Source organism: Nocardioides panzhihuensis (genome assembly GCF_013408335.1).
Taxonomy (GTDB): domain Bacteria; phylum Actinomycetota; class Actinomycetes; order Propionibacteriales; family Nocardioidaceae; genus Nocardioides; species Nocardioides panzhihuensis.
The window spans coordinates 1590137-1646227 of sequence record NZ_JACBZR010000001.1 but is presented as its reverse complement, the minus strand read 5'-3'; the positions used below and the strand labels follow the sequence as shown (position 1 = coordinate 1646227).

Sequence of the window (56091 nt, the reverse complement as noted above, 5' to 3'; positions counted from 1 at the left end):
GGGTGACCGGTATCAAGGACGCGATCAACGACCTCGTCGTCGAGGCCGGCTCGGGCGGCGCCCCTCCCCCACCCGAACGGGCGATCGAGACCGCCACCCAGCACCTCCTGAACCTCTCCGAGGAGCTCGGCATCAACCTGCCTCGCATCGCCCTGCAGACCTGGGCCGAGGCTGCCCGCGACCCCGAGTTCCTCGCGCTGATGGCCCCCGAGGCGCGCGGCATCCGCGCGGCATGGCGGGGCTACGCCGAGGCCGCCATCGAAGCGGGGCAGTTCCGCAAGGACGCGGACCCCGAGAAGATCGCGATGGTGCTCACCGGCCTGCTGCCCGGCTACATCCTGCAGCTGGTCGTGATCGGCGACGTGACCCCGAAGGCGTACGCGGCGGGGCTCACCCACCTGCTTGGCCGGTAGATCGCCGGGCGGGCAGGTCCACCGGGCAGATCAACAGGGCCCGCTGGCGGGCGGGCTACACCCGTCGAGCCCAGCGGGCGACCCAGTAGCGCACCCCGTACGGGTCGGCGTCGTAGTCGATCGCCACCGTGTCGAACCCGCGGAGCAGATCGGCCGACTCCACGATCGGATCGACGTCGGCCCACAGGTCAGCGGCCAGCCCACGATCCAGCGCGCCGAGCGCGGCGGCGTCGGGCTTCGCCAACGATCTGCCGAGTGTCTCGTCGAACCCGGCGGCCCGCGGGTCGAGGTGACCGGGCGCCTTCTCGCTGCGACGGGCCGAGCCGTTGCCGACGATGAGGTACGCCGCCTCCGCGTCGCTCGTCGGAGCCGCACCGACCTCGGCCAGCAGCGCGGACGCCACCCGGGCACCCTGCGCGCCTGCGACCACGCGTACCTCCTCGCCCAGCCACGCCACGGCCGCCAAGCAGGCGGAGCGGAGCTCCTCGACGGGGTCTTCGAGCGAGGCGTTCTCAGGCAGCAGGGCCAGGCATCCCGGAACGAGCGCCACCCGTGTCATTGCAGCCCCCTGATCGCTCGCGCCGGACGCCGGCGTCCGGCGATCGTCCAGACCATGTCGACGGTCTGACGGGTCTCCGGCACCTGATGGACCCGGTAGATGCGGGCGCCGGCCAGCGCGCAGACCGACGTGGCGGCCAGGGTGCCGAGGAGTCGCTCGCCGACCGGTTGGTCGAGGGTCTCCCCGACGAAGTCCTTGTTGGAGAGGGAGACCAGCACCGGCCAGCCGGTCTCGACCATCTCCCCGAGCCGGCGGGTGATCTCGAGGGAGTGGAAGGTGTTCTTCCCGAAGTCGTGGGCCGGGTCGATCACGATCGACTCCTTGGCGACCCCGGCGTCGAGGGCACGCTGGGCGTAGCCGAGAGTCGAGTCGATCGCGTCGCGGACGACGTCGTCGTACTCGATCCGATAGGGGCGGGTCCGCGGCGTCACGCCGCCCGTGTGGGTGCACACGATCGCGGCGCCGTGGGCCGCCGCGACGTCGACGAGCTCCGGATCCGCACCACCCCAGGCGTCGTTGATCAGGTCGGCGCCGGCCGCACACACCGCATCGCCGACCTCGGCACGCCAGGTGTCCACAGAGATGACCAGCGCCGGGAACTCCTCCCGTACGCGGGCGACGAAGTCGACCACCCGGGCCTTCTCCTCCGCGGCGCCGATCTCGGCCCCCGGCGCCGCCTTGATCCCGCCGATGTCGACGATCTCCGCTCCTTGCGACGCCACCAGACGTACGCGCTCGAAGGCCGCGTCCTCGGCCCAGGTCGCTCCCTTGTCGAAGAACGAGTCCGGGGTGCGGTTGACGATCGCCATCATCAGCGCTTCGCCATCACCGAAGTCGTGTCGTCCGAGGCGCAGCATCAGGAGACCATACCGCCCGACCCGTCGCGCAGCGGCGGCCGCTCCAGGAGGCTCACGGACCGCTCCATGACCTTGGTGGAGCCGTCGATCGGGATGTACTGCCGCATCTCGACGTCATCACCCGCCGGGCCGGTCCCGAGGCGGCGCGACATCATGCCCACGATCTGAGTCGCCATCAGGCCGAGATCGAAGAGGTCCTGGTGGCTGTGGTCGCGCTGGCCGAGGTCGACCTGGGCGATCGCGTCCATCCCACGCGTGTCCAGCGTGTCGACGAGGGCGGCGAGCTCGACTCCGTAGCCCACCGGGACCCGCAGCCTCTCGAACAGCGAGCGCCGGATCGACCACTCCCCCGCCAGCGGCTGGATCAGGTCCCGCAGCGGCCGGCGATGCAGGGCGAGCAGCGGGCGGGCGACGAGCTCGGTGACTCGACCGCCGTCGAGACCGTGCTCGCCCGGCCGCCGGTAGAAGCCCTTGACCAGCTCGATCGCAGGATCGTTGACAAGAGGACCCACAAGACCTCGTACGAAGTGGGTGTCCCACTCGGTCAGGTCGGCGTCCATGAAGACGATGAGCTCGCCGGTCGTGACGAACTGCGACTTCCACATCGCCTCGCCCTTGCCGGGGTAGGAGCCGAGATCGGGCCTGATCGCGGCCGAGGCGTAGACGTCGGCGCCGGCGTCCGAGGCGATCCGGGCGGTGTCGTCGGAGGAGTCGGAGTCGATGACGACGAGCTCGTCGACCAGGTCGGCGGTCTCCATCAGACTGGTGCGCAGCGTGCTGACCAGGTCACCCACGGTCGCGGCCTCGTTGCGCGCCGGGACCACGAGGCTGACCCGCTGCCCCTGCTTGGCCTCGACGAGCTCGTCGAGCGACCAGTCGTCCCAGTGATGGGTGTTGCGCTCGAACCAAGACATGACCAAACCCTATCGACGGATAACCCGGACATCCGACCGATACCCGGTCCGTACGGCTTCCAGTCGTCCATCAGGCCGCCTTCCGGTCGCAGCCGGGGTGTGCCTCCGCCCTCTACCCGACGACGAAGCCGCGCCGCTTGTCGACGACGTTCAGCAGCGGTCGACCGCTCAGCCAGCGCTGGGCGTTGTCGACGAGCTGGTCCGCCAGCGCCCCTCGCCAGCCCGTGTAGTCACCGGACATGTGCGCCGAGATCGCGACCCCCGGCATCGTCCACAGCGGACTCTCGGCTGGGAGCGGCTCGACCTCGAAGACGTCGAGCGAGGCGGCCTCGAGCGGGCCGTCGCCGAGCGCGGCGACGAGCGCCCTCTCGTCGATGATCGCCCCGCGCCCGACGTTGACCAGGTGACTTCCCGGCTTCATCGCCGCGAGCACGTCCTTGCTGATCAGACCCTGGGTCTCAGGCGTCAACGGGGCGGCCACGACCACATGGTCCGCCCAGCCCACGTGTGAGACCAGGTCGGCGCTCGCGACGATCTCGCCGAAGTCGGGGTCGCCGCCGCGGGCGGTGCGGCCGGCACCGCGTACGTCCATCCCGACCGCACGCAACAACCGAGCCGTCTCGCGGCCGATCGAGCCGACGCCGACCACCAGCACGGTCTGGGCGCTGATCAGCCGGGTCTCGCGGCGATGCCACCGGCGGGCCGCCTGGAGGTTGTGGCTGACGTGGATGCCCTTGGCCACGGCCAGGATCGAGCCGAGCACGAACTCTGCCATCGCCCGGTCGAAGATCCCGCGGGCGTTGGTGACGACCACCTCGGAGTCGACCAGCTCCGGGAAGAGCAGCTTGTCGACCCCGGCTGCGGCGACGTGGATCCAACGCAGCGAGCCGCCGCTGGGCCAGGCATCGCGGACGGCATCGGAGAAGTAGTCCCACAGCAGCAGCGCGTCGGCCCCGTCGAGCGCGTCGGCGAGACCTGCGGCATCGGCGTAAGTGAGCTCGGCGTCGGCCTCGAGCAGCTCCATCCCGCGGGGTCTGTCACCGTCGGGCGGGCAGAGAATCGTGATCGCAGGGCGCCGGGACGTCTCCAAGAAATCCTCCGTCGCGCTCGATATCTCGGCAATGGTTCGGGCCACGGTAGGAGGCTGGTTGGAGATCGTCAACAATCCTGACGAGCCGTGCGACTCGCCGGGGTGCCCCTCCCCCTATCCCTTCCCCGAGCCCTCTTCGGGTAGCGTGCTGGCTTTACATAAACCATCCGTCACACCCTGTGCCACCTTCAGCGCTCCCTGCCAGAGCGCAAAGACAGCGCTGACGTGGCGCAAATTGTTGACAACCCTACAGTCGACACAGTGGGTCAAACGCGGTCCCCAGCCATCAATCACACCGAATAGGTGAGAAGAAATGTCAGGAACCCCAACCATCACCTCCGACGAGGCACAACCCGATAAATCAAAGCTCCGCAGAGCGATAACCGGTTCAGCGGTCGGCAATGCGACAGAGTGGTTCGACTACGGCGCCTTCGCCTATGTGGCGACCGAGATCACCGCCAACTTCTTCCCCGAGCAGGGCTTCGCCGGCACGGCTCTGACCTTCGCGATCTCGTTCATCCTGCGTCCGCTCGGCGGCATCTTCTGGGGCCCCCTCGGCGACCGCATCGGGCGCCAACGCGTCCTCGCGATGACCATCATCCTGATGGCGGCTGCCACGTTCTGTGTCGGCCTGCTCCCGACCTACGACTCGATCGGCATCTGGGCCGTGGTCCTGCTCGTGCTGCTCCGAGTGATCCAGGGATTCTCGACCGGCGGTGAGTACGGCGGCGCCGCGACCTACATGGCCGAGTGCGCGCCCGACAAGAAGCGTGGGTTCTACGGCAGCTTCCTGGAGTTCGGCACCATCGTCGGCTTCACCGCCGCCATCGCCGTCGTCTTCACCACCGAGTCGCTCATCGGCCAGGACGCCATGACCGAGTGGGGTTGGCGCATCCCGTTCCTCATCGGCGGTCCGATCGGCCTCATCGGCCTCTACATCCGGACCAAGCTCGAGGAGACGCCCGTCTTCCAGGAGCTCGAGTCGCACGACGCCGTCGAGGGCGGCGCGGGGGCCGCGCTGAAGGATCTCTTCGCGCTGTTCTACAAGCCGATCCTCACGCTGATCGGCCTGGTCGCCGCGCTCAACATCGCCAACTACACCCTGCTCGCCTACATGGCGACCTACCTGCAGGAGGAAGCCGGCTTCAACAGCACCGACGCCGACCTGCTGGTCATCTTCGGACAGATCGCGATGCTGGTGTTCCTGCCGATCGCCGGGGCGCTCTCGGACAGGGTCGGCCGCAAGCCGATGTGGGGCGGCTCCTTCATCGGGTTGATCGTGCTCTCGGTCCCGATGTTCCTGCTGATCGGGCAGGGCTTCTGGCCGGCGGTCATCGGGTTCACGGTGCTGGGCATCGTCTACGTCGCCCAGCTGGCGACCATCTCGGCGACCTTCCCGGCGATGTTCCCCTCGCAGGTTCGCTACGGCGGCATGGCGATCGGCTACAACATCTCCACCGCTGCCTTCGGTGGCACGGCGTTGTACGTCAACAACGCCCTGATCGGCGCCACCGGCGATGTGCTGATGCCGGCCTACTACATGATCGCGGGATCCGTGGTCGGCCTGATCGCGCTGTTCTTCGTCGTCGAGACGGCGGGCAAGTCGATCCGGGGCACCGAGATCCCGGGTACGCCGGAGTCCGAGGCGGAGCTCGCCGAGCTGGACAAGACCGTCTGACCGACGGACACGGACGGGCGGCCCGGGCGCGTCACACGTGCCCGGGCCCGCCCGAAGTCGGTCCGCTCGCTGCCGACCGACACATACAATGATTGTCAACAATCAAGCTCTTTCTCGGCCGCCCATCGGAGACCACGTTGACAGTGACATCGAGCTTCGAACCCGTGCACCGGGAGTCGACGGCCTCGCTCATCGCTCGCCAGCTCCGCACGGCGATCATGAAGCGCAGCCTGCCGCCCGGGGCACAGCTGAGCGAGGCCGCTCTGTCGGCCCAGTTCGGGGTCAGCCGCGGCCCGTTGCGCGAGGCCATGCAGCGCCTGGTCCAGGAGGGTCTGCTCCGCAGCGAGCCCAACCGCGGTCTCTTCGTGATCGAGCTCGACGAGGCCGACATCCGCGACGTCTATCTGGCCCGGGCCGCCGTCGAGGGGGCCGCCGCCTCGATGATCGCCCGCGCGCGGGTCCCGGCTGCGCTGCGCGAGCTCCGCGCAGCGTGCGACGCGATGGCCCACTCCCTCGAGCTGGGTGACCCGACGGCGCTGAGCGACGCCGACCTCCACTTCCACGACGTGCTGGTGCAGTGCTCCGGCAGCCGACGCCTGGCCCGGATGCAGCAGACCCTGATCGTCGAGACGAGGATGTGCCTGGCCGCCCTGGAGGGCGCCTACCGGCAGCCGCTCGAGCTGGTCGAGGAGCACCGCCAGATCGTCGACGCCATCGAGGCGGGCGATGTGGGGCTGACCCGAAGACGCGTCGAGCAGCACCTGGACGAGGCGCTACGGCGCCTCGTCCATGCCGAGGACGACGACCCGGGCTACGTCTAGATCACGCCTCGCGTCACATCGCGATCCCGACGTACTTGGTCTCGAGGTACTCCTCGATCCCGGCACGCCCGCCCTCCCGCCCCAGCCCCGAGGCCTTCACGCCGCCGAAGGGCGCGGCCGGGTTGGAGACGACGCCCTGGTTGAGCCCGACCATCCCGGACTCGAGCGCCTCGGCGACCCGCAGCCCACGGCGCAGGTCGTTGGTGAAGACGTAGTTCACCAGGCCGTACTCGGTGTCGTTGACGGCCGTGACCACCTCGTCCTCGGTGTCGAACGGCGTCAGCGGTGCGACCGGGCCGAAGATCTCCTCGGTGCCCATCCGCGCGGTGACGGGTACACCGGTGAGCACGGTCGGCGGGTAGAAGAAGCCCGGCCCGTCGGGAGCCGTGCCGCCGGTCAGCACCCGCGCACCGCCGGCCACCGCGTCGTCCACGAGGCTCTGCACCTTCTGCCGGGCCTTCTCGTCGATGAGGGGTCCGACGCGTACGCCCTCCTCGACCCCGCGACCGATGGGCAGCTCCGACATCGCCTTGGCGAGCCGCTCCCCGAACTCGTCGATGACCGAGCGCTGCACGAAGATCCGGTTGGCGGCCGTGCACGCCTCACCCGTGTTGCGCATCTTCGCCGCCATCGCACCCGCGACCGCCTCGTCGATGTCAGCGTCCTCGAAGACGACGAAGCCGGCGTTGCCGCCGAGCTCCATGGACGTACGCAGCACCTGCTCGGCGCTCTGGGCGAGCAGCGTCCGGCCGACGCCGGTGGAGCCGGTGAAGGAGAGCTTGCGGATCACCCCGGAGGTCAGCAGCGGCTCGGTGATCTCGCCCGGCCGGGTGGTCGGCAGGATGTTGACGACGCCCTCGGGCACGCCGGCCTCGCGCAGGACCTCGCCCAGCGCCAGCATCGAGAGCGGCGTCTGCTGGGCGGGCTTGGTGATGCTCGTGCAACCGGCCGCGATCGCGGGACCGAGCTTGCGGGTCCCCATCGCCATCGGGAAGTTCCAGGGCGTGATCAGCAGCGCGGGACCGACCGGCTGCTTCGTGATCAGGAATCGGGAGCCACCGGCTGGGGCAGTCTGGTAGCCGCCGTCGATCCGCACCGCCTCCTCGGCGAAGTGGCGGAAGAACTCAGCGGCGTACGCGATCTCGCCCTTCGACTCGGCCAGCGGCTTGCCCATCTCCAGCGTCATCAGCAGCGCGAGGTCCTCGATGCGCTCGTGCAGGAGGTCGAAAGCGGACATGAGCATGTCCGCCCGGGCTCGCGGCGCGGTCGCGGCGAACTCCTTCTGGGCGGCTGCCGCGGCCTCGAGCGCACGCCGGCCGTCCTCGGGGGTGGCGTCGGCGACCGCGCACAGCACCTCCCCGGTCGAGGGGTCGGACACGTCGAAGGTGCCACCGTCGCTCGCATCCGCCCACTGACCAGCGATCAGGAGCCCCTTCGGCACCTCGGCCACGACCCTCGCCTCGTTCGGGTTTCCGCTCATCGCGCATCAGCCTCCAAAGGTCAGCGTTCGACTGTCCTACTGACAGTCGTCGAACGCTCGCCTACTGTAGTAGCCGGTCGGATTGTCGACAATCAACAGGAGCGCGGACCACCATGAGCGACGACCTCGAGCGACTCCTCCGCTGGGAGGAGGCCGGCGCGACCTGGGAGCCGATCTGGCCCCGCGCCGGCGAGGTGACCATCGTGCTGTGCACCTGCGACAGCGGCGAGGAGGTCGACCGCTACACCTCGGCGGCCGCCGACCTCCTCGACTACGTGAGAGGCCCGAGCCGGGACGAGCGGTGATAACCAGTTGTCCGTCACCCCCGACCCTCTCGATGATGGGCCGATGACGCTGACCGAGGTGTGGCCGCTGTTCGGCCTGGTGATCCGGACCCCTCGGCTGGAGCTTCGGCTGCCGACCGATGACGAGCTCGCGCGCTTGGCCGAGGTCGCCGCGGACGGGGTGCACGAGCCGAGAGATCGGCCGTTCCTGACCCCATGGGCCGAACGGCCACCGCTGGAGCGGGCGCGCCACGTGCTGCGTAGCGCCTGGACGAGCCGGGGCGAGTGGGGGCCGGAGGACTGGAGCCTGGGCCTGACCGTCTTCGTCGACGGCGACCCGCTCGGCGTCGTCTGGGTCTCGGCGACCGAGTTCGCCACCCGGCGCGAGGTGAGCACCGCCTCCTGGCTCGGCCTGCCTCACCACCGCCGTGGCTTCGGCACCGAGGCCCGCCTCGGCGCCCTCACCGTGGCCTTCGACCACCTCGGCGCCGCCTACGCCACCTCCGAGGTGTTTCCGGACAACGCCGCCTCCGTGGGGGTCTCCACCAGGCTCGGCTACCAGCCCGACGGGATCTCCCGCGACGTACGCGACGGTGAGGTGCTCGTCTCCCACCGGCTCCGGCTCGACCGGGAGCGATGGGAGCGCAACGACCGCACCGGCGTCGAGGTCAGCGGTTTGGAGCCGTGCCTGACCATGTTCGGGGTCGCCTAGCCCGTTTCAACGCAGGAAGCAGAAGACGAGGACCGCCACGCAGGCGATCAGCGACAGCGTGGCGTTGAGGGCGAGGTTGCGGCCGAAGTCGCGGGCCCGGATGTGGGCCGCGACGGCGAGCACGAAGTAGACCACCAGCGCCGCGCTGGCCAGCGCCCCGACGTACGGCACCCAGAGTCCGGCGACCAGGCCGGTAGCGGCGGCCACCTTGACCCACGGCATCACCGGCCACAGCGCGCGCGGCAGCCCGACATCGGTGAAGCACCGGGCGATGAAGCCGACCGGCTTGGCGCACATCGCTGCGTCACCGAGCTGGATCACCGCGAGCAGCACGACCGGCCACCATGGGTCCGGAAGATCAGCGACGTACGCCGCGACGACCCCGCCGAGGCGGTGTCCTGAGCTTGTCGAAGGGTCGTCCTGCCCCGCCGCGTACACCCCGGTGACGACCAGCGTGGCCAGCGCGAGCACGAGACCACCGACTGCACGCCCCAGGCTCCGGTCCCCCACCCGCAGGTGCGCTCCGATCGCGAGCACGAAGAACACCACGAACCCGGCCGCGGCGACGATGCCGACCGCCGGGACCGCCACCCCGACCAGCAGGCCGATGAAGCCGAGCCCGTACGACACCCCGATCGGGAACCGCAGCCACTCCGTCGGCACCGAGAGCCGCCGCGCCTCGGTCACGGGTATCCGGTGGCCGGTCAGGTTGAGCACCGCCCCGCCGAGCGCGGCGATCGAGGCGATGAGGGTCACGGTGAGATAGGTAGCCGTCATGGTCATCCAGACACCGGCGCCCGCACGACTGTGACGCGGTGGCGGACCTACCTGCTCAGCAGCCGCGCGATCGCACCGAGCCCGGCGAGGCCGGTGTCGCGGACCGCGACCACGGGCCCGTTGTCGACCTGGCCGAGCGCGCCGACCATCCGTGAGGCCATCACCAGGCGCTGGGTGACTGGACGCCGAGTGCGGTCGTAGGCGACCACCGCGCTCTCGATCCGGGCGTGACCGGCGACCTGGGCGGCCAGCACGGCCGCGTCCTCGATCGCCGCGCAGGCACCTTGGCCGAGGTTGGGGGTCGTCGCGTGCGCGGCATCCCCGAGGAGCACGACGCGACCGTGGTCGAACCGTTTCAGCGGCAGCCGCAGGTCACAGATGTCGCCGCGGAGAACGGCGCTCGGCGGCGTCGCCGCCAACAGCTGCGGGATCGGATCGTGCCAGTCGCCGACCAGCGCGGTGACCTCGGCGTGATGGTCTCCGCCGCTCTCCCCCGCCGGCCGGTTGGCAGTCGCGAACCAGTAGGTCCGGCCGTCCACCAGCGGGACATAGCCGGCGCGCACCCCGGCCCCCCAGGTCTCCCCACCCGTGCTCGAGGCCTCCCCCGGCACCGGCTCCGCGGTGACCCCGCGGTAGGCGGTGTAGCCGGCGTAGCGTACGTCTTCGCGTCCGTGCAGCTCGTTCCTGAGCGTGCTGCGGATCCCGTCGGCGGCGACCACCAGGTCGGCCGGGCCGTGGGGGCCGGCCTCGTCGAGATCAGCCAGGCCGGTGACGGTCACCCCGGTGCGTATCTCGACCCCGGCACGCTCTGCCAGCGCACCCACGAGTGCCTCGTGCAGCCTGGCCCGGTGCACCATGACCGGGGTCCGCTCGACGGCGTCGAGGCCCACCTTCGCCAGCCAGCGCCCGTCGGGCCGTCGTAGCCCGGCCTGGATCGCCGGCCGAGTGCCGTCCACAAGGCGATCCGCGACCCCGAGGTCGGTGAGGATCCGCCACGCCTGCGGCCAGATCGAGAGGCCGGCACCGACCTCGCCCAGCTCCGGCGCGCGCTCCAGCACGGTCACCTGCCACCCGACCCGCGACAGCGCGAGCGCCGCAGTGAGCCCGCCGATCCCCGCACCGACCACCAGAGCACGCCGTCCCGCTGAGCTGTTCACACCTCGAAACCTAGCGAACCTGCTGATCTGAGTACTCGCACTCATGTCTCCCGGACCCCGATCCGGCAGTCTGAAGACATGAAGCTCCTCGTACGCCTCGCCGTGATCGTCGGCGGCAGCCTCCTCTACCCGATCGTGCTCAACCTCTTCCCGAGCGAGGACGCCAACATCGGCGCCGGCCTGCTCTACTTCGGGCTCCTGTTCGTCGTATCGGGGCTCTGGGGTCTGTGGGACGGCCGCCACGCGGAGGCCCTCTCGCCCGTGTTCTTGCGCTGGACGGTGGTGGCCATCGTGACCGGTCTCGTATTTCCGATCCGTATCTGGTCGGTGGAGGGCGTCGACTTCGATGTCCTGTGGAGCGACCTGGCGTTCCTCACGCCCTTCGTGGCGGGGCTGGTGCTCGCGCCCGCGGCGGCGGGGATCGCCATCGGCAAAGCCGTCGGCTCATCGGACCGGGAACTTCCGAGGAGTACGCCGCAGCACCCGCCCCTCTAGGCTCTCCCGAAAGCAGCCGACCCAGGAGGAAGCCCAGATGACCACCTTCCGTGAGGCGATCGAGGCCAAGGACATGGACGCCGTGGAGGCGATGCTCGCCGACAACGTCGTGTTCACCAGCCCGGTCGCGTTCAAGCCCTACCCCGGCCGGGCGATCACCGCCTCGATCCTGCGCGCCGTCGTGAAGGTGTTCGAGGACCTCACCTACGTCCGCGAGATCCACGACGGCGCACACCACGCCTACGAGTTCACTGCCAAGGTCGACGGCCTCGAGCTCAACGGCTGCGACTTCCTCACCTATGACGAGGACGGGCGGATCGTCGACTTCAAGGTGATGGTCCGCCCGCTGCGTGCCGCCGAGGCTCTCGCCGCCCGGATGGGCTCGCAGTTCGAGGAGATCAAGGCGGCCGCCTCAGCAGACTGAGGCGTCAGCGGACGAACCCCTCCTGGCGCAGGTAGTCCCAGGCGACCTCGGCCGGGTCACGTCCCTCGACGTCGACCTCCGCGTTGAGCCCGGAGATCACCTCGTTGGTCAGCGCCGCCGACAGCGGCTCGAACAGCTCCGCGATCTGGGGGTGCTTCTCGAGCACCTCTCCTCGTACGACCATGGAGGCGTTGTACTTCGGGAAGAAGCTGCGGTCGTCCTCGAGCGCCGTCAGGTCCAGCGCCTCGATCCGGCCGTCCGTGGTGAAGACCTCGCCGAAGGTGCACCGCCCCCTGGCGGTCGCGTCGTAGATCGCGCCGGTCTGCAGCGTCCGCAGGTTGCTCCTCGGGATCCCCTTGGGGCTTCCCAGCGGCATGCCGTAGGTCTCGAGCATGCCCTTGAGCCCGTCGGGGCGGTTGGTGAACTCCGCCTCGACGCAGAACGTCCGCTCGGCCGGGGGCACCTTGCTCATCTCCGAGAGCTTCGTGATGCCGTACTTCTTCGCGCTCTCCGCGCTGATCGCCATCGTGTAGGTGTCGTTCATCGGCGTCGGCGGCAGCCAGACCAGGTTGTTCTCACGCAGATCGGCGTCACGGGTGGCGATGTACTGCTTGCGCTCGTCCGGGATCGGCTTGGCGTTGTTGAGGTAGGTCAGCCAGGCGGTGCCCGTGTATTCCCAGCTGAGCTCCACCTGTCCGGCCAGCTGCGCCTCGCGGGCGGCCGCGCTGCCAGGGATGTTGGTCAGATCCTTGACCTCGGCGCCGGCCGACTTGAGCAGGATCACCGCCATCTTGCCGAGCAGGATCTGCTCGGTGAAGTTCTTCGAGCCGACCGAGAAGCTGGCGTCAGCGAGCTCGACTCCCTCGATGGGGCCGGCCAGCGTGCCGGACTTCGTGAGACCGCCCGCGGTGCCCAGTCCGATGCTGCACCCGGACAGCGCGATGGAGACGACTGCGGCGGTCATCGCCAGGGTGAGTCGCTTGAGTCTCATCAGATCCCCTTCGGTCGAAGGACGGTCTCGAGCACGCGGCCCACCCACTCGATCAGGAGCGCCAGCAGTGCGATCAGCAGGGCCGCGGAGACCATGACCGGGAACCGGAAGAGGTTGATCCCCGAGGTCAGCGCGCCGCCGAGGCCGCCGGCGCCGATGAAGGTCACCAGCGCCGCGGTGCCCACGACGAGCACCAGCGCGGTGCGGATGCCGGCCATGATCACCGGCAGCGCGAGCGGGAGCTCGACGCGCAGCAGGACCTGGGGTGCGGACATCCCGATGCCCCGGCCCGCCTCGACCAGGGTCGGATCCACGCCCTGCAGCCCAGTGATCGTGTTGCGCAGCACCGGCAGCAGCCCGTAGATCACCAGCCCGAGCACGCCCGTCCAGAAGCCGAAGCCCAGCCAGATCGCCAGCAGCACGATCAGCCCGATCGCGGGCGCCGCCTGGCCGGCGTTGGCGAAGGCGACGACGGCCGGGGCGATCGCCCTGGCCCGGCCGCGGGTCAGCAGGATGCCCAACGGAACCGCGATGACGACCACGATCGCCGAGGAGACCAGGGTGATCGCGATGTGGTCGCGAAGCTGCTCCCAGATCGCGCCCCAGGCCAGCGTGGACTCCTCGATCGAGTCCAGGTCCGCCGTCTGGCGCCAGATCACGTAGCCGACGAAGAGGACGGCGACCATGATCGGCAGCACCATCAGCATCGCGGCGCTCTCCCCGCCGGCAGGCCGCAGCCGGGAGCGGCGTACGGACTTCTCGGGGGCGACGACGGTCGGGTCCAGCGTCGTCATGACCCGACCTGCCCGGTATCGGCCGTTGCTTCCTCGGCTGTCGCTTCCTCGGCGGCCACTTCGCGGGCAACCGCTCTCTCGACCGTACGCATGTGGTCGGTGACGCTCTCGAAGAAGACCACCCCGAGGTACTGGTCGCGGGCGTCGCAGACGATCCCGCCGCCGAAGCTCGAGGCGAGCATGACATCGAGTGCGTCGTTGAGGGTCGAGCGCTCGTCGAGGGTCACCAGCTTCTCGCGGTCCCCGTCCTGGATCGTCTCGTGGCGAGCGAGCTCCCGCAGGAACCGCCAGGCGACCGGTCGCCGCCGGGAGTCGAGGACCACGACGCTGCCGTCGCCGGCGGCTTTGGCCCGGGCGATCGCCTCCGCGCTGGATCCACCGACGGTGGCGGTGGTCGTCTCCTGAAGGTCGATGTCGCTGACCCTGGACAGCGTGAGCTGCTTGAGCGCCGCACCGGAGCCGACGAAGTCGTCGACGAAGTCGTTGGCGGGGGCAGCGAGGATCCTCTCGGGGGTGTCGTACTGGGCGATGTGCCCACCCTCCTGGAGGATCAGCACCCGGTCACCGAGCTTGATCGCCTCGTCGATGTCGTGGGTGACCATGACGATCGTCTTGTGCAGCTCGCGCTGGATGCCGAGCAGCTCGTCCTGGAGCCGCTGCCTGGTGATCGGGTCGACCGCACCGAAGGGCTCGTCCATGAGGATCACGGGCGGATCGGCGGCTAGCCCGCGAGCCACGCCGACCCGCTGCTGCTGGCCGCCGGAGAGCTCACGCGGGTAGCGATCGCGATAGCGGTCGGGCTCGAGGCCGACCAGGTCGAGCAGCTCGTCGACGCGCTCGGCGATCCGCGACTTGCTCCAGCCCAGCAGCCTGGGCACGATCGCGATGTTGGTCGCGACCGTCATGTGCGGAAAGAGCGAGCCGCCCTGGATGACGTAGCCGATGTGGCGGCGCAGCTCGTCGGAGCCGCGGCCCGAGATGTCCTCGCCACCGAGCTTGATGATGCCGGAGGACGGCTTGATCAGCCGGTTGATCATCTTCAGCGAGGTCGTCTTGCCGCATCCGGACGGCCCGACGAACATCACCATCTCGCCGGCCGGGACGGTCAGGCTCAACGAGTCGACAGCAGCCGCCTTCTGTCCGGGATATCGCTTCGTCACCCCGTCCAGCTCGATCTCGATGCCGCTGACGTCGCTGGCCTCATGGGCAGGTGTGGTGGTCATCAGACTCGGATTCCCTTCGGAATGGTCACGCGCCCGACGAGCACGAGCAGCAGGTCGAGGATCAGCGCCAGCACGACGACGCCGAGCGTCCCGACCAGCGCATAGTTGAGGGCGTTCTTGCCACCGATCTGGGCAAGGCCGCTGAAGATGTAACTCCCCAGTCCGGGGCCGAGAACGTACGCCGCGATCGCCGCGATGCCCATCGACATCTGCAGCGACACCCGGATGCCGGCGAGGATCACCGGCCAGGCGAGCGGGAGGCGTACGCGGGCCATGACCGCGGCCTCCCCCATGCCCATGCCGCGGGCCGACTCGAGCAGCACCGGCTCAACCCCCTGGAGGCCGACCACCGCATTACGCAGGATCGGCAGCACGGCGTAGAAGCAGACGCAGATGAAGGCGGTGGTGCTCCCGATGCCCGTGGCCGGCATCAGCAGCCCGACCAGGGCGAAGCCCGGGATGGTCAGACCGATGGCGCTGAGCATGTTGGTGACACCACCCAGCCGCGGGACCTTGGTGACCAGCATCGCGAGAAGAACCGCGATGACGGTGGCCGCGACGACGGCGAGCACCACCAGATAGACGTGTTGAAAACCGTCGTAAAGGATCTGTCTATGTCGTTCCGCGATGAAGTCCCACACGTCCTCGAAACACCTCCACGACCATTTCGTCTCACGTTCGAAAATCCGCAACCACCCAACCACATCTTTACCGTCATTCGACCGGCGGGTCATTGGGAAGCGAACATATCCGCTGGTCAGACGGCAGAAAACCGGCAGCACAGATCGGACTCGAGATAGGAAGAATCGTGCTTTTGCGCACGATATTCAGGGGGTGACGACGGTATCGCCGGAGCCGTGGATCCGGTCAGCGATAGAGCTCCTCGTCGATGCTCGCCAACCGGGACGGATGGACGCGATCCCCGAGTCCGTAGAAGTGCTGGAAGCTCATCACCAACGGCCGCCAACGGTCCGGGTCGATCCGGTTGGGGTGGCCGGCCAGGCGCAGCTCAGGGGCCACCCGCACCGCTGTCACACCGACCTCGACGGCAAGCAGCTTCGGCGCGCCGAGGTGATGCAGCGCCGTGACCGTTCCCTCGAGGTGCACGGGGCACTCCGCGACCGACGTCGGCAGCACCGTGTCGGAGCCGTACGCGGTCAGCCCGGCATGGGCGTACTTGTCGGGCACGTGCACATAGCCGCGCTCGGCCTTCGCCGCCGATATCGCCGCATTGCCCGTGGTCAGTGCGAGCCGGTCGACCTCGGTGACCAGGTCGACGCCGGGAAGGTTGAGGACGATCTCGGGCCGATCCATCACGTTGAGCGCCGTCCGCGACGAAGCGCCGACCCCGAGGACCGCCGTACGTCCCAGCCAGAAGACCGACGACATCGGCATCAGGTTGGTGGTGCCGTCCTCGTTGAGCGTCGAGAGCAGCACCACGGGTGTGCCGAAGTAGAGGATGGCCGGATCGATGTCGACATGCGTACTCATGCCTTGAAACTAGGGCGCCTCACCGGCGACTTCCGGCGGGTATCCGACGGCGCAGTCACGGACGACGGGTGAACCGGATCGACTCCCTCGCGCGATCACCCCTGCCACGCCCTCCAGATCGCGTCGAGCAACGGCCGGACCTCCTCGCGCTGTTCGCCTTCGGAGACCTCGATCTCGTCCCCGGCGCTGCGGAAGGTGACCTCCCGCCCCTGGTCGTCACGGACGGTGACCAGCCTCCCGACACCAGCGAGCGGCTTGATCACCCCCACCATGTCGGAAATCTCGTCGACGGCCACATGCACCGAGAGGTCGTCATCAGCTAGAGCGAACGGCGCGTACGCAGCCAGCCGCGGCGCCGCGGCAACTCGCTCAGCGACCACGTCCGGGGGTCCGGCGATCTGGTATTTCTCACCGGCGGCGGTGCCGGAGATCAAGATCCGGCTGATACCTGCGGCCTCCGGGTCCTGTGCGACCTGCTGGTAGATGGCGAGGATGTCGTCCAGGTCGACGCCATCGATCTGGAGGCCGCGATCATCGCTGCTGACCGACCCCACCGACGAGAGCGCAGCGAGATCGAGGACGAGCTGAGCAGCGGGGACATCCTGGCTCCAAGCGCTGATCTTGCCGCCGCTGACGCTGACCTGTTGACCGGGCGTCTTGCGCGCGAGCTCGTCGGCCGCAACCACGTCCTTGCCGCGCCTCATCTCCAGCACCAGCGCCCCCGGCCTGATCGCATAGCTCACGACGTCGAACCGATTCCGGATCTCGCGGAGGCCGGCGAGCGGCTCCGTCATCGAAACCGCTTCGGGCAACGTGTCGACGTGCTCCCAGTGGTCGGCTGCATCGGTGATGCTCTGATCTTCTCCGTGGGTCACCCGCACACCGGCGCGCTCACAGCCCGGCGTCGCGGCCCGGAGCGCAACGAGGCCGTCATAGACCGTCACCGGATCCGCACTCGCCTCCGCCTCTGCCGCCACGACGCAGGCCTGCGACCCGGCACCGTAGACGATCGTCGCACTGCTCAGATCGGTGCGCTGCCGCACCTCGTCGAGCAACCGCAACCCGCTCGCGTTGCGCTCCTCGGATGGGCTCACCTGGAGATCGACGCCGTCTATCCCGAGAGTGAGCGCGTAGTCGGGACTCTCCCCGGACACGTACGGCTCGAGGATCGCGGCGATCTCAGCGGCCCGCGCCGTGCTGATCCCGTCCTCCAGGACGATGGTTCCGCTGGCGTCGCCCGCAAACGGCAGCACGTTGTTGCCGTCGAGCTCCACCCGCTCGATGCCATCGACACCCTCGAGCCGCTCGCTCAGCTCACCGGCCAGCTGGTCGCCCCGGTTGGCGGCACACGACGACGCCATCAGCGCGATCGCGAGCGCCATGACGACAGTGCGAGTTCTCACAATGCTTCCTTTCGGTCCGAGACGTGGGTCATCGCCGCTCAGCGCTCTGTCTCGGCATTCACCACGGCATCGGCCTGCTGTTCGGTGATGTCCCCGCGTACGACCGTGACCTCACGCGGTCAATGTAGCGACCCGGGCGCTGGAGAGTGGGCTCGGGCGACCCAGGCCGCTCGGACGTGCATCGGCTTTGCCGATGCCCTATGCCAAAAGGATTCGTTTGCCAGAGGAACGGCCGAGTCACGACCATGGTGGGGCGCCTCACACCCATTGGAGAATGACCATGTCTGACCAGCCAGTCGTCGAGAAGCACACCATCGGCTACGTCCCACCCGAGGACCGCCATGGCAAGGTGCGCGACCTGTTCACCCTGTGGTTCGGGACGAACATCGCCCCCTTGCCTGTCGTCACCGGCGCCGCCGGTGTCACCGTCTTCGGACTCGACCTCTTCTGGTGCGTCGTGGCCATCGTCGTCGGCCACCTCGTGGGCGGCGTCTTCATGGCACTGCACTCGGCCCAGGGCCCGCAGATGGGCATCCCGCAGATGATCCAGAGCCGCGGCCAGTTCGGCTCCTACGGCGCGCTGATCGTCGTCGTGATCGCGGCCGTGATGTACCTGGCGTTCTTCGCCTCCAACATCGTTCTCGCCGGTCAGTCCCTGCACGGCATCGCCGAGCCGATCCCGGTCGGGGCGGGCATCGTCATCGGTGCGCTCGGATCCGGCCTGATCGCGGTGATCGGCTACAAGGTGATCCACTCGCTCAACAAGGTCGCCACCTGGGTCCTCGGCATCGCCATCGTTCTCGGCACCGTCGCCATCTTCGTCTCCGGCCTGCCCGCGGGCTTCTGGACGCAGGGCGAGTACAGCACCGCCGGCTTCCTCGCCACCGTGTCGCTCGGTGCGCTGTGGCAGATCGCCTTCGCTCCGTACGTCTCGGACTACTCCCGCTACCTGCCGGCGAGCGTCGGGGTGAAGGCGACCTTCACCGCCACCTACCTCGGCTGCACCCTCGGCTCGATCCTGCCGTTCACCTTCGGCGCCATCGTCGCGCTGGCGATGACTTCGGGTGTGGAGGTCATGACCGGGGTCCGCGACACCACCGGTGCGTTCGGGACCCCGCTGCTGGTCCTCTTCCTGCTGTCGGTGATCAGTCACAACGCGCTCAACCTCTACGGCACCGTGCTCTCGATCATCACCTGTGTCCAGACGTTCGTCGCCAGCTGGATCCCGACCGCCCGCAGCCGCGTGGTGCTGTCGCTGGTGGTGATGGCCGCCTCGACGTACTTCGCCATCGGCGTCTCGGGCAACTTCATCTCGTACTTCGTCGACATCGTGCTCGCGCTGCTCGTGGTGCTGGTCCCGTGGACAGCGATCAACCTGATCGACTTCTACCTGATCCACCGCGGCAACTACGACCTCGACTCGATCTTCGCGGCCGACGGCGGCATCTACGGCCGGTTCAACGGCCAGGCGATCCTCGCCTACGCGATCGGCATCCTCGTCCAGATCCCGTTCATGGCGACCCCGCTCTACACCGGGCCGGTCGCGGAAAGCCTGGGCGGCGCCGACCTGAGCTGGATCCTGGGCCTGGTCGTCACGGCGCCGGTCTACTACCTGCTGGCGCGCGGCCGCAAGCTCGCTCCGAGCGAGATGGCCCTCACCTCGCACGCCTGAGACACAGCGCTCCAGCCACCAGCACTTCCCCGGCGGGAAGGTCGCCTCAGCGGCCTTCCCGCCGTCGCGCTGCGCGACCCGAGGAGCGGACGAAAGCCTGGGCGCGGGCGGTGAGGCGCACGCCCTTCATCGAGGCCAGCACGACCTCGAGCGGCTCGATGGGGTCGCTGATCTCGAGGGTCACGATCTGCGCACCGTCGTACGTCGTGTCGCTGGCCGGGCGCTGGTTGAGGACCGACCATCCCTGACCGTTGGCGACCATGGCCCGGACGGTCTCGAAGCCGGCGCTGCGGTGGCGGATCTCGGGACGGAAGCCGGCCGACTCGACCAGGCGCTCGAAGTACTGGCCGCTGTGCGGCAGGTCGAGGAGCACCATCGGCTCCTTCTCGAGCTCGGCGAGAGCGACCTTCTTGCGGCGGGCCAGCCGATGACCCTTGCCGACGAGGACGTACGGCGCGGCGAGCCCGACCTGGACGTGGTCGATGTCGTCGTCGAGGTCGTAGCCGTACATGAGCGCCAGCTCGCAGCGACCCGAGCGCAGCGCCTGCTTGAGCGCCGCGTGCTCGTCCTCGACAACGGAGATGTGGATGCCGGGATGGTCCTGCTCGCAGGCGGCCAGCAGCCGCGGCAGCTCGAAGGGGCCCAGCGTGGCGAAGCAGCCGATGGTGAGATCGCCGACGAGCGCCTGACCGGCCGAACGCGCGACCTCGACCAGCTCGTTCGTGTGCACGAGATAGCTGCGCAGCTCGCGGTAGAACTCCTCGCCGGCCGACGTCAGCGTCAGGCCGCGGGCGTGGTGGCGCAGCAGCAGCTGGACGCCCAGCTCCTTCTCCAACTGCGCCACCGCCGTGGAGACGGCCGACTGCGAGACCACGAGCTGCCGCGACGCGGCGGTCATGCTGCCCAGCTCCGCGGCTGCGGCGAAGTAGCGCAGCTGGGTCAGGGTGAAGGACGGCTCGGCCATGCGAGCCATCTTGCCCGAACCATCGGATCTCGCGATCGACTACTCCCGTGTCGCCACGTTGGTGCCGGGCACGTCGAGGTTCGCCAGCGTCTCGGGCCGCAGCAGAGCGTCGAGCACGACCGGGTCGAGCACGCCGGTGGCCAAGGCCAGGTCCCTGACCGCTCCCTCGCCACTGAGCGCGGCCTTGGCGATCTCCGCGGACCTCGCGTAGCCGAGCAGCGGGGTCAGCGCGGTGGCGAGGCCGGCGTTGGTGGCGGCTGCGGTCGCGAGCGCCGCGGCGTCGACGGTGATCCCGTCCACGCACATCTCGCGCAGCGAGTCGAACGCGGACGCGGTCCAGCTGAAGCCTTGGAGCAGGCCGTGGCCCATGACCGGCTCGAACGCGTTGAGTTGGAGCTGGCCGGCCTCGGCCGCCATGGTGACGGTCAGGTCGTTGCCGATCACCCAGAAGGCGACCTGGTTGACCATCTCCGGGATGACCGGGTTGACCTTGCCGGGCATGATGCTCGACCCGGCCTGGCGGGCCGGCAGCTGCAGCTCGCCGAGACCGGCCTGCGGGCCGGAGCTGAGCAGCCGGAGGTCGTTGCAGATCTTGGAGGCCTTGACGACGATCCGCTTCAGCACGCTGGAGACCTGCACGAAGGCGCCGGTGTCGCTGGTCGCCTCGACGAGGTCACCGGCGCCGACGACCGGCAGACCGGTGATCTCGGCGAGGTGCTGGACGGCGAGTCGCCGGTAGTCGGGGTGGGCGGTGATCCCCGTGCCGATCGCAGTGGCCCCGAGGTTGATCTCGCACAGCAGCATGCGTGAGTCGGCCAGCCGCGCCAGCTCCTCGCGCAGCGTGGTGGCGAAGGCACCGAGCTCTTGGCCGACCGTCATCGGGACGGCGTCCTGGAGCTGCGTACGGCCGATCTTGGGGACGGCGCGGAACTCGGCCGCCTTGCGGGCGAACGAGTCGGCGAGGGCGTCGGTCGCCTCGGCCAGGCGGTCGATCGCCCCGACGAGGGCGAGCCGGACCGCGGTCGGGTAGACGTCGTTGGTCGACTGGCAGCGGTTCACGTGGTCCAGGGGGTGGATCTCGTCGTAGCTGCCGAAAGGCAGGCCCAGGGCCTCCAGGGCACGGTTGGCGACGACCTCGTTGGCGTTCATGTTGGTCGAGGTGCCGGCGCCGCCCTGGATCACGTCGACCACGAACTGGTCGTCGAGACCACCGTCGCGGACCTCCTGCGCGGCGGCTGCGATCGCCTCGTACCGGCGGTCGTCGAGCAGGCCGAGATCGTGGTTGGCGCGGGCCGCGGCGAGCTTGACCGCCCCGAGCGCGGCGACGAGCGAGCGGTGGGTTCCGACCGTGGTGCCGCTGACGGGGAAGTTCCGCAGCGCGCGGGCGGTGTGCACGCCCCAGTACGCCGTCGCGGGCACTTCGAACGCGCCGAGCGAATCGTGCTCGGTGCGGGTGGGCGGGGCGTCGAGGGTGGTCATCGTGCCGTCGCCTCCTCGGCCACGTCGAGTGCGGTCCACGCCAGCGCGGTCGCGGCGTCGAGGATCGCCTTCTCGGCGTCCCCGCCGACGCAGTGCGCGGCGAACTCGGGCTGGTGGTTGAGGGCGGTCCCGGAGTTGATGCCGACGTAGGGGTGGATCGCCGGGAGGACCTGCGACACGTTGCCCATGTCGGTGGAGGCTCGGTTCATCCGGCGAGCAGGAGTCCCCGGGTCGAAGACCCGGCCGATCTCCTCGGCATTGCGCCGGTACGCCGCCAGTGCGGGCTCGAAGGTGCGGAACTCGGCGTACGGCTTGCTTTCCGGCTCGACAGCGAGCGTCGCGCCGGTGGCGAGCGCCCCGGCCTCGAAGCAGCGCCAGACCTTCTCCTCCGTCTCGGCGAGCTGGGCGAGGCTCTCGGCGCGTACGTACCAGCGACCCTCGGTCCGCGCGGGGATGGCGTTGGGCGCCTCTCCCCCGTTGGTCATCACGCCGTGCACGCGAACGGTCGGCGGAAGCTGCTGTCGGAGCAGGCCGATCGCGACCTGGGCGATGGTGAAGGCGTCGGCGGCGTTGACGCCCTGCTCGGGATAGGCGGCCGCGTGGGCCGCCTTTCCGCGGTACTCGACGTGCGAGTGGGACACCGCGAACGGCTCGGCCTCGGCGACGTCGACCGGCGCCGGGTGGGCCATCATCGCCAGGTCCAGGCCGGCGAAGGCGCCGCGCTCGAGCAGCTCGATCTTGCCGCCGCCGCCCTCCTCGGCGGGGGTGCCGTAGACCTCGATCGTCAGGCCGGCGGCATCGGCCAGCGGGGCGAGCGCACGGGCGGCACCGACGGTGATCGCGGAGATCAGGTTGTGGCCGCAGGCGTGCCCGAGGCCGGGGAGGGCGTCGTACTCGGCGCACAGGCCGAGGCGGAACGGTCCGTTGCCGAACGTCGCCAGGAACGCGGTCTCCAGGCCGAGGTAGGCCGGAGTCACGCTGAACCCGGCCTCCTCGAGCGACTCCGCGACCCAGCGCGAGGAGCTGTGCTCCTCCCACGCGGTCTCGGGGTGGGCATGCAGCTGCTCGGAGAGCCGGACGAGGCGCTCGGCATCGCTGCCGACCGTGGACGCGGCGTGCTGCTTCGAGGTGGTCATCGGCTCACTCGTCCCCGGGGACGCCGTAGGACGGCGCGGTGGTGGGGTCGAGGCCGCGGGTCACGTAGTCGTCGCGCTGCGGCAGCCAGACCTTCAGCAGGTCGCGGAGGTCCTCGACCGGGTGGTCGCTCCAGTCGACCCGGAGGTCGGTGACTCGCCAGGCGACGTCGCGCACCACGGACAGTCCCGCGGAGTGCAGCGGTCCGGCCTCGCCGCCGGCGGCCAGCCCGGCTTCGAGAGCGGCGAGCAGCCGCTCCTCGAGGTCTCCGGTCGCGGCCCGGAACCCTGCGGCCACGGCGTCGACGACCTCGGTGCCGGCCAGCAGGTTGCCGGCGGCGACGACCTGCTGGGCGACCACGTGATGGTGGACCCCAAGCGACCCGGACCCGCTGTACGCCTCGCCCCGCCCGTCGAGAGACAGCACGGTCAGCTGGCGGTGCTCGATGTGCTCGCGGCCCTGGGTGACCGCGGCCATCGCGGCCCGGGCGTCGAGCCCTGAGGCGAGCGCGTCGAGCAGCTCGGTGCCCAGCCGCGGGTCGGTGATGTTCTGCGAGGAGGCGCCGCCGACACCGGGGCGCAGGTGGATGCAGCGCGCCGCGACGGCCGGGCTCGAGGAGGTCACGGCGATGCCGACGGCACCCTTGCCGTCGGTCGCGAGGACAGAGAAGGTCACTGCTGCTCCCCCGGGATCACGGCGATCGCGTCGACCTCGACCAGCCACTCCGGGCGGGCCAGGGCGGAGATGATCAGACCGGTGGAGATCGGGTGCACGCCCTTCGTCCAGCGGCCGATCGTCCGGTAGACCGTCTCGCGGTAGCGCGGGTCGACGATGTAGATGGTGAGCTTGACCAGGTGCTCCATCTGAGCGCCGGCCTCCTCGAGCAGCATCTTGATGTTGGCCATCGCCTGCTCGGTCTGCGCCTCGACGTCGCCGATGCCGACCGATTCGCTGGTGTCCAGGTCCTGCCCGATCTGGCCGCGCACGTAGACGGTGTTGCCCGCGACGACGGCCTGGCACAGGTCGTTGTCGAGGTTCTGCTCGGGATAGGTGACGCTGGTGTTGAACGGGCGGATCCGGGTGTGTCCGCCGACGACGATGCTCTTGTTGGTCTCCACGAAGACCAGTCCACCTCGTCGCGGAGCATGTGTCCAACAGATGTTTCCAAGGACTATCGTCAATGAATCAGATGCAATGTCCGTCAGCGAGCACTGCATCGATCGATCCGATGGATAAGGCCAACAACATCTGTTGGACACGAGCAACGAGGCGGCCCAGGATTTCCAGTATGTCCAACGAACAGATCGAGGTCCTCGTCGTAGGCGCCGGCCAGGCCGGCGTGGCGATGAGCGAGCACCTGAGCGACAACGGCGTACCCCACCTCGTGCTGGAGCGTGACCGGATCGCCGAGCGCTGGCGCACGATGCGCTGGGACTCGCTCGTCGCGAACGGCCCGGCCTGGCACGACCGATTCCCTGGCCTGGAGTTCCAGGACGTCGACGCGGACGCGTTCGCGACCAAGGACCAGGTCGCAGCGTACTTCGAGGCGTACGCCGAGAAGATCGCCGCCCCGATCCGGACCGGTGTCGAGGTCACCTCGGTGACCCGCAATCAGGGCCGGCCGGGCTTCCGGGTCGAGACCTCCGACGGCGTGATCGACGCGCGGTTCGTCGTCGCCGCGACCGGCCCGTTCCAGCGGCCGGTCTACCCGCCGATCGTCCCCGACGGCGCCGTCGCGGTGCAGATGCACTCGAGCGACTACCGCAACCCCGACCAGCTTCCCGACGGCAACGTCCTCGTCGTCGGCGCCGGCTCCTCCGGTGTCCAGATCGCCGACGAGCTGCAGCGCGCCGGCCGTCAGGTCCACCTCTCCGTCGGCCCGCACGACCGTCCCCCGCGCAGCTACCGCGGCCGCGACTTCTGCTGGTGGCTCGGCGTCCTCGGTCTGTGGGACCTCGAGACCCCGGCCGCCGGCGCGGAGCACGTCACGATCGCCGTCAGCGGCGCCCGCGGCGGCCACACCGTCGACTTCCGCGCCCTCGAGGCGAGCGGGATCCAGCTCGTCGGTATGACCGACACCTACGACGCCGGCACGCTCACCTTCCGTGAGGATCTGGCCGAGAACATCGCCCAGGGCGACGCCAACTACCTCGCACTCCTCGACGCCGCCGACGAGTACGCCGCCCGCAACGGCATCGACCTGCCCGAAGAGCCGTCGGCCCGCAACCTCGGCCCCACCCCGCAGGCCGCGACCACCCCGCTGCTCTCCCTCGACCTGGCCGAGGCCGGCATCACCACGGTGATCTGGGCGACGGGCTTCGCAACCGACTACAGCTGGCTGCAGGTCGATGCGCTCGACGAGAACGGCCGCCCGGCCCACCGCCGCGGCGTCTCCACCGAGCCCGGTGTCTACTTCGTCGGCCTCCCCTGGCTCTCCCGCCGTGGCTCGTCCTTCATCTGGGGCGTGTGGCACGACGCCAAGCACGTCGCCGGCCACATCGCGACCCAGCGCAGCTACGCGGCGTACGACCGTCAGGCGCGCGGCTGATCATCGGCGCTAGTGGTGGTGCCTGAGTTCCAGCGTGGGTGGGGCCGATACCGGGCTTGGGTTGGGAGATTTAGAGGCTTGGGCGTCTGGGTGAGGTGCCATTTGGCTGTCTTGCGGGCTTCCAGCAGCGGTCTGGCTTGGGTTTGGGATATCTGTCCCTGATTGGGTTCATTGGTTTGCGTTGTGTGATAGGCTCGGCACAGGCGTAAACGTGAAGGCCGACCACCTCAAAAGAGGCGTGCCTCATCCATCCGAGACACAACGGGTGTGGGGTAATCCAGGGGAACCAGGGGCGTGAACGCTGAGCTGCGAGGGTAAGTAATAGCCCGTACTGCCGGGCCTCCGAGACCAGCGAACCAACCGGGATTCTGCACAGGCAGAAACCCTTGAGTTCGTACGTCGGGAGGTGACCGTGATGACCACGCTGCAACAACCGCAACACCCTGTGCTTTCGGCCGTGGTCGCGGTCACCGCCTCCCTTGGCGAGATCTCTGAGGCGAACCCGTCGTTCATGGCCACCGATCAGAAGGCCGCCACCCTGCTCGAGATCGCCCGCGCCAAAGCCCAGCTGGCCGAGCTCGAGCTCCGCGTGCTCGCGACCGCGGATGACGTCGCGGCCGAGAGCGCCGCCCGCGATGTCGCGGCCTGGCTGCATCACCACACCCGCCAACGCCCCGAGACCCTGCGCACCGACCTCCGGCTCGCTGAGGCACTGGACCGGACCTACCACCAGGTCGCGGCGGCGATGCGCGCCGGTGCCTGCAACGCTGCCCAGGCTCAGGAGATCGTCAACGCCCTCGACGACCTCCCCGCCGGCCTCGACCCAGAGATCCGGGTCAAGGCCGAAGAGACCCTGGTCGCCTATGCGCGTCAGTTCGACCCCACCCGGCTCCGCCGCCTCGGACGCCGGATCCTCGATGTCATCGCCCCCGAGATCGCCGAGGCCGAGGAAGCCAAACGGCTCGCGGCCGAGGAAGCCCACGCCCGCAAGAAGACCCGCCTGGCGATGCGGCGCCTCGGGGACGGCACCACCCGGATCTCCGCGGTCATCCCGGATGCGGCTGCGGACCGGCTGGCCACCAACCTCGAGGCCTTCGCCTCACCCCGACGCGACGACGGCACCCGCACCGAGACCGGCGACTACCTGCCCTATGACCGGCGGCTGGGCCGGGCGTTCTGCCAGATGCTGGAGACCCTCGACCCGACCCGCCTTCCGATCCACGGCGGCGATGCCACCACGGTGATCGTGACCATCGATATCGACCAGCTCCGCAAGGAAGCCGGCATAGCCCAGGTCGTGGGCGGCTCCCCGATCACCGCGGCCGAGGCCCGGCGGCTGGCCTGCACCGCCAACATCATCCCCGCCGTTCTCGGCGGCGCCTCGGAGGTCCTGGACTTCGGCCGCAAGGAACGCCTCTTCACCGCCGCCCAACGCCGAGCATTGTTGCTCCGCTCGGCGACCTGTGAGGCCGAAGGCTGCGACATCCCCGGCACCTGGGCCGAAGCCCACCACTGGATCGCCTGGGCCCAAGGCGGCCTGACAGACATCGACAACGCGTCACTGCTCTGTGCCCATCACCACCACCGCGCCCACGACGCGGCATATCTCCACGAACGCCTACCCAACGGCGATGTTCGCTTCACCAGGCGCAGATAAGCCGAATCACCGAGCAGAATCATTGCGACCCGTCGGCTTCGAACCATCCAGATCAGCGATGAGCGGAGCGTTGCAAGTCTCAACGTCGGTGGCGGAGCGTAATCTCCGCCTAGTGGCAGTGAACAGGAGTCCAGGCCCCCGCGTCGTGATGATGTGCGGGCCAGGTGGTGCAGGAAAGACCACATATGCCAAGCGCTTGGAGCGCGAGAGCTGGACGCGTTTGTCGTTCGAGGTGGAGTTCTGGGATCGCGGAATCACGACGATGCCGTCCGCCGAAGTGGTCGCCGAGGTGGCAGCAGACCTGAAGGCGCGCTTGCTGCACCATGTCGCGGCGGGGAACGATGTCGTGCTCGACTTCGGATTCTGGTTCCGGCGACAACGCGATGAGTTCCGCGCACTGCTCGCACCCGAAGGCATCGTGCCGGAGACTGTCTACATCGCGACGAGTCTTGAGACCATCCTGGGCCGGGTCGGTGACCGACACGGCAGGCAGGCGGACGATTGGCCGCTCACCGAGCAGACGGCGACTGAATACTTCGCGAGGTTCGAGCCGCCGACGCCCGAGGAGGGACCGCTCAAGGTGGTCCGCTAGGCACTACGAGCAGTCCCCTGGGGACGGCACCTGGTTGAAGGCTCGGACCCACGAGGAAGCCCGAGCCTTCAACGTTTCCACACCCACCCAACCGCGCCGCCCGGCCTCAGGCCAGCTGGGTCACCTCGCGCCGGAACGGCACCTCGTCGTTGGAGGGCAGGACGGCGTCGAACTCCTCGGCCGCGCGCCGGCCGGACCACACCGCGGCCGCGATGGTGCCGGGCCCCCAGGAGTCGCCGATGCCGCGTACGGAGGCGATCTCGCCGGCGTCGCGACGGGCGACGAGGTCGACGTAGAGCTCCTCGCGCGGGAGGCGGGCGGTCACCATGACGACGGCGTCGCAGTCGAGATCGCGCTCGAGGCCCGCGTAGACGTCCTTGATCCGGACGCCGCCGACCCCGACGGAGACGACCGCGTGGTCGGTCACCCGGGCGATGTCGCTCTCGATCAGGCGCCGCTGGATCCGGTTGACCTCGAAGGTGTTGTTGGTCCAGGACGACACCTGCGAACCGGTGGTGACGATCGAGACGTCGTAGCCCGACTGCTCGAGCAGCTCGGCGACGACACCACCCAGGTAGTAATGGTCGTCGTCGTAGACGACGACCTTCTTGCCCTCGGGCAGACGGCCGGCGAAGAGGTCGTCCGGGCCGAGCACCTGCATGCCCTCGGCGATCGGCATCGCGGTGGTGTGGAAGCGCGCGACACCGTCGGTGCGCCAGGTGGCGCCGGTCGCGGTGATGACGTGCTCGAAGCCGAACTCGACGATGTCCTCGCCGGTCATCGGGCTCTCCCGGTAGATCTCGACGTTGGCGAGCTCGGCGAGGGCGGCCTCGCGGTACTCCTTGACCCGGCCCCACGCGGACAGACCCGGCAGCTTCGACTCCGCGGTGACCCGGCCCCCGAGGTCGCGGCCGGCCTCGGCCAGCACGACGTCGTAGCCGCGTACGCCGAGCGCGCGAGCGGCCTCCAGACCGGAGGGACCGGCGCCGACGACCAGGATGCGGGAGTCGCTCTCCTTCGTGCGGATCCGCTCCGGGTGCCAGCCGCGGCGCCACTCCTCCCCCATGCTCGGGTTCTGGGTGCAGCGGATCGGCGACATGGTGAGGTCGCCGGAGACGCAGATGTTGCAGCCGATGCACTCCCGGATCAGGTTGAGCCGACCGTCGCGGATCTTGTTCGGCAGGAACGGGTCCGCGATGGACGGCCGCGCGGCGCCGATCAGGTCGAGGATGCCGGCCTTGACCTGGCGCACCATCGCGTCCGGCGAGGTGAACCGGCCGACGCCGACGACGGGCTTGGAGGTGAGCTTCTTCAGCCCGGCGACGAACTCCTCCTGGCGGCCCTCGGGGGCGAACCGCGAGGTGACCGAGTCGCCCTCCCAGCTGCCCATCGCGAAGTCCCACAGGTCCGGCAGCTCACCGAGATCGCGCAGCACGCCCTCGATGTCCTCGCGCGTGATGCCGCCGTCGATCTCCTCCTCGACCGTGATCCGGCAGGCGACCGCGGCCCGGCCGGCGACCTCGTCGACGGTGTCCTCGAGGAGCTCGCGCAGCAGCCGCATCCGGTTCTCGAGCGAGCCACCGTACGCGTCGGTGCGGTTGTTGTAGCGCCGCGAGAGGAAGTGGTGCGGGGTGCCGTAGCCGTGGGCGCCGTAGACGTAGACGACGTCGTAGCCGGCCTCGAGCGAGCGGCGTACGGCATTGCGGTGCCAGCGCCGCAGGTCCTCGATGTCCTGCAGCGACATGGCGCGGGCCTGGACCGGCGCGATCGTGTCGGGGGCCACCGGAAGGTGGGCGGGGCCCAGCGGGGTCTCGCGGCTGATCTGGTTCGGGGCGTTCATGCCGTTGTGGGCGAGCTCGATGCCGGCCAGGCCGCCGCCCTCGTGGATCGCGTCGGCGATCCGCCTGAGCGCGGGCAGGTCCTGGTCGTCCCAGATCCGCAGCTCGATGAACGGCGCGATGTCGGAGGTCGGGTGGATCTCCACCTGCTCGGTGCACACCACCGACCAGCCGCCCTCGGCCTTGATCTTGCGCATCGCCGCCTGGGCGCTGGGGTCGCGGTAGCCCATGCCGTTGCAGTGGGGCACCTGGTAGAAGCGGTTCTTCGTGGTGAACGGCCCGATCTGGACGGGCTCGAACAGGATGTCGTACGGCGCGGGGGTCTGGTCGGTCATCGGGTGGGCTCCTCGGTGGGAACGGACGGGACGGGTGCGCCGACCTCGGCGCGGACGCGGGCACCACGGGCGTACCCGATGCCGCAAAGCAGGAGCAGGCAGCCGAGGGTGCCGAGCGTGAAGGCCTCGAAGGTCAGGCGGCTCACGCCCCAGATCTCCTCGAACGGGTACGCCACTCCGAACAGCCGCTCGAGGGTGCCGGGGAAGACCGCGACCCACGAGCCGAGCAGGACCCAGGCGAAGGCCGACCAGCCGAGCACCGCGAAGCCGCGGTCGGAGACGGGCACGCGGAACGGGCGCGGGCGGTCGGGATAGCGGGTACGCAGCCGGATCGCGGCGGGGATGACCAGCAGGTAGCTGAGCAGGAAGGTCGAGATCGAGATGGTGAGCACGACGCCGAAGATCGACGCACCGGACCCGGTCACCTGCATCGCGACGATCATGAACACCGTCGAGACGACGCCGGAGAGCATGTTGACCCGCACCGGCGTACCGAGACCCTCGTGGAAACGGCCGAAGAACCCACCGAAGAAGGAGCCGTCGGCAGCGGTCATCGCCTGCATCCGGTCGGAGATGATCATCCACGCGGCACCCTGGCTCATCAGGATGTAGACGAAGACGACGGCGGTGAGCGTGAGCAGCGGCTCGGCCGCGGGACCGTAGACCGAGTAGACGGTGCCGACGGCGTCGAGGAGCCCACCGATGCCGGTGATGTTCTCGCTGGGGACGACGAGCAGGATCGCGAAGATGGGCACCAGGTAGCAGACCGCAGCGGTCAGGCAGGAACGGAAGATCGAGACCGGTACGTCGCGAGCGGGGTTCTCCATCTCGCCGGCGGCGCTGTTGGAGGACTCGAAGCCGAGGTAGGCGAAGAGCAGGATCGGCACCGACCCGAACAGGCCGAGCAGGGTCGGGCTGAAGTCGCTGCCGCTGAGCTCGACCACGCCGTTCTGCGCGGCGTAGATGATCGTCGTCAGCACGAAGAAGGCGAGCAGGCTGACCTTGAGGATCGCGCCACTGGTCGGGAGCCACTTGCCCTTGCTGAGGCTGGCGATCGCCGCGACGACCGTGATCCAGATGAACACGATCTTGAACACGTAGTCACCGGCCGAGCCGTGCTCGAGCGGCGTGATGTAGACGCTCACGGTCTCCGCGGCGAGGAAGGCCATCGAGCCACCGACCCACACCGGCTGGGTGATCCAGGTGAGGATCGCCGCCACCGCGGCGGCCGGGCGTCCGAAGGCGTCCCGGACCCAGGTGTAGGCCCCGCCCTCCTCGCTGAACGCGGCGCCGGTCTCGGCGAAGATCAGTCCGTACGGCACGAGGAAGAAAATCGCGAGCACGAGCGCCCAGGTGAACGCCTCGGCGCCGTAGACCGAGACCTGCCCGAGGGTTTCGAGGCCGACGACGGCCGCGATGAGCAGGAAGATGATGTCGAAGCGTCGCAGCGTCTTGCGAAGATGCGTCTGTTGCTCGGCCGCGAGCGCGGTCGGCTGGTTGATCTGCGTCATGGTGGGTCCCTGGCTGGTCGGACGGGTCAGTGGTTGATCCAGACGGTCTTGAGACCGACGTACTTGTCGAGCGCGTGCAGCGAGAGATCACGCCCGAAACCGGAGCCCTTGAACCCGCCGAACGGGGTCCAGGCGCTGAAGGCGTCGACACCGTTCACGGTCACCGTGCCGGCGTGGATCCGTTCGGTGAGCCGGTGCGCGCGGCTCAGGTTGCTGGTCGCGACCGAGGCGGCCAGTCCGTACGGCGTGTCGTTGGCGAGCGCGACGGCCTCGTCCTCGGTGTCGAAGGCGGTGATCGCAAGGACCGGCCCGAAGACCTCTTCCCGGGCGAGGGTGGAGGCCGGGTCGACGTCGTCGAAGACGGTCGGCTGGACGTAGCAGTCGCTGCCGTCGCGGGTGATCCGCTCACCGCCGGTGACCAGGCGGGCGCCTGAGGTCTTCGCCTCGTCGACGAAAGCCATGATCCGGTCGGTCTGCTCGGGCGAGACGATCGCGCCCATTCCGGCGGCCGGGTCGAGCGGGTCTCCGGGAGCGTACGCCGCCGCCTCCTTGGCGACGAGGTCGACGAACTCCTCGTGGACCTCGCGCTGGACGAGGACGCGCGAGTGGGCGGAGCAGACCGCGCCCTGGTTGAACCAGATGCCGAGGGCTGTCTGCTTCGCGGTGGTGGCGAGGTCCTCGGCGTCGGCGAAGACGAGGTGCGGGCTCTTCCCGCCGCACTCGAGCCAGACCTGCTTGAGGTTCGACTGGCCGGCGTACTGCAGGAAGTACGCGCCGACCTCGGTCGAGCCGGTGAAGGCGAGCACGTCGACGTCGGGGTGGAGCCCGAGAGCACGACCGGTGGTCTCTCCCAGGCCGGGGACGACGTTGAGGACACCGTCGGGGATCCCGGCCTCGGCCGCGAGCTCGGCGATCCGCAGTGCCGAGGAGGGCGACTGCTCGGCGGGCTTGAGGACGACGCTGTTGCCCGCGGCCATCGCGGGAGCGACCTTCCAGGCGAGCATGTCGACCGGGTAGTTCCACGGCACGACCGCGCCGACGACGCCGAGCGGGACGCGGCGGATCAGGCCGAGAGTGCCTGGCGGGGTCGGGGCGACCTCGTCGTTGATCTTGTCGATCGCCTCGGCGTAGTAGCGAAACAGGTTCGCCGAGAACGGCAGGTCGAGGTCGTAGGCGTCCACGACCCGCTTGCCCATGTCGAGCGAGTCCAGCACCGCCAGCTCGGCGGCATGGTCGGCGAGGAGGTCGGCGAAGCGGAGCATCCGCTCGCGGCGGAAGGCCACCCCCGCCCGCGACCAGCCGCCGTCGTCGTACGCGGCCCGTGCCGCCCGCACGGCGGCGTCGACACCGGCCTCGCCCGCGTCGGCGACCTCTGCGAGCAAGGCGCCGGACGCGGGGTTGCAGTTCTCGAAGGAGCCCTCCGCGATGTCGATGGAACGACCGCCGACGAACGGACGCGTCCGGAGGCGGGCCTCGGCGGCGGTATCGAGCCAGTCCTGGTGAGTACGCACAAGCAATTCCTTTCTTTGCGCTTGACCGCAAATATGAGCCTCGCCACACCGGTTGTCAATCGTCCGCCCATGGATTTCACACAGGCGTTACGGTTGAGCATGGCTCGACGCAAGGACCAGGCCGCTCGGCGCGAACATCTGACCGCGGCAACGCTGACCGTGATCGCCACCCACGGCTTGGCCGGCGCCACGATGAAGAACATCGCCGCCGAGGCCGGCATCTCACCGCGCCTGATCGCCTACTACTACCCCGAGCTCGACGGCCTCATCGAGGCCGCCCACCAGGCCGCGACCGACCGCTACTACTGGTCCCGGCAGCGGGCGATCGAGGGCGACCTGTCCCCCACCGCGAAGCTCGGACGCCTGATGTACTCGGGCCTTCCCCGAGGTGAGGACCTCTTACTGAGCCAGGTCCTCGATGAGATCTCGGTCAACGCGAGCCGCAGCCCGATGCACGCGACGCTGATGACACTGCTCTTCGACCGCGAGGTCTCGCTCTACACCGCAGTGCTCGAGGTCGGCCGCGCGACAGACGTCTTCACGCTCACCGACTCGGCCGAGGCGATCGCCCGCAACTTCGTGGCCCTCGAGGACGCCTTCGGCCTCCACCTGCTCGCCCACAACTCGTCCCTGACCCTGGATCGGGCCGAGCAGCAGCTGGCCAGCTACGCCCACTCCGCACTCGGCGTCCGGGTCACCCCGATCGACCCTTCCCTGCCGAAGGACGCAAAGAACTCCGGCGTACGACCCTGACCTCAGGCCCGCCTGCGGGTCAACGCCTCGACGCCCCAGCAGGCGAGGCAGCCGAGCAGCGTGATGACCACGGTCGGGACGGCCGCCACCAGGTCGTACACGAAGATCTCACCGGCGATCGCCTCGTAGAGACGCCACGACCACTTCAGCCAGGCGATCGTCAGCACGACCGGCACGATCAGACCGATCAGCCACAGGAAGCCTCTGCGCCGAGCAACGCCCCACGCGGCCACCAGGCACACCGTGATGAACACGACGAGGAAGCGGACCACCCACAGCAACCATTCGCCGTGCGGCAGCTCGAACGAGCCCCGCGCCTGGAGGAAGGCGGCGACCAGCCAGTAGCAGGCGTAGAGCCAACCCGGGACCAGCAGGAGCGGTGCGGTGAGCTTGCGTACGAGGCTCCGCCCGCGCCAGACCAGCACCGCCGCGTACGTCAGGTAGACCAGCGTGAACAGCACGCCCTCGACCGCGAACTCCCCGGGGTAGCCGATCTCCCAGCGGATCTGGCTCAGGACCACCAGACGCGCGATCTCGGCCGCGATGACGATGACCGCCGCCACGACGGACAGTCCGACTCGATCCGGTCTCTCGGCGGCTGCGGTCATGCCCCGCAGTATCGCCGATCGTCGGGGTGCGCGCCTGAGGAACAGCCGTGTCGGCCGCCTCGAATCCGATGGCTCAGTCCTCGGCCCGGGCTCCGATGACGACCGGACGACCCGCGACGTACCCGGCGCAGACCTGGACGACCGCGAGGCCCAGCAGGAGTGAGATCGGGACCGACCACGAGCCGGTGGACTCGTGCAGCAGCCCGACGACGAACGCGCCGCCGGCTGCGAACAGGTAGCCGATGCTCTGCGCCATCGAGGAGAGCGCGGTGGTGCCGGCGGTGGTCGCGGTGCGGATGCTGAACAGGGTCAGGGTGACCGGGAAGACCGCACCGCCCACGCCGAGCAGCACCGCCCAGAGCCAGGCGCCTGCGACGGGAGCGAGTAGCAGGCCCGCGAATCCGACCGCCAGCAGCCCGGTCAGGACGGCGATCAGGTGGCCCTGCGACGAGGCGCGGATCGCAAGCGTGGGCGCCAGGAAGTACACCGGTACGCCGACCAGGATGCTCACCGCGAGCAGCAGCCCTGCCGTCGCGTGCCCGAAGCCGGCGTCGGCATAGATGCTCGGCAGCCAGCTCATCACGACGTACGCGAACAGGGACTGGGTGCCGAAGAGGAGCGTCACGGCCCACGCCACCGGCTCCCGCCACAACGAGACCCGGGCCCGGCCACCGCTGCGTACCTCGCGTTCGCGGAGATAGGGCAGCCACGCGACCAGGGCCACGACGGCGAGCAGAGCCCAGACGCCGAGGCCGACCCGCCAGCTTCCGGCCGCGTTCGCGATCGGCACGGTGACGCCGGCAGCGGACGCCGCGCCGAGCGACATCACCGCGCTGTAGGCGCCGGTGACCGTTCCGACGCGGTTCGGGAAGCCTTCCTTGACCACGGCCGGGAGCAGCACGTTGGCGAGGGCGATGCCGGCACACGCGACGAACGTGCCGACGAGCAGGAGCCAGGGGTCACCGACCACCCGGACCAGCAGCCCGGCCACCAGCAGACCGAGCGCGACCCCGATGCCGCGATGAACGCCGAGCCGGCGGGCGAGCGTCATGCCGGTCGCGCCGACGACTGCGAAGCACAGCACGGGCAGCGAGGTCAGGAAGGACTTGGTGCCGGCCGAGAGCCCGTCGAGGCTGTCGAGCAGGGCACCGAGGGACGTGATGCCGCCACGCAGGTTCGCTGCCACCAGCAGGACCGCGACAAACAGCCACACCGTCGACCGTACGGCTGTTTTCGACGACGAGGACTCGGGGCGGGACTGGATTCGGGAGGTCACACCCCCTAGGATGCCAGACATCGGATGATTGGATGAAAGGACGGCGCCGTGCCGCTCTCCGCCACCACTTCTCGCTCCCTCGTCGACCAGGCGATCGACGGGATGCGTGACCTGCTCGCCGACGGCGAGTGGACCGTCGGCACCCGCATCCCGGCCGAGCCGGAGCTGGCCGCGGCGCTCGGCGTCAGCCGGAACACGGTGCGCGAGGCCGTACGGGCCCTGGCCCACACCGGCGTGCTCGAGGTGAGACGCGGGGACGGGACGTACGTCGCCGCCGCCAACGAGGTGGCGGCGATGATGCGGCGCCGGGTCGGTCGGGTCGATCCGCAGCATGTCCTCGAGGTCCGCCAGGCGATCGAGACCCAGGCCGCGGCACTGGCCGCCGAGCGGCGCTCCGAGGACGACATGCGAGCGCTGACGGAGCTCATGGAACGGCGCGCGGCCGCCACCGCAGCCAAGGACGCCGACGCCTTCGCCGACGCCGACGCGGAGTTCCACCTCGGTGTGGTCACCGCGACCCACAACCCGCTCCTCATCGAGCTCTATGCGGGCTTCGAGGGCAACTTGCGCACGATGATCCACCTCGGCGACGAGACGACCGACCTCGCCGACGCGCATGTCGCCGTCTTCGACGCCATCCGCACTCAGGACCCTGGCGCCGCCGTGGCCGCCGTGACCGGCCTGCTCCACACGCTCGGGCGCTGACGCAGACGGGTGGGAGCCCGGAATCCCGAGCCCCCACCCCGTCGCCACCTAGTTCGCGGTGGCGCGCCAGCGCTGAGACTCGGCGGCGGTGCCGGTCTGCTGCACGACCAGCCCGTCGGCACGGGCCGCCAGACTGAGGCCGCTGTGCTTGGCTGAGATCTTCAGCGCTACGCCGTCGGTCGCGATCACCCACCGCTGGTTGGGCGTGCCGGTGCAGGTGTACTCCACGACCGGGTCACCGCTGGTGGTGGAGCTGTAGGCGACGTCGGCGCACAGACCGGTGCCGGCATTCTTCAGCTGGTAGCTGCCGTCGTCCTCGTTTCTGGTGACCACCCACTTCTGGGCTGCCGCCGCCCCGGCGGCAGCCGTGGTCAGCTGACCCTCGCTCGTCTCGCTGGCGGCGGCCAGCGCGAGCCCTGATCCGGCGTTGCCGAGCGAGTACTGGCCGTCGGCCAGGGCCGGAGGAACGATCTCCTCCTCGCCGACCGTCATCGCGAACACGTGCACCGCGGCGTTGGCGGGAAGCGTGACCGCCGCGATCTCCTTTGCCGGGTCGGTGCGCAATGTCTTGGTGAACAGGCGATAGGAGACGCTCGGATAGGCGGGCCCGCTCGGGGTGTTCTTCCCGAGCGTGGTGACGGCGACCTTGGCGCCATAGCTGTCGGTGGCCGCGCAGCACCAGTTCGGGAAGCCGAGCGTCCCGGCGTCGGAGGTGCCGTCGGTGTAGTGCACCGTCGCCTTCCCCGCCGCGGACAGGCTGGTGCCGGTCCCCAGGAACGCCAGCGCGTTGCCCTGTCCGCTGACCCGGATGGTCTCGCCGCCGGAGGCCACGTTGTCCTCGGTGCCCGGCGCCGAGTCCGGCCAGGTCAAGTCGAAGCCGTTCGTGCTCACGGTCGCACCTGGCGTGACGCCCTTCTCGGCGAGCTTGCCGGCCAGGAAGCTGCTGCCTCCCCCGTCGATGTCGCCGGGTCCGGGATCCTCGGCCTTGGTGACGCCGACGTTGTTGAACGCCGAGGCCAGGTCCGGATGGGCGACCGTGGTGGTCGCCGAGTCCGTCACCGCGTACGTCCGGCTGTGGGTCTCATAGGTCGCGCTCACCTCGAGCTTCACCCGTCCCGGTTCGGCGTCCGCCGGCGGTGTGACGCTGAAGGTCGCGGTGCGGGAAGCGCCAGGCGCGAGGCCGCCGGAGACACCAGGACCTGGACGTACGTCCCAGCCCTCGGGTGCAGACGCGTTGATCGAGCCGAGCTGCACCCGTGAGTCGGTCTCGTTCGTGAAGGTGGCGCTGACCTCCGCGGGCTCACCGGCGACCGCGATCGCGGGAGCGGCGGCATCGAGGCTCACGTTGCGGTCACCCGGGTGGCCACCACCGACCGCCGAGGACCCGTTGAGCGCGACCACGGCAGCCGAAGATGTGGAGAGCTTCCCCGTCTTCACCTGGGTGACACCCGTCGCGGAGTCGTGGAACCATCCGGTCGCCGCGTCCTCCAGCGCCTTCTTCGAACCCCGCCGTGGCAGCTCGGTGCCGTCCAGCACCACGCTTCCCGGCGCGGCGTCGGCGTGCACGCTGAGCCCGTACTCGCGCGAGGCGGGCTTGCCGGCGTAGGAGCCGTCCACCTCGCCCAGCCGCACCACGACCCGGCCGCGGCCCTGCTCGGGTGCGTCGACCTCGAACTCCTGGGTGGCGGACTCGCCCGAGGCGTGCGCCTGGCTGCGCCCGTCGTCCTCGTAGTTCACGAACGACGAGGATCCCTGGGGGTAGATGTCCAGGTCGAGACGGCCCGACTTCTTGCCCTGCTGCCAGTCGAGCGTGCCCTCGGGGAACTGCGGCACGACGGCGCCGGCGCGTACGAAGAGCGGCAGCGTGTCCAGCGGAGCCTTGTAGCCGTCGATCGTCTTCGGTCCCTGGTGGACCCGGCCGCTCCAGTAGTCGACCCAGGTGCCTTCGGGGAGGTAGATCCCGTCGCGGGTGGTGGAGTCCTCGTAGACCGGGGCGACCAGGAAGTCGTCGCCGGCGAGGAACTCGTACTTGACGTCGTCGCCCCAGGTCTTCGGGTCCTCGGGGTAGTTGAGGTAGAGCGGCTTGACCGCTCCGACGCCGTTGCGGTTGGCCCGCATCGTGTGCGTGTAGAAGTAGGGCAGCAGGCGCTCGTGCAGGCTCAGGTACTTCCGGTTGATCGAGGTGTACGGCTCGCCGTAGCGCCACGGCTGCTTGTCGGAGGCGGCCCACCCGCTCATCAGGTAGGTCATCGGCAGGAACATCTTCCACTGCATGTCGCGGACGTACGTCTCGGCGCTGCCGCCGAAGATGCCGTCGACGTCGCCGGTGGCGAGGTGCTGGCCGGACATGGTGGAGCCGGCGTACGTCGGGATCTGCCAGCGGATGTAGTCCCAGCTCCCGGACTGGTCGCCGCTCCACACCGCGGCACAGCGCTGGGTGCCGGCCCAGCCCTCGACGGTGAGGACGGTCGAGCGGTCGGCGCTGTTGGTCTCGATGCCGTCGCGGGCCTGCTCGCAGGCGTCGAGCGCGAAGCGGTAGCCGGGGCCGACCCAGGCGACGTCGGTCTTGCGGACGCGTACGCCGGCCTTGACCTCGCTCTCCTGCTCGGTCAGGTCGTCCTCGGTCCACAGGCCCAGCTCGGCGCCGTGGTCCTTCAGCATGTCACCGGTCTCGGCCAGGTCCTCGTAGCCGCAGCCGTAGCCGTCGTTGACCAGCATCCAGCCCAGCGGCATGTCGTGCTCGGCGTAGCCCTCGGCGATCGCGGTCGAGTCGCGCAGGGTCTCGCGCTCGCCACGGTTGGCGTTGTGGAGGTAGCAGTCGGCGTCGCCGACCTCCAGGGCGTACATCGGCACCGCGACCGGCCGCCCGGTCAGCTCCGTGTAGGAGTCGATGACGCGCTCGGCGTCACCGACGAAGTAGTAGGCATCGAAGCGCTGCTCGTCGTGGGTGGTCGTGGTCGGCGCCCCGAAGTCGTAGCTGCCGGCGGCGAAGGTGTTGCGCAGCACCCCGTAGCCGCGGGAGGAGACGTAGAACGGCACCGCGTTCGGGTTGCCACCGTCGTTCCAGTTGAAGTCGCGCGAGATCTTGATGGTCTCGCCGCGGTGGCTGAACCGGCCGTTCTGCATGCCGCCGCCGAAGAACTGCTCCTCGGCTCCGCGTTCCAGGTGCTGAGCGGTGCTCTTGCCGTCCCAGGTCAGCGGCGAGGCCTCCGCCATCAGCACCTTTCCCTCCGGATCGGTGAGGCGCAGCGTGATCGGTTGCTTGGTGACGGTGAGCACAGCCTTGGCCGTGCTGATGACGTACGCCGCGCCGGTCTCCTTCACCTCCGTCTGCCCGCCGGGGTAGTCGCGCTTGACGACGATGTCGGCGTCCGGAGCGCCGGGCTCCGCGGGGTCGTCGTTGGCGGGGTCGGTGAACTCGCCGTTCGGGGCCAGGCGTACGCGCACCATGTCGGCGTCCTCGAAGGTCACGCGCAGCGCGGCCTCGCCGGACTCGAAGGTGTAGCTGTCGCCGTCGCGCTCGAAGCCGGTCACGTCGCCGAGCTCGCTCGTCGCCTCGGCCTTGGTCTCGGCCCTCTCGGCCGCCACCGAGCTCACCGGGCTGAGCGCGACCAGTGCGGCGGCCAGCGCGACCCCCGAGACCAGTAATCGCCGGAATGATTGATTGAACATGATCGCATCACGCCCTAATGAGTCAGAACCAATCGAAACTGGAGGTGACTGTAACGCAGGTCACACTGCGCGGTCCACCCTCGATCCGCCGATCAACGCGAGCAGACACGCGGCCTCACCGTGCTCGATCGTCCAGGTCAGGCATCGAAGCCGACTAGAACATGTTTCAATTCCTCGATGGGTCCACTACCTTCGAGCGGTGAGCAAGCGGGTCATCATCGCGGGGCTCGGCGACACGGGTGTCCTGACAGCGGTACGCCTCTCGAAGCACGCCGACGTCGTCGGGATCTCCACCAAGCCAGGACTGGTCAGCGGCCAGGAGCTCGGCGCTCGACTCAGCAGGCCGGCCGAGTGGGAGCGCGACTACCGGATCTCGTTCGACCGGTTCCGCGGACTCGATCGGGCCGATGTCATTCACGGCACTCTCGTCGGTCTCGACCTTGCGCACAGGGCGACGTCGCGGCCACCGACGAGCTGAGATCCTCCGCAAGGAACCGCGCCGACCGACTCCTCGCTCGCAACATCAAGGCAGCTCTCGAGGGGAGGCCGCTCGACAGCTACCAGCCACCACGTCGCCGGTGGGGCTCGGTGATCGGCGTTCAGCGAGACGGGCTCCAGGTCTTCGCGCCCAACGGACGCCCCTTCCGCTTCCCTGCGTGGACGATCAACACCGTCCTGCAGCCTTGGATCGTGCGTCGGTGCATCTACAAGGGAGTACGCCGCGGCCGTGGCTGAGTCACACAGCGCGGTCCACCCTCGGTCCACCGATCAACGTGAGCAGGCGCGCGGCCTCGCCGGCCACCGCATCGCGGCCGGCGCCGAGGTACTTGCGCGGGTCGACGCGGGACTCGTCCGTCAGCGCCGCGCGCACGGCACGGGTGAACGTCGCGTTGAGGTGGGTCGCGATGTTGACCTTGGTCATCCCGGCATGGATGGCCGCGACGATGCCCTCGTCGGGCACCCCGGAGGAGCCGTGGAGCACGAGCGGCACCTCGACGGCATCGGCGAGCCGAGCGATGAGCTCATTGTCGAGGGCGGCTGTCCGCGTCGTCATCGCGTGCGAGGAGCCGACCGCGACGGCGAGTGCATCGACACCGGTGGCCTCGACATACGCGCTCGCCTCCCCCGGCTGGGTACGAACCCCCGGCGCGTGCACGCCGTCCTTGCCGCCCACCTCGCCGAGCTCGGACTCGACGGAGGCGCCCCGCTCATGACACCAGGCCGCGACCTGGGCCGTGGCCGCCACGTTCGAGTCGTAGTCGAGCTTCGAGGCGTCGAACATCACCGAGGGACAGCCCAGCTCGACCGCCTCCTCGACGAGCTCGACCCTGGTCGCATGGTCCAGATGTACGCAGACCGGCACCGTGGCTCGCTCCGCGATCGCGATGCTCGCGCGCAGCAGCGGCGCCAAGCCGCCTCGGTAGTCGACGGTGTTCTCGGAGATCTGGAGCACCACCGGACGGCCGGCCTGCTCGGCCCCGGCGACAATCGCCTCGGCCAGCTCGAGCTGGATCACGTTCATCGCACCCAGCCCGCGGCCGGTTCCGCGGGCGTCGCCGAGCAGCAGCGACATCGGTACCAGGGGCATGTCAGTCTTCCTCATGGTCGATTCGTCTGACCCTGACCTCCGCCAAGAACGTCTTGTACGCGTCGGGGTCGATCTCGCCGGCCACCGGCATGACCACCGCGGCGGCGCCGAGCGCGGCCGCGTCGGCCAGGATCTCCGGCCACGGCGTGCCGTTGGCGAGTCCGCGGGCGAGCCCGGCGGCAGATGCGTCGCCGGCGCCGGTCGGGTTCCCGCTGACTCCGGCCGGCGGACGCACCTCCCAGGCCATGCCGCCGACGTTGGCGATGAGGCCGCGGTGGCCGCGGGTCAGCACGACCGGACCACCATGGCGCGCGGCGAGCTCTGCGACCGCGACGGCGGGGTCGCCGAGGGGCCGGCCCAACAGGCGCGCGGCCTCGTCCTCGTTGGGAGTCAGCACGGCGCCGGTGCCGACCGCGGCGGCAAGTGCGGCGTCGTCGAGATCGAGGAGCACCGGCACACCGGCGGCGGCCGCGAGCTGCGCGATCCGCGCCGGGAGGTCGATGGGCACTCCGGGCGCCAGGCTGCCGGAGACGATGATGGCGGCCGCGTCCGCGATCTGCTCGGCGAGGAGGTCGAGCAGTCGGAGATCGGCGCCGACGGCGGCCTGTCGGCCCGGCTCCCACAGCGAGGTCGTCGAGTCAGCGACGACGACCAGTGTGCGGCGTACCTCCTCCAGCTCGGGCAGGAAGGTCGCCGGCAGCTCCCGGGCGAGGGCTTCGCCGAAGTCGTGGTCGGCGAGGCCGACCGCATGGATCGGCTCACCCAGCTGGTGGAGCACGCGGGCGACGTTGACGCCCTTTCCGCCGAGCCGGCTGGTGACCTCGGCGACCCGGTGGACCTCGCCGACGGTCAGCCCGGGCAGCCGGTAGGTCACGTCGATGGCCGGGTTGAGCGTGACGGTGATGATCATGCGCCCGTCCCCGTTGACGCCAGGGCCAGGCGGGCGGCGCCGACGAGGCCGGCTCGGGCACCGAGGGAGGAGAGACGTACGGGCGGGACCGCCGTCACGCCGGCGCGCTCGCGCATCCGGTCCCGCAGCGGTTCGAGCAGGCGTCCCCTGGCCTCGGCGACGCCACCACCCAGGATGATCTGGCCGGGCGCGAGCAGTGCCCCCACCGCGAGGAAGCCGTCGGCGAGGGCGGTGATCGCCTCGGACCAGACCTGGGCGGCGACCGGATCGTGGTCGGTCCTGGCGACCAGCTCGGCGACGCCGGTGATCCTCGGGTCGCCGCCCCAGGCCGCATACCTCTCCAGCATGCGACGGGCGCCCGCGCGCGACTCGACGCAGCCGCGCAGCCCGCAGCTGCACGCCGACCCGGCCGGGTCCACCACCAGGTGGCCGAGCTCACCGGCCTGACCGGAGGCGCCGACGATCGGTTTGCCCTCGACGTACGTCATGCCAGCAACACCCGTCCCGAGCACCGCGACGAACGCGGAGGACGGTGAGCCGGCGTCGACCCAGATCGCACCAGCGGCGGCGGCCGTGTCGTGCGACACCGAGACCGGAAGGCGGAGCCGCTCGGCGAGCGGGGCTGCCACCGGGGTGTCGACGAGACCGAGGTTGACGGCCTTGAGGGAGGTCCCGGACTCGGTGTCGACCAGTCCGGGAAAGGCGACCCCGACCCCGGTGACCCGCGTCCGGGCCGCGACGCTCAGGTGGGCGAGCAGCTCCTCGCCCAGCTGCGCGATGTCGTCGAGCACAGCGGGGCCGGTGCGGGTGGCCACACGCGACTCCGCCAACGACACGTCACCGGCGCCGACCACGGCACCGCGCACCGAGGTGCCGCCGACGTCGAACGCGAGGGCGAGCGCCCGGTCTGCGGCTAGCTCTGGCGGGTGAGGTGCCTGGCTCATCGGCGTCACGCCGGTCGTGCGGCAGGCGGGTTCAGGATGATCGAGCGCGTGAGGTTGCGCGGGGCGTCGGGGTCGAGGCCGGCTCGACCGGCACGCGCTACGCAGAGCAGGTGCACACGCACCAGCTCGGCCAGCGGGTCGATCTCGTGGTGCACCAGGTCGGCCCCGGTGACCTCGACATCCTCGGCGAAGCCGGGCACCAGGTCGCCGAAGGCCCACACGACCCGGCCCGGGGCGCTGATCGAGAGCGGTCCGTGACGGTATTCCATCATCGGGTAGGACTCGGTCCACAGCTGCGCGGACTCCCGGAGCTTGAGCGCTGCCTCCTGCGCGACGCCGTTGGTCCAGCCTCGGCCGACGAAGGTGATCTGCTCGGCGGTCAGCGCCGGACCGAACGCGCTCTCGTCGGCCTCGACGAGCTGCTGGGCCTGCTCGGCGGCCTGGCTCAGGTCCTGGCCGAGGTGCCAGCGCAGCATGGCCAGCGTGGTGGTGGCGAAGCGGGTCTGGACCACCGACCTCTCGTCCACCTCGGGTGTGAGGATCGGCTCCGCCAGCTCGAGCGCCGGTGTCCCGGGCGAGGAGGAGATCACCGTCGCCGGGATCCGGCCGCGGACACCGGCGAGCAGGTCGACGACCTCGGTCGTGGTCCCGGATCGGGTGATCGCCAGCAGCCGGTCGTAGCCACGGTCGAGCCGGGCCTCGGTCGGCGTCCACGCGTCGGTGATGCCGTCACCCTGCCCCTCGCGGAGGGCGGCGTAGGCCTGGGCCATGTAGAGGGAGGTCCCGCAGCCGATGACCGCGACCTTCTCCCCCGGCTGCGGCAGCGCCTGGGCGTGACGCTCGGCGGTGCTCCGGGCGGCCATCCAGTTGGCGGGCTGCGTCGCTATCTCGGCCGCGAGATGCGTCGTCGGTGCGGATGCGGTCATGGCGGTTCACCCTTCGATGTGTTGCCGGCTGAGCCCGAATCATCCAACTCATTGAGCGTTTATGTCAATTACTCGTCACAAGTGATCATTATTGATCACTTGTGACTACGATCTCCGCCCCCACCTCGGCGAGCGCCTTGGTGAGCGGCTCGGGCACCGGACGGTCGGTGACAAGCATGGTGACGCTGGAGAGGTCGCTGATGCGCGCGAAGGTGGGGTGCTCGAGCTTCGTACTGTCGGCCACGACGATGGTCCGCTGCGCGGCCGCGATGAAGTCTGAACTGATCTTGGCCTCGGCCGGGTGGATCGTGGTGAGTCCGGCGCGAGTGCTGATGCCGTCGACGCCGAGGATCGCGGTGTCGATGTTGATCTTCGAAAGCACCCCGTCGCTCAGCGGGCCGACCAGCTCGTAGGACTGGGTCCGGGCGGCTCCACCGGTCACCACGATGTTGAGGTTGGGCCGGATCGAGAGCTCGTAGGCGATGTTGAGCGCGTTGGTGACCACGGTGATGCTGCCATCCTCGGCGAGATCCGGGCGGCGCCCGATCGAGCGCGCCACCTCGCTGGTCGTCGTCCCGCCGTTGAGCGCCACGGTCTCGCCAGGCACGAGCAGGTCGGCCACCACGGTCGCGATCGCGAGCTTGGCGTCGGCCTGCCGGCTGATCTTGTACTGCAACGGCAGCTCGTACGCCGAGCCGAGCGCGGTGGCGCCACCATGCGTCCGCGTGACCAACCGCTGCTCGGCGAGGTGGCCGATGTCGCGGCGCGCGGTCGCGGCCGAGATGCCGAGCGCGCTCTCCACCTCGGCGATCGAGACATGCCCGCGCTCGCTGATCAGCTCGAGCAGTTGGTTGAGTCGCTGTTGTCTCATGGGCCTCTTTCTGGGTCCCGGACAGCCTACGCAGATCCGGCGCCGCGGGACGCGGACAAGGCTTCCCGACATGCATATTCTTGCTCGCATTGCCTGGGTAATGGGCAGAACCTGTCACGCGGGCACCTACCCTGTCCGTGTGACTGCAGCGAAGACACCTGGCCCGGCCCCCGCCCTGACCTGGCAGGACGGCGAGTTCCTGAAGCTTGGCGTGCCTCACCGGATCCTGTCCGGGTCCGTCCACTACTTCCGCATCCACCCAGACCTCTGGGAGGACCGGCTGCGGCGGGTCGCCGCCACCGGGTTCAACACCGTCGACACCTACGTCGCCTGGAACTTCCACGAGCCGGGCGAGGGCTCCCCGGACTTCACCGGTCCCCGCGACCTGGCCCGCTTCATCACCATCGCCGGCGACCTCGGGCTCGATGTGATCGTGCGTCCCGGGCCGTACATCTGTGCCGAGTGGACCAACGGCGGGCTGCCGTCGTGGCTGACCGCACGCACCCGGGCGCCGCGCAGCAGCGAGCCGGTCTACCAGGACGCGGTCGCACGCTGGTTCGACGTCCTGCTCCCCCAGCTCGTCTCGCTCCAGGCCGGCCATGGCGGGCCTGTCGTGGCCGTGCAGGTGGAGAACGAGTACGGCTCCTATGGCGACGACGCCGCTCACCTCACCTGGCTCCGCCAGGCGCTCCTCGACCGTGGCGTCACCGAGCTGCTGTACACCGCCGACGGCCCGACCGAGGTCATGCTCGACGCCGGCATGGTCGACGGCACCCTCGCCTCGGCGACCTTCGGGAGCCGCGCCGAGGAGGCCCACGCGATGCTGCGATCACGACGGCCCGGCGAGCCGTTCCTGTGCGCCGAGTTCTGGAACGGCTGGTTCGACCACTGGGGCGAGAACCACCATGTCCGCTCCCCCGAGAGCGCTGCCGCGACGCTGCGCGAGATCGTCGATCTCGGCGGCTCGGTCAGTGTCTACATGGCCCACGGCGGCACCAACTTCGGGCTCTGGGCGGGCGCCAACCACGACGGCCGCCACATCCAGCCCACCGTCACCAGCTACGACTCCGACGCCCCGATCGGCGAGGACGGCCGGGGCTCGGAGAAGTTCCGGCTCTACCGCGACATCCTGGCGCCCGCGACGGGGCGGACGGTCGACGAGCTTCCGGCGCTGCCGGCGACCGGTGCGCGTCAAGCGTTCTCCTCGGCGCCGCTCGCGCGCGACGCCGACCTCCTCTCGCTGGTGACCCGCGGGCCGGCGACGCGCGCGGCGATGCCGCTGAGCTTCGAGGAGCTCGGCGTCGACACCGGCCTGGTGACGTACCGCTCCTCGGTCACGCTGCCCAGCCACGACGTCCACCTGACCGTGCGCGGGCTGCACGACCGGGCGTACGTCTTCCTCGACGGGCGCGCGATCGGCACGCTCGACCGCGATGACGCCGAGCCCGCGGTGCTCACGCTTCCCGGCCTCGCTGCCGTCGCCGAGCTGACTCTGGTCGTGGAGGCGCTCGGTCGCGTCAACTACGGCCCGCTGCTCGGCGAGCACAAGGGGATCCTCGGCGGCGTCCAGGTCGACCGGCGTCTCGTCCACAGCTGGGACCACCACCTCGCGCCCCTCGACCGCTGGGCCCCTCACGACCTCGACGGCGTCCCCCTCGCCGACATCGAGGTCGACGCGCCCGCCGACGGCTGGCTCGCCGTCCCCGGCGACGGCGACCGGTTCGTCTGGCTCAACGGCACCCTGCTCGGCCGCTTGTGGAGCCGTGGCCCCCAGCGACGCCTGTACGCCCCCGCTCCCCTCTGGCGTCCCGGCACCAACGAGGTCGCCGTCCTCGACCTCACTCACCCGGCGACGCACGTCGAGGTCCACCCCGACCCGGACTTCGGACCTAGCGAGGAGTACGTCGAGTCACTGCCGACCGGCGTGGACGAGTCGGGCGACGGCCCAGCGCTCGGCTGACGCGATGGGCGCTGATCAGCGCCAATCGGCGCCGGTCAGTGCCGGCCTCGCCCTGGGGAGGGTTATCCGAGCCAGTTTCGGATGACCCTCCCCAGGTTCAACTGCATGAGGCCTGCCAGGTCGCGCAACCGCTCGACGCAGGTCCGACAACGCTCAATCCGAAGCGACTTCCCCGCCGAGGTTTGCAGCAAGCTCCTCGGCGATCTCGAGGATCTCCGAGCGCTCGTCTTTCGGGAACGGGTGCAGCGGCGTCGTCGGCATCCAGTCGTCCCCCACCGGAAGCAGCCGCGCCGCAACATAGTCACCGCGCCGAAGTCCGCTCTCGTCCCATCGCCCATTGCGCGGGAAGACCGACGCGTAGGTCCTCCCCGTGCCGAGCTCCACGAGCGAGCCGGTCTGCCCGTCGGAGTCCGTGACCTCGAAGAACCTCATCCCCGACTGGCTCTCGACCCACTCGGCAAGCAGATCGCGGGCCTGGTCGGGAAGGTTTCGCTGGAACTTCAGATACCGCTGAGCCAAGGACACCTTCGGTTTCTCCGCCTGGAACAGCATCGAGTCCACCGCCAGCCAGAATGCGTCTTCCTCCAGGTCGCCGGAGAGACCGGCCCCGAACACCTCCCCGACCGGGCCCATACACGCCTCGACCTCCTCCTCGAGTCGGCCGGCGAACCCCGGCGTCTCCGCATACGAGGTCAGGTGGTTGCCGTACAACGTCCGCGCGTGCTCACGCCGCGTATCCCGCAGACGTGCCCGGGCTCGCGCCAACTCGTCGGAAGTCGTCTCGTTTCCCTTCACGGAACTCATCCTCTCGCGGACCCAGCGGGTCCAGAGCTCGGCACCTGGCCTCAGCTTGAACACCTCGGCCCAGATCGCTTGACCACCGTGGGCCAACCCTTTACGTTGCGCGATGGGCACGTCGGATGCCTACGACTACATACTCGGGGGCTCAGATGCGTGGGTTGGCTTTCAGGATCAGCGGCACGCTTGCCGCACTTGCTCTGACGATCAGCGCGTGCGGCTCTCCCGGTTCCGGCGCCTCCAGCGACGGCGGGTCTTCCGCGTCGAAGCCGGCCGCGCCGCGGGAGTACCCGGAGTACGAGGAGGTCGCTGATCTCGCTGCCATGAAGGTGGTCAAGCAGCAGTACGTCTTCGGCGACACGCTCTATCTCGACGACTCGCTCCTGCTGATTCAGGCCAGGACACATCCCGAGGTCAACTACCTCAGCGTGGTCACCGGCATCGATCCGGCCACCGGAAAGGTCAAGTGGGAGATCGACGAGGAGGACCTCCGTTCCTCGAACGTGTCGGGCGTGTTCATGAACCGCGGGCGCCTGCTTGTCTCAGACGGAATGGCGTTCGTGCCTCTCGGTTCCTCGGTCGGCACCGAGAGCTACTTCGGCTTCGTGGCGCTCGACAGCGAGACCGGCGAAGCAAAGTGGTCCGTGCGACACCCGGTCTGGAACCCGAACGGGACCGGCCCCGGCGGGCGAACCGCCCAGACCAACGTGGACATCCTGGGCGCAGTGGGCGGCATGGTCGTCTACTCGGCACACAGCTATTGGTCCGACGGCGATCTGTCCTCGCTCAACGACCCGAACGTCAGGATCAAACCGAACATCCTTCACCGTGCTGAGACCGTGGCGGTGGACGCCAAGACAGGCAAGGTGCGCTGGAAGAAGAACGCCTTCCTCGGCAGGTACGCCACTCGGAGTCACGTGGTCGGGACGATCCCGGCCAAGCAGGAGGCACGCCGCAACGAGCCTCTGGCGGCCGTCGAGGCGGAGACCGGCGATGACGCGTGGAAGACGACGTGGAAGTCGAACGTCGCCGACCTGTCGAAGGACTGGCTGCTCGTTCGCCAGTCGGAGTCTCCAGACGTCGGCCCTCACGACGGCGTCTACGAGGCAGCCACCGGCCGTCGGGTCGCGAAGCTGGATGCCGACAACCCACCTTTCCTGGCAGGGGGCTGGGTGAACGAGATACCGGAAGCCAAGAGCCATGGCGTCGCCTGGATCGCCACGGAGCAGGACAAGGACGGTCCGCAGACGCTGTACGTCGCCAAGGACGGGGAGCCAAAGCCGCGCAAAGTCGCCTTCCATCCCAACGAAAGGCTCGAGATCGACCACCCCATGGTGACGAAGGACGACTACGCGATGGTCCAGACGTCGAGGATCGATCCCATCGGACAGCAGTTCGCAGACCTGGAGAACGGCGAGCTCGGTTTCCCGGTCGATGCCACTGAGGACGATCGCGAGCCGATCGCCTACTCCGACAACTACCTCATCACCGGCGGCGACCAAGTCGAGGGGACCATCCTCTACAGGCGTGTGCCCTGACTCGACAGCAGCCCAACTGACTCGCGCAGCGCCGGGCTGGCGGATGCCCTCCTCGTCAAGGCCATCACCCGGTTAGCCTCGTACCTGTGAACCCACTCAGCCCCGACACACCTGACATCAAGCCCAGGTCGCGCGCCGTCACCGATGGTCTGGAGGCCACCGCTTCCCGAGGCATGTTGCGAGCCGTCGGTCTTGGAGACGACGACTTCGCAAAGCCGCAGATCGGCGTCGCGTCGTCGTGGAACGAGATCACCCCCTGCAACCTGTCCCTCGACCGGCTCGCGAAAGCGGTGAAGAACGGCGTTCACGCGGCCGGTGGCTTTCCGCTGGAGTTCGGCACCATCTCCGTCTCCGACGGAATCTCGATGGGCCACGAGGGCATGCACTTCTCGCTGGTGTCGCGTGAGATCATCGCCGACTCGGTCGAGACCGTCATGAGCGCCGAGCGGCTCGACGGCTCCGTACTGCTCGCGGGCTGTGACAAGTCGTTGCCCGGCATGCTGATGGCGGCTGCTCGGCTCGATCTCGCCTCGGCCTTCCTCTACGCCGGCTCGACCATGCCCGGGCAGGTCGACGGCCGCGACGTCACGATCATCGACGCATTCGAAGCGGTCGGGGCCTGCATCGCGGGAAAGATGAGCCGTGCGGATGTCACCCGCATCGAGAAGGCGGTCTGTCCTGGCGAGGGCGCCTGCGGGGGCATGTACACCGCCAACACGATGGCTGCCGTCGCCGAGGCGATCGGCATGTCGCTGCCCGGCTCGGCCGCGCCCCCGGCTGTCGACCGGCGACGCGACGGCTTCGCCCACCGCTCGGGCGAGGCGGTGGTCGGGATGCTGCGCAAGGGCATCACCGCGCGCCAGATCATGACCAAGGATGCCTTCGAGAACGCCATCGCCGTCGTGATGGCCCTCGGCGGTTCCACCAACGCCGTGCTGCACCTGTTGGCCATCGCCAACGAGGCCGAGGTCGATCTGACTCTTGACGACTTCACCCGGATCGGAGAGAAGGTCCCCCACCTCGCCGACCTCAAGCCTTACGGCAAGTACGTCATGAACGACGTCGACAAGATCGGCGGGATCCCGGTCGTGATGAAGGCGCTCCTGGACGCCGGGCTGCTCCACGGCGACTGCCTCACGGTGACCGGGAAGACCATGGCGGAGAACCTCGAGGACCTGAGCCCGCCCGCGCTCGACGACGAGGTGATCCACTCCTTCGAGCGGCCGATCCACCGCACCGGTGGCCTCACCATCCTGAAGGGCTCGCTCGCCCCCGAGGGTGCTGTCGTCAAGACAGCCGGCTTCGACGACACCGTCTTCCGCGGCACGGCCCGAGTCTTCGACGGCGAGCGGGCCGCGATGGACGCCCTCGAAGCGGGTCTCATCGTCGCCCGCGACGTCGTAGTCATTCGGAACGAGGGCCCGAAGGGCGGCCCGGGCATGCGGGAGATGCTTGCCATCACGGGAGCCATCAAGGGCGCCGGTCTCGGCAAGGATGTCCTGCTGATCACCGACGGCCGGTTCTCAGGAGGCACCACGGGCCTCTGCGTCGGCCACATCGCCCCGGAGGCCGTCGACGCCGGCCCGATCGCCTTCGTCCGCGACGGCGACCCCATCGTCCTCGACGTCGTCAACCGCACCCTCGAGGTCGAGGTGGAGCCCGAGGAGCTGGAGCAGAGGAAGGTCGGCTGGGAGCCGCTTCCCACGAAGTATCCTCGCGGCGTGCTCGGCAAGTACCGGCGTACGGTGCAGTCAGCCGCGGTGGGTGCCGTCACGAGCTAGTTGGCTGCCCGGGCCGGCGGAGCCATCAGGAAATCAACTCCGGCGGCCTGGTCGTGGATAACGGCTGGTTTACGGCTAGGGCGTGAGCCGGAAGATCGGCCAGCCGATCTCGGTGCGCCAGAGCCCGGGGTCGTCGGTGTCGCGCGGCCCGGCAACGTACGTCTCGTGCACGGGGCCGTCGACCGCGAGGGCGTGGTCGACAACCCACTCGCCGAGGCGGCCGTAGCGGACGCCGATGTCGTCGTGGGGTCCGTGGTGGACGGTCACCGCGAGCTCGACCGCAGGCAGCTCGAGGACCTCGATTCCGCGAAATGGGCGCAGATCGCGAAAGGGACGGAAGACGCACACCGTGCCGACGCCCTCCGTGAACAGCTCGTTGTCGTAGCGGCCGCCGGGCGGCCCGCCACGCTGTTCCGCGGGCACGGCCGCATCGAGCCTGCGCATGGCGTCGTCGTACCAGCCGGTGACGGTGTCCAGATCGACCTCGGCGGTGATCGCGGCGACCTTTCGCGTTGGGACCGAGCGGAGCTCGACCTCCAACTCCTCGACCCCGGGACGCAGCAGCTGACGCAGCGAGGTCACGGCCGCGCGAGTGCGGTCGAGGCTGACCTCGAGCCGCTCGAGGTGGCCCGCGATCATCTCGGCCCGTTGCCCCGGGTCGTCCGTGGCCAGCACGGCCTTGACCTCGGCCAGAGGTACGTCGAGCTCGCGAAGCCGATGAATCACCTGGGCGGAGGGGATCTGGCCGGCCCCGTAGTAGCGGTAGCCGGTGAACGGGTCGACGCTGGCGGGGACGAGCAGACCGGCGTCGTGATAGCGCCGCAGCGTACGCACGCTCAGCTGCGTCAGCGCCGCGAACTCCCCGATCGTCAGTCCCGCCCGCATACCCATACGCTCAACCCTCCCCTGGCGGGAGGGTCAACCCCGTTGACCCTCTCCCTGCGAGAGACCCAACCATGGCCGACATGACCGAACAGCACTCCGCCACGCCCATCGACCCTGCCGACCTCCCTCAGGTGATCATCACCTTCCTGGCCGCCCAGCAGGCCCACGACGCCGAGACCGCGATCTCGCTCTTCCTGCCTGATGCCGTCGTCACCGACGAGGGCCACGACTTCCATGGCGACGACAAGATCCGCGACTGGATCGCGAAGGCGGCCAGCGATTTCACCTACACGACCGAGCTGACCGGCGCCTTCCGACTCGACGCCACGCACTACGACGTGATCCACCACCTGGAGGGTGACTTCCCGGGCGGCGTCGTCGATCTTCACTTCCGGTTCGCCATGCGCGACGACCTCATCCAGACCCTGACGATCGAGCCCTGAACCGCCGATCGCTCAGCCCCGTCCGCTACGACGGATCCATCACCACGAATCGGAGCTGGTTGGAGAACAGCTGCGTGGCGGTGAGTCCGAACATCGCTCGGAAGGTGTCGCTGAAGTGGCTCGGTGAGGCGAACCCCGCGTCGCTGGCGGCCGTCGAGAGATCTGCGCCCTGGCTGACGGCCGCTGCCGCGTGCCGCATCCTCGCCCACAGGCGGTAGCGGCGGAAGCTCGTCCCCGAGTGGGCCGAGAACAGGTGCAGGAACCGCGACTGGGACAGGTTGACCGTGGCGGCCATCTCCGCCGCGCTTCCCCGCTCACCGGGTTGGTCGCGAAGGAGCTTCATGGCACCGCGGATCCGCTCGTCGGTCGGATTCGTCTCACCGGACTCCAGGAGACGTCGTCGCAGCATCTCCGGATTCATGATCGGTCCCATCAAGCCCGCGATCAGCGCCGCCTCGTCGCGATGGTCGTACGCGATCGTGCTCGTCGTGTCAGTCATCTGCCCGAGCAGGTGGGCCGTCCCAGACGCGCCGGGGTCGACGTAGAAGAACAGCATCGTCTGTTCCTCCCCCGCGACGATCTGATGAGATGTACGCGCAGGGATCAGCGCGCTTCGCGCCCGCCGTGGCTCCTCCGGACCTGACCGCAGCAGGAAGGGAGCGTCCAGGCCCAGCGCGAAGCAGGTCACCGACCCGGAATGAGTGCCCAGCCGCAGCGACGGTCCCCGATAGGCCGCATGTCCCGACCAGAGCCACACCGTCGGCCGCGCGTCGTCGCAGCACGAATCCGGAAGCGGCTCGGTCGCCATGCGCGTCATGATCCCACGGTGAACACCGTGGCCAGCCTGACCATCGCCGTCATCGGCCTCTTCTTCCTCGCGATGGGGACGTACGCCCTGGTCACCCCGGGCGCACTCGCCGCCCCGTTCCACCTGTCGGCGAAGACGCCCGAGTCCCGCTCCGAGATCCGCGCGGTCTACGGCGGGTTCGGCATCGCCATGGCCGCCGTGCTCGGCGCCGCCGCTCTCGACATCGGCGACATCCGGACCGGTGCCGTGACCACCATCGGCCTCGCCCTGATCGGGATGGCAGGCGGCCGACTCATCTCGCGCCTGTTCGACACGGCTGTACGCTTCTACCCCATCTGGTTCTACTTCTGGATCGAGCTTGCGGCCGGGACAGCCCTGATTCTTTGCGCCTGACCTCGGCGGATTCGGCTATGCTCCTCCCCGTGGGATCTCGGCCTACCATCGACGCGTCTGTACGACCGCCCCGTCCTCGCGTCTCTGAGGCAAACACAGGGCGACGTGTCGACTGGCACAACGATCCCTCGGCACCCGAGGTGAACAGCCTCAGGCCCAGCGCCGGCGCGTTCGTGCTCGACGACCCGGGCAGGATCCTGCTGATCCGCCGCAACGACACCGGCAACTGGACGATGCCGGGCGGCGCGATGGAGCCCGGTGAGTCGCTGACGGCATGCGCGGTCCGCGAGACCTTCGAGGAGACCGGCATCACCATCGAGGTGACCGGCCTGGTCGGCATCTGGACCGACCCGCGCCATCGCATCGAAGACACCACCAACGGCGAGGTACGCCAGGAGTGCTCCATCATCTACGCCGGCCGCTACCTCGCCGGCGAGCCCACTCCATCAGCGGAGAACACCCACGCCGAATGGCTATATCCCGAGGTCATTCCCAGCCTTCAGATGGACCGCAGCCAACGCAGCAGGATCGACTGGGCCCTCAACCGCAACTTCCCGCACCTCGATCCCAACCCCTGATCGCGGCCTGCCCGCCCGTTCCCGTCATCGGCCCGCTGCGACGTACGTCGGCAGGAGCTCGTCGGCCACGACTGCAGCGCGAGCGATCCTCTCCTCCGACGCGCCGCAGATCCGAAGACAGGTCGCCGCGATGGCCCGCGCATGAGCACCGGTGACATCGTCGCAGCGGGAGCGGATCCGGATCACCACCTCGACCACCTGGATCAGCAGCCCACCCAGCTGGTCCACGCCCACCGTGGCGGCCACGGGGTTGCTCGCAATGCCAGCACCCAGCCGACCGTACGCAGCAGCCAGCTCCCGAAACGCGGGCTGGAACTCCTCGAAGACCTCGCTGCTCCTGACGTCCGGCATCCGATAGAGCCTGCCGATGTTGTGCGGCACCGTCGCGAGAGTGTCCACGTCGATCAGCGCGAGCAGATATAGCGCCGCCTCCGGGACGTCGATCGGACACTCCCGCTCGATCTCCTCGACCTTCTCGAGACTGGGCCGCACCGAGAGCTCGAGGAGCTCAGCGAGGATGCCGGACTTGCCTTCGAAGTGGTAGTAGAGCGACGCCTGCCGGATACCGACCTTCTCCGCGATATCCCGCGTCGAGGTCGCCGCGAACCCACGGTTGACGAAGAGCTCGGCCGCCGCCTGGAGGATCTCGTCGCGTGGAACGAGCGCGCCTGGCACGCGTCGGATCACGCGAGGCCGACCTGGCCGGGTTGCGGCGGCAAGCGCGTACTGGCTCATCGCGATCCTCTCGTCCGGAGTGCTGTCCCACTCACGATGGCTGCGGCCGATTGCGGACGGGAGAGATCAGCCCGGGAGCATCGCCGTTGATCCCAGTGGTCCCCCGCTCCGCGGTCATCGTTGTTAGGTTTGTGCGAGTCGTCCTGTCGCCTCGGCGCGCGCGACGAGACACCGAACGCACCGGGAGGCCGGATGGCTGAGCAGTGGCACGAGAGGTTGGTTCGTCTTCAGGCCGCCAAGGGCTGGAGCAACCGGGAGACCGCGATGCACTACATCGCCCTGTCGCCCTTCCACGAGGAGACTCAGCTCGACTCCGTGCTCGCGATGTTCAAGCGCTACCGCCGTGGCGAGATCACCAACCCCTCGCCCGAGACCCAACAGGCGATCGCCGCGATGTTCGACCTGCCGGTCGCCGACTTCTTCGCCCAGCGCCCACTCGCGAACCAGAACGTCCCGGACCGGCTCAGCCCGACCGAGTTCACCGACCTGGTCGCCGCCCTGCGCATGCCGAAGGTGGGCGAAGCCCACCTCGCACAGGCAGAGGCCGAGGTCGAGCGCCTCTGCACCGCCTACTCAGCCCAGGACGCCCGCTCACTGACCATCGAGGTCGACGACTGGTTGAAGGAGCTCGCCGCTCTCGTACATGAAGGGCGTGTGTCGCTGGCCGGCCACGAGCGGGTCATCCACCTCACCGGCTGGTTGTCGCTTCTCCGGGCCTGCCTCATGTGGGACCAGGGTGACGAGCAGGCCACCCACCAGGCACGCGTCGCAGCCGAGGGGTTCGCCGCGGATCTGGGCGACAACGTGATGGCCGCCTGGACCTAGGAGATCCGCGCGTGGATGGCGCTGACCCAAGGCGACATGCCCAATGTGATCGCCGCCGCCGACGCCGGCATCCGCTGTGCTCCCAACGCATCGGTCGCCGCGCAGCTCCATGCTCAGAAGGCCAAGGCGTACGCCCGCATGAAGGACGGCCACAAGACCGAGGTCGCGCTCGATCGAGTCCGCGAGGTCTTGGACAGCAACGACCTGCCCACCAACGTACGCAACCATTTCAGCGTCGACCCGACCAAAGCCTCCTTCTACGCGATGGACGCCTACCGCACCCTGCACGG

General features: G+C 69.4%; 55 protein-coding genes (2 of these 55 only partly in view). 22 read left to right on the top strand and 33 right to left on the bottom strand.

Features of this window, described 5'->3' with window-relative positions; all coding sequences use genetic code 11:
- Positions 1–413, top strand: partial view of a TetR/AcrR family transcriptional regulator gene (locus BJ988_RS07670; RefSeq protein WP_179657483.1) — the 3' portion only. 196 nt of this gene lie to the left of the window's left edge; the window shows 413 of its 609 coding nt (coding positions 197–609); its start codon lies off the left edge, out of view; it ends in the stop codon at positions 411–413.
- 55 nt (positions 414–468) lie between these two features.
- On the opposite strand, the gene BJ988_RS07665 is transcribed toward BJ988_RS07670, so the two are convergent.
- The 4 genes from BJ988_RS07665 to BJ988_RS07650 form a co-directional block, all read right to left on the bottom strand.
- The gene (locus tag BJ988_RS07665; protein ID WP_179657482.1) at positions 469–972 is read right to left on the bottom strand and encodes a class III extradiol ring-cleavage dioxygenase family protein; all 504 of its coding nucleotides are present in this window, start codon (positions 970–972) and stop codon (positions 469–471) included.
- Positions 969–1829 carry a dihydropteroate synthase gene (folP, locus tag BJ988_RS07660; protein ID WP_179657481.1) on the bottom strand — a complete coding sequence of 287 codons (861 nt, stop codon included), beginning with the start codon at positions 1827–1829 and terminating at the stop codon, positions 969–971. Before folP ends, BJ988_RS07665 begins: the two co-directional genes overlap by 4 nt.
- Complete coding sequence (locus tag BJ988_RS07655) at positions 1829–2743, bottom strand: glucosyl-3-phosphoglycerate synthase (protein WP_179657480.1); 915 nt, start codon at positions 2741–2743, stop codon at positions 1829–1831. The genes folP and BJ988_RS07655 overlap by 1 nt, the downstream gene beginning before the upstream one ends.
- A gap of 112 nt (positions 2744–2855) precedes the next feature.
- A complete protein-coding gene (locus BJ988_RS07650) occupies positions 2856–3767 on the bottom strand; it encodes a D-2-hydroxyacid dehydrogenase (protein WP_179657479.1) in 912 nt (303 codons plus the stop codon).
- Between the two features lie 379 nt (positions 3768–4146).
- On the opposite strand from BJ988_RS07650, the gene BJ988_RS07645 reads away from it, so the two are divergent.
- Both BJ988_RS07645 and BJ988_RS07640 read left to right on the top strand, forming a co-directional pair.
- Positions 4147–5511 carry an MFS transporter gene (locus BJ988_RS07645; protein WP_179657478.1) on the top strand — a complete coding sequence of 455 codons (1365 nt, stop codon included), beginning with the start codon at positions 4147–4149 and terminating at the stop codon, positions 5509–5511.
- A 143-nt stretch (positions 5512–5654) separates the two neighbouring features.
- Complete coding sequence (locus tag BJ988_RS07640) at positions 5655–6332, top strand: GntR family transcriptional regulator (protein ID WP_343051837.1); 678 nt, start codon at positions 5655–5657, stop codon at positions 6330–6332.
- A 13-nt stretch (positions 6333–6345) separates the two neighbouring features.
- Here BJ988_RS07640 and BJ988_RS07635 read toward each other — a convergent pair whose 3' ends face one another.
- Positions 6346–7812: an NAD-dependent succinate-semialdehyde dehydrogenase gene (locus BJ988_RS07635; RefSeq protein WP_179657477.1), complete on the bottom strand. Its 1467-nt coding sequence runs from the start codon at positions 7810–7812 to the stop codon at positions 6346–6348.
- 113 nt (positions 7813–7925) lie between these two features.
- Between BJ988_RS07635 and BJ988_RS07630 the strand changes: the two genes are divergently transcribed.
- Together BJ988_RS07630 and BJ988_RS07625 are read left to right on the top strand one after the other, a co-directional pair.
- A complete protein-coding gene (locus BJ988_RS07630) occupies positions 7926–8117 on the top strand; it encodes a hypothetical protein (protein ID WP_179657476.1) in 192 nt (63 codons plus the stop codon).
- A 43-nt stretch (positions 8118–8160) separates the two neighbouring features.
- Positions 8161–8808 (top strand): GNAT family N-acetyltransferase, encoded by a 648-nt coding sequence (locus tag BJ988_RS07625; protein ID WP_179657475.1) that lies wholly within the window; start codon positions 8161–8163, stop codon positions 8806–8808.
- A 6-nt stretch (positions 8809–8814) separates the two neighbouring features.
- On the opposite strand, the gene BJ988_RS30110 is transcribed toward BJ988_RS07625, so the two are convergent.
- Entirely contained in the window at positions 8815–9591 is a 777-nt protein-coding gene (locus BJ988_RS30110; protein WP_218860660.1) for a DoxX family protein, read from the bottom strand.
- A 41-nt stretch (positions 9592–9632) separates the two neighbouring features.
- A complete protein-coding gene (locus BJ988_RS07610) occupies positions 9633–10742 on the bottom strand; it encodes an FAD-dependent oxidoreductase (RefSeq protein ID WP_343051529.1) in 1110 nt (369 codons plus the stop codon).
- Positions 10743–10820: 78 nt separating this feature from the next.
- On the opposite strand from BJ988_RS07610, the gene BJ988_RS07605 reads away from it, so the two are divergent.
- Positions 10821–11237, top strand: coding sequence for a hypothetical protein (locus BJ988_RS07605; protein ID WP_179657473.1), 417 nt, complete (start codon positions 10821–10823; stop codon positions 11235–11237).
- 37 nt (positions 11238–11274) lie between these two features.
- The gene (locus BJ988_RS07600; RefSeq protein WP_179657472.1) at positions 11275–11661 is read left to right on the top strand and encodes a nuclear transport factor 2 family protein; all 387 of its coding nucleotides are present in this window, start codon (positions 11275–11277) and stop codon (positions 11659–11661) included.
- Between the two features lie 4 nt (positions 11662–11665).
- Here BJ988_RS07600 and BJ988_RS07595 read toward each other — a convergent pair whose 3' ends face one another.
- The 6 genes from BJ988_RS07595 to BJ988_RS07570 form a co-directional block, all read right to left on the bottom strand.
- Complete coding sequence (locus BJ988_RS07595; protein WP_179657471.1) at positions 11666–12652, bottom strand: glycine betaine ABC transporter substrate-binding protein; 987 nt, start codon at positions 12650–12652, stop codon at positions 11666–11668.
- Positions 12652–13446 carry an ABC transporter permease gene (locus BJ988_RS07590; protein WP_179657470.1) on the bottom strand — a complete coding sequence of 265 codons (795 nt, stop codon included), beginning with the start codon at positions 13444–13446 and terminating at the stop codon, positions 12652–12654. Before BJ988_RS07590 ends, BJ988_RS07595 begins: the two co-directional genes overlap by 1 nt.
- Positions 13443–14669 (bottom strand): ABC transporter ATP-binding protein, encoded by a 1227-nt coding sequence (locus BJ988_RS07585; RefSeq protein ID WP_179657469.1) that lies wholly within the window; start codon positions 14667–14669, stop codon positions 13443–13445. The genes BJ988_RS07590 and BJ988_RS07585 overlap by 4 nt, the downstream gene beginning before the upstream one ends.
- Positions 14669–15310 carry an ABC transporter permease subunit gene (locus BJ988_RS07580; protein WP_179657468.1) on the bottom strand — a complete coding sequence of 214 codons (642 nt, stop codon included), beginning with the start codon at positions 15308–15310 and terminating at the stop codon, positions 14669–14671. The genes BJ988_RS07585 and BJ988_RS07580 overlap by 1 nt, the downstream gene beginning before the upstream one ends.
- Before the next feature lie 226 nt (positions 15311–15536).
- Positions 15537–16160 (bottom strand): flavin reductase family protein, encoded by a 624-nt coding sequence (locus BJ988_RS07575; protein WP_179657467.1) that lies wholly within the window; start codon positions 16158–16160, stop codon positions 15537–15539.
- 95 nt (positions 16161–16255) lie between these two features.
- The gene (locus BJ988_RS07570; protein WP_179657466.1) at positions 16256–17563 is read right to left on the bottom strand and encodes a hypothetical protein; all 1308 of its coding nucleotides are present in this window, start codon (positions 17561–17563) and stop codon (positions 16256–16258) included.
- A 280-nt stretch (positions 17564–17843) separates the two neighbouring features.
- Here BJ988_RS07570 and BJ988_RS07565 point away from each other — a divergent pair, with 280 nt between their 5' ends.
- Positions 17844–19235 (top strand): purine-cytosine permease family protein, encoded by a 1392-nt coding sequence (locus BJ988_RS07565; RefSeq protein WP_179657465.1) that lies wholly within the window; start codon positions 17844–17846, stop codon positions 19233–19235.
- Between the two features lie 46 nt (positions 19236–19281).
- On the opposite strand, the gene BJ988_RS07560 is transcribed toward BJ988_RS07565, so the two are convergent.
- Genes BJ988_RS07560 through BJ988_RS07540 form a run of 5 tightly spaced genes read right to left on the bottom strand, consistent with a single transcriptional unit; the run spans position 19282 to position 23930 of the window.
- Positions 19282–20199 (bottom strand): LysR family transcriptional regulator, encoded by a 918-nt coding sequence (locus BJ988_RS07560; protein ID WP_179657464.1) that lies wholly within the window; start codon positions 20197–20199, stop codon positions 19282–19284.
- Between the two features lie 39 nt (positions 20200–20238).
- The gene (locus BJ988_RS07555; protein WP_179657463.1) at positions 20239–21678 is read right to left on the bottom strand and encodes an aspartate ammonia-lyase; all 1440 of its coding nucleotides are present in this window, start codon (positions 21676–21678) and stop codon (positions 20239–20241) included.
- A complete protein-coding gene (locus BJ988_RS07550) occupies positions 21675–22814 on the bottom strand; it encodes a M20 family metallopeptidase (RefSeq protein ID WP_179657462.1) in 1140 nt (379 codons plus the stop codon). Before BJ988_RS07550 ends, BJ988_RS07555 begins: the two co-directional genes overlap by 4 nt.
- Positions 22815–22818: 4 nt before the next feature.
- Entirely contained in the window at positions 22819–23487 is a 669-nt protein-coding gene (locus BJ988_RS07545) for a DUF1028 domain-containing protein (protein WP_179657461.1), read from the bottom strand.
- Complete coding sequence (locus BJ988_RS07540) at positions 23484–23930, bottom strand: Rid family hydrolase (RefSeq protein WP_179657460.1); 447 nt, start codon at positions 23928–23930, stop codon at positions 23484–23486. Before BJ988_RS07540 ends, BJ988_RS07545 begins: the two co-directional genes overlap by 4 nt.
- Positions 23931–24100: 170 nt before the next feature.
- Here BJ988_RS07540 and BJ988_RS07535 point away from each other — a divergent pair, with 170 nt between their 5' ends.
- The 3 genes from BJ988_RS07535 (at position 24101) to BJ988_RS07525 (ending at position 27609) form a co-directional block, all read left to right on the top strand.
- The gene (locus tag BJ988_RS07535) at positions 24101–25360 is read left to right on the top strand and encodes a flavin-containing monooxygenase (RefSeq protein ID WP_179657459.1); all 1260 of its coding nucleotides are present in this window, start codon (positions 24101–24103) and stop codon (positions 25358–25360) included.
- 415 nt (positions 25361–25775) lie between these two features.
- Positions 25776–27017 carry an HNH endonuclease signature motif containing protein gene (locus tag BJ988_RS07530; protein WP_179657458.1) on the top strand — a complete coding sequence of 414 codons (1242 nt, stop codon included), beginning with the start codon at positions 25776–25778 and terminating at the stop codon, positions 27015–27017.
- Entirely contained in the window at positions 26992–27609 is a 618-nt protein-coding gene (locus BJ988_RS07525) for an AAA family ATPase (protein WP_343051528.1), read from the top strand. Before BJ988_RS07530 ends, BJ988_RS07525 begins: the two co-directional genes overlap by 26 nt.
- A 106-nt stretch (positions 27610–27715) precedes the next feature.
- Here BJ988_RS07525 and BJ988_RS07520 read toward each other — a convergent pair whose 3' ends face one another.
- Genes BJ988_RS07520 through BJ988_RS07510 form a run of 3 tightly spaced genes read right to left on the bottom strand, consistent with a single transcriptional unit; the run spans position 27716 to position 32804 of the window.
- Entirely contained in the window at positions 27716–29782 is a 2067-nt protein-coding gene (locus BJ988_RS07520) for an oxidoreductase (RefSeq protein ID WP_179657457.1), read from the bottom strand.
- A complete protein-coding gene (locus BJ988_RS07515) occupies positions 29779–31293 on the bottom strand; it encodes an APC family permease (protein WP_179657456.1) in 1515 nt (504 codons plus the stop codon). Before BJ988_RS07515 ends, BJ988_RS07520 begins: the two co-directional genes overlap by 4 nt.
- Before the next feature lie 26 nt (positions 31294–31319).
- Positions 31320–32804 (bottom strand): aldehyde dehydrogenase, encoded by a 1485-nt coding sequence (locus BJ988_RS07510; protein WP_218860656.1) that lies wholly within the window; start codon positions 32802–32804, stop codon positions 31320–31322.
- 99 nt (positions 32805–32903) lie between these two features.
- Between BJ988_RS07510 and BJ988_RS07505 the strand changes: the two genes are divergently transcribed.
- Positions 32904–33557, top strand: coding sequence for a TetR/AcrR family transcriptional regulator (locus BJ988_RS07505; RefSeq protein WP_179657454.1), 654 nt, complete (start codon positions 32904–32906; stop codon positions 33555–33557).
- Positions 33558–33559: 2 nt separating this feature from the next.
- On the opposite strand, the gene BJ988_RS07500 is transcribed toward BJ988_RS07505, so the two are convergent.
- The gene (locus BJ988_RS07500; protein WP_179657453.1) at positions 33560–34165 is read right to left on the bottom strand and encodes a hypothetical protein; all 606 of its coding nucleotides are present in this window, start codon (positions 34163–34165) and stop codon (positions 33560–33562) included.
- A 73-nt stretch (positions 34166–34238) separates the two neighbouring features.
- Positions 34239–35441, bottom strand: a complete 1203-nt coding sequence (locus BJ988_RS07495; RefSeq protein ID WP_179657452.1) for an MFS transporter — start codon at positions 35439–35441, stop codon at positions 34239–34241.
- A 48-nt stretch (positions 35442–35489) separates the two neighbouring features.
- On the opposite strand from BJ988_RS07495, the gene BJ988_RS31280 reads away from it, so the two are divergent.
- Positions 35490–36146, top strand: a complete 657-nt coding sequence (locus BJ988_RS31280) for an FCD domain-containing protein (RefSeq protein WP_179657451.1) — start codon at positions 35490–35492, stop codon at positions 36144–36146.
- Between the two features lie 48 nt (positions 36147–36194).
- Here the strand turns inward: BJ988_RS31280 and BJ988_RS07485 are convergent, their stop codons facing one another.
- Entirely contained in the window at positions 36195–39818 is a 3624-nt protein-coding gene (locus tag BJ988_RS07485; protein ID WP_179657450.1) for a TIM-barrel domain-containing protein, read from the bottom strand.
- Between the two features lie 199 nt (positions 39819–40017).
- Here BJ988_RS07485 and BJ988_RS30105 point away from each other — a divergent pair, with 199 nt between their 5' ends.
- Entirely contained in the window at positions 40018–40296 is a 279-nt protein-coding gene (locus BJ988_RS30105; protein ID WP_218860655.1) for a hypothetical protein, read from the top strand.
- A gap of 258 nt (positions 40297–40554) precedes the next feature.
- Here the strand turns inward: BJ988_RS30105 and BJ988_RS07475 are convergent, their stop codons facing one another.
- From BJ988_RS07475 to BJ988_RS07455, 5 genes are all read right to left on the bottom strand, one after another.
- Positions 40555–41406, bottom strand: coding sequence for a class II fructose-bisphosphate aldolase (locus tag BJ988_RS07475; RefSeq protein WP_179657449.1), 852 nt, complete (start codon positions 41404–41406; stop codon positions 40555–40557).
- A gap of 1 nt (position 41407) precedes the next feature.
- The gene (locus BJ988_RS07470) at positions 41408–42316 is read right to left on the bottom strand and encodes a PfkB family carbohydrate kinase (protein WP_179657448.1); all 909 of its coding nucleotides are present in this window, start codon (positions 42314–42316) and stop codon (positions 41408–41410) included.
- Positions 42313–43260: an ROK family protein gene (locus BJ988_RS07465; protein WP_179657447.1), complete on the bottom strand. Its 948-nt coding sequence runs from the start codon at positions 43258–43260 to the stop codon at positions 42313–42315. Before BJ988_RS07465 ends, BJ988_RS07470 begins: the two co-directional genes overlap by 4 nt.
- 5 nt (positions 43261–43265) lie before the next feature.
- On the bottom strand, positions 43266–44186 hold the full coding sequence (locus BJ988_RS07460; protein WP_179657446.1) for an SIS domain-containing protein: 921 nt from the start codon (positions 44184–44186) through the stop codon (positions 43266–43268).
- A gap of 88 nt (positions 44187–44274) precedes the next feature.
- The gene (locus BJ988_RS07455; protein ID WP_179657445.1) at positions 44275–45057 is read right to left on the bottom strand and encodes a DeoR/GlpR family DNA-binding transcription regulator; all 783 of its coding nucleotides are present in this window, start codon (positions 45055–45057) and stop codon (positions 44275–44277) included.
- Positions 45058–45196: 139 nt separating this feature from the next.
- Between BJ988_RS07455 and BJ988_RS07450 the strand changes: the two genes are divergently transcribed.
- Entirely contained in the window at positions 45197–47017 is a 1821-nt protein-coding gene (locus BJ988_RS07450; RefSeq protein WP_343051527.1) for a glycoside hydrolase family 35 protein, read from the top strand.
- Positions 47018–47170: 153 nt separating this feature from the next.
- Here the strand turns inward: BJ988_RS07450 and BJ988_RS07445 are convergent, their stop codons facing one another.
- The gene (locus BJ988_RS07445) at positions 47171–47812 is read right to left on the bottom strand and encodes a hypothetical protein (RefSeq protein WP_179657443.1); all 642 of its coding nucleotides are present in this window, start codon (positions 47810–47812) and stop codon (positions 47171–47173) included.
- A gap of 155 nt (positions 47813–47967) precedes the next feature.
- Here BJ988_RS07445 and BJ988_RS07440 point away from each other — a divergent pair, with 155 nt between their 5' ends.
- Both BJ988_RS07440 and ilvD read left to right on the top strand, forming a co-directional pair.
- Entirely contained in the window at positions 47968–49353 is a 1386-nt protein-coding gene (locus tag BJ988_RS07440) for an outer membrane protein assembly factor BamB family protein (protein ID WP_218860653.1), read from the top strand.
- Between the two features lie 86 nt (positions 49354–49439).
- Positions 49440–51134 carry a dihydroxy-acid dehydratase gene (gene ilvD / locus BJ988_RS07435; RefSeq protein WP_179657441.1) on the top strand — a complete coding sequence of 565 codons (1695 nt, stop codon included), beginning with the start codon at positions 49440–49442 and terminating at the stop codon, positions 51132–51134.
- A gap of 75 nt (positions 51135–51209) precedes the next feature.
- Here ilvD and BJ988_RS07430 read toward each other — a convergent pair whose 3' ends face one another.
- Positions 51210–52019: a MerR family transcriptional regulator gene (locus tag BJ988_RS07430; RefSeq protein WP_179657440.1), complete on the bottom strand. Its 810-nt coding sequence runs from the start codon at positions 52017–52019 to the stop codon at positions 51210–51212.
- 80 nt (positions 52020–52099) lie between these two features.
- Between BJ988_RS07430 and BJ988_RS07425 the strand changes: the two genes are divergently transcribed.
- Complete coding sequence (locus BJ988_RS07425; protein ID WP_179657439.1) at positions 52100–52462, top strand: nuclear transport factor 2 family protein; 363 nt, start codon at positions 52100–52102, stop codon at positions 52460–52462.
- Positions 52463–52487: 25 nt separating this feature from the next.
- On the opposite strand, the gene BJ988_RS07420 is transcribed toward BJ988_RS07425, so the two are convergent.
- Complete coding sequence (locus BJ988_RS07420; RefSeq protein WP_246321427.1) at positions 52488–53279, bottom strand: helix-turn-helix domain-containing protein; 792 nt, start codon at positions 53277–53279, stop codon at positions 52488–52490.
- Between the two features lie 9 nt (positions 53280–53288).
- Between BJ988_RS07420 and BJ988_RS07415 the strand changes: the two genes are divergently transcribed.
- Positions 53289–53663 (top strand): DUF4345 domain-containing protein, encoded by a 375-nt coding sequence (locus BJ988_RS07415; RefSeq protein ID WP_343051526.1) that lies wholly within the window; start codon positions 53289–53291, stop codon positions 53661–53663.
- Positions 53664–53803: 140 nt separating this feature from the next.
- Positions 53804–54241, top strand: a complete 438-nt coding sequence (locus tag BJ988_RS07410; RefSeq protein WP_343051525.1) for an NUDIX hydrolase — start codon at positions 53804–53806, stop codon at positions 54239–54241.
- 24 nt (positions 54242–54265) lie between these two features.
- Here the strand turns inward: BJ988_RS07410 and BJ988_RS07405 are convergent, their stop codons facing one another.
- On the bottom strand, positions 54266–54928 hold the full coding sequence (locus BJ988_RS07405; RefSeq protein WP_343051524.1) for a TetR/AcrR family transcriptional regulator: 663 nt from the start codon (positions 54926–54928) through the stop codon (positions 54266–54268).
- 240 nt (positions 54929–55168) lie between these two features.
- Here BJ988_RS07405 and BJ988_RS07400 point away from each other — a divergent pair, with 240 nt between their 5' ends.
- Together BJ988_RS07400 and BJ988_RS07395 are read left to right on the top strand one after the other, a co-directional pair.
- Positions 55169–55801, top strand: coding sequence for a hypothetical protein (locus BJ988_RS07400; protein WP_179657434.1), 633 nt, complete (start codon positions 55169–55171; stop codon positions 55799–55801).
- A 15-nt stretch (positions 55802–55816) separates the two neighbouring features.
- On the top strand, positions 55817–56091 hold the 5' end (the start) of the coding sequence (locus tag BJ988_RS07395) for a hypothetical protein (RefSeq protein WP_179657433.1). It continues 316 nt past the right edge of the window; 275 of the gene's 591 nt are visible here — the first part of the coding sequence; the start codon lies at positions 55817–55819; the stop codon falls past the right edge of the window.

Excerpts from the sequence above, each read along its gene's own strand:
- folP (WP_179657481.1), bottom strand. The coding sequence starts at position 1,829 with ATGCTGCGCCTCGGACGACACGACTTCGGTGATGGCGAAGCGCTGATG.
- BJ988_RS07650 (WP_179657479.1), bottom strand. The coding sequence starts at position 3,767 with ATGGAGCTGCTCGAGGCCGACGCCGAGCTCACTTACGCCGATGCCGCA.
- BJ988_RS07525 (WP_343051528.1), top strand. The coding sequence starts at position 26,992 with ATGTTCGCTTCACCAGGCGCAGATAAGCCGAATCACCGAGCAGAATCA.
- BJ988_RS07460 (WP_179657446.1), bottom strand. The coding sequence starts at position 44,186 with ATGACCGCATCCGCACCGACGACGCATCTCGCGGCCGAGATAGCGACG.
- BJ988_RS07590 (WP_179657470.1), bottom strand. The coding sequence starts at position 13,446 with ATGACGACGCTGGACCCGACCGTCGTCGCCCCCGAGAAGTCCGTACGC.
- BJ988_RS07520 (WP_179657457.1), bottom strand. The coding sequence starts at position 29,782 with ATGACCGACCAGACCCCCGCGCCGTACGACATCCTGTTCGAGCCCGTC.
- BJ988_RS07605 (WP_179657473.1), top strand. The coding sequence starts at position 10,821 with ATGAAGCTCCTCGTACGCCTCGCCGTGATCGTCGGCGGCAGCCTCCTC.
- BJ988_RS07645 (WP_179657478.1), top strand. The coding sequence starts at position 4,147 with ATGTCAGGAACCCCAACCATCACCTCCGACGAGGCACAACCCGATAAA.
- BJ988_RS07475 (WP_179657449.1), bottom strand. The coding sequence starts at position 41,406 with ATGCCCCTGGTACCGATGTCGCTGCTGCTCGGCGACGCCCGCGGAACC.
- BJ988_RS07575 (WP_179657467.1), bottom strand. The coding sequence starts at position 16,160 with ATGAGTACGCATGTCGACATCGATCCGGCCATCCTCTACTTCGGCACA.
- BJ988_RS07550 (WP_179657462.1), bottom strand. The coding sequence starts at position 22,814 with ATGACCACCTCGAAGCAGCACGCCGCGTCCACGGTCGGCAGCGATGCC.
- BJ988_RS07630 (WP_179657476.1), top strand. The coding sequence starts at position 7,926 with ATGAGCGACGACCTCGAGCGACTCCTCCGCTGGGAGGAGGCCGGCGCG.
- BJ988_RS07485 (WP_179657450.1), bottom strand. The coding sequence starts at position 39,818 with ATGTTCAATCAATCATTCCGGCGATTACTGGTCTCGGGGGTCGCGCTG.
- BJ988_RS07505 (WP_179657454.1), top strand. The coding sequence starts at position 32,904 with ATGGCTCGACGCAAGGACCAGGCCGCTCGGCGCGAACATCTGACCGCG.
- BJ988_RS07400 (WP_179657434.1), top strand. The coding sequence starts at position 55,169 with ATGGCTGAGCAGTGGCACGAGAGGTTGGTTCGTCTTCAGGCCGCCAAG.
- BJ988_RS07455 (WP_179657445.1), bottom strand. The coding sequence starts at position 45,057 with ATGAGACAACAGCGACTCAACCAACTGCTCGAGCTGATCAGCGAGCGC.
- BJ988_RS07515 (WP_179657456.1), bottom strand. The coding sequence starts at position 31,293 with ATGACGCAGATCAACCAGCCGACCGCGCTCGCGGCCGAGCAACAGACG.
- BJ988_RS07635 (WP_179657477.1), bottom strand. The coding sequence starts at position 7,812 with ATGAGCGGAAACCCGAACGAGGCGAGGGTCGTGGCCGAGGTGCCGAAG.
- BJ988_RS07420 (WP_246321427.1), bottom strand. The coding sequence starts at position 53,279 with ATGACGCGCATGGCGACCGAGCCGCTTCCGGATTCGTGCTGCGACGAC.
- BJ988_RS07560 (WP_179657464.1), bottom strand. The coding sequence starts at position 20,199 with ATGGCCGAGCCGTCCTTCACCCTGACCCAGCTGCGCTACTTCGCCGCA.
- BJ988_RS07530 (WP_179657458.1), top strand. The coding sequence starts at position 25,776 with ATGACCACGCTGCAACAACCGCAACACCCTGTGCTTTCGGCCGTGGTC.
- BJ988_RS07535 (WP_179657459.1), top strand. The coding sequence starts at position 24,101 with ATGTCCAACGAACAGATCGAGGTCCTCGTCGTAGGCGCCGGCCAGGCC.
- BJ988_RS07655 (WP_179657480.1), bottom strand. The coding sequence starts at position 2,743 with ATGTCTTGGTTCGAGCGCAACACCCATCACTGGGACGACTGGTCGCTC.
- BJ988_RS07595 (WP_179657471.1), bottom strand. The coding sequence starts at position 12,652 with ATGAGACTCAAGCGACTCACCCTGGCGATGACCGCCGCAGTCGTCTCC.
- BJ988_RS07565 (WP_179657465.1), top strand. The coding sequence starts at position 17,844 with ATGTCTGACCAGCCAGTCGTCGAGAAGCACACCATCGGCTACGTCCCA.
- BJ988_RS07600 (WP_179657472.1), top strand. The coding sequence starts at position 11,275 with ATGACCACCTTCCGTGAGGCGATCGAGGCCAAGGACATGGACGCCGTG.
- BJ988_RS07500 (WP_179657453.1), bottom strand. The coding sequence starts at position 34,165 with ATGACCGCAGCCGCCGAGAGACCGGATCGAGTCGGACTGTCCGTCGTG.
- BJ988_RS07425 (WP_179657439.1), top strand. The coding sequence starts at position 52,100 with ATGACCGAACAGCACTCCGCCACGCCCATCGACCCTGCCGACCTCCCT.
- BJ988_RS07440 (WP_218860653.1), top strand. The coding sequence starts at position 47,968 with ATGCGTGGGTTGGCTTTCAGGATCAGCGGCACGCTTGCCGCACTTGCT.
- BJ988_RS07465 (WP_179657447.1), bottom strand. The coding sequence starts at position 43,260 with ATGAGCCAGGCACCTCACCCGCCAGAGCTAGCCGCAGACCGGGCGCTC.
- BJ988_RS07555 (WP_179657463.1), bottom strand. The coding sequence starts at position 21,678 with ATGACCACCCTCGACGCCCCGCCCACCCGCACCGAGCACGATTCGCTC.
- BJ988_RS07625 (WP_179657475.1), top strand. The coding sequence starts at position 8,161 with ATGACGCTGACCGAGGTGTGGCCGCTGTTCGGCCTGGTGATCCGGACC.
- BJ988_RS07585 (WP_179657469.1), bottom strand. The coding sequence starts at position 14,669 with ATGACCACCACACCTGCCCATGAGGCCAGCGACGTCAGCGGCATCGAG.
- BJ988_RS07470 (WP_179657448.1), bottom strand. The coding sequence starts at position 42,316 with ATGATCATCACCGTCACGCTCAACCCGGCCATCGACGTGACCTACCGG.
- BJ988_RS07665 (WP_179657482.1), bottom strand. The coding sequence starts at position 972 with ATGACACGGGTGGCGCTCGTTCCGGGATGCCTGGCCCTGCTGCCTGAG.
- BJ988_RS30110 (WP_218860660.1), bottom strand. The coding sequence starts at position 9,591 with ATGACCATGACGGCTACCTATCTCACCGTGACCCTCATCGCCTCGATC.
- BJ988_RS07430 (WP_179657440.1), bottom strand. The coding sequence starts at position 52,019 with ATGCGGGCGGGACTGACGATCGGGGAGTTCGCGGCGCTGACGCAGCTG.